Origin of the sequence: Streptomyces sp. NPDC059003, from assembly GCF_042740445.1 — a bacterium.
Classification (GTDB): Bacteria; Actinomycetota; Actinomycetes; order Streptomycetales; family Streptomycetaceae; genus Streptomyces.
The window spans coordinates 1-47,731 of the sequence record NZ_JBHYJH010000038.1 but is presented as its reverse complement, the minus strand read 5'-3'; the positions used below and the strand labels follow the sequence as shown (position 1 = coordinate 47,731).

The following is a 47,731-nucleotide window of genomic DNA, read 5'->3' as shown; positions in this document are numbered from 1 at the left end:
CGCCTCCGGGGCGTGTGCCCAGCTCCCGCCGCTATCGCGGCGGCATCTCCCCGCCCGCCCTCCCATGCCCTGCTGTCCGGGCCGCACGGCACCTGACGGCCTCCGGGGCGTGTGCCCAGCTCCCGCCGCTATCGCGGCGGCATCTCCCCGCCCGCCCTCCCATGACCTACCGTCCTGGGCGTACCGGACCTCGCCTCTCACCGGTCCGCGCGAACCGCCCCCGTGCGCGTGCCCAGGTCCCGCCGCTCCCATGACCTGCCGTCGGGGGCGTACCGGACCTCGCCCCTCATCGGCCCGTGCCTGACTGCCCGCACTACATCGGTGCGTGTGCCCGCGTCCCGCCGCTATCGCGGCGGCATCTCCCCGCCCGCCCACCCATGACCTACCGACGGGCCGCGCCCGCCGACGGTGCTCAACCCCCACAAGGGGCGTCCACCCCCTGGGAGGGCAGAAACGGGCGGGCGGGTGGGAGATGGACCGCCGCGGTAGCGGTGGGGAGCGGGAGGTGCCGGCGGCGGGTAGCGACCGCGAGGGGCGTTCACCCCGCGTGGGGGTGGAAACGGGCGGGCGGGTGGGAGAGGTGGCGGCGAAGCCGCCGCGGTTTTCGGTTCCCCGCGCGGGGGGGGCGTCATGGCAGCGCCGCCGACGGTGGGCCGACCCCGCGTGGGGCGTTCACCCGGTGGGTGGGGGAGCTGGCGTCGTGACGGTGGCCGACGGTGGGTCGGTCCCGCGTGAGGTGTTCACCCGGCGGGTGGGGGGGCGTGTCGGTCGTCGGCCGGGCCGCGTGGGCGCTCACCCGGCGGGTGAGGGTACGCCGCTGGTCGGCGGCGGGCCGGTCCCGCGTGGGGTGTTCGCCCGGTGGATGCCGTTGGGGCGGCGGTGGGGTCGGCCCGCGCGGGGGCGGTCGGCCCGCGCCGGGGCGCTTCGTCCGGCGCGGGGGCGCTTCGTCCGGCGGGGGCGTTTCGGGCCGGCCGGGGTGCCGCCCGGCGGGGGCGATTCGTCCGGTGGGTGGGGGCTGAGGGCCCGCCAGAGGTGGGCCGGAGGTCGCAGGGTGGGCCTCCGGCCAGGTCACGCCGGGGCTTGGCGGCGCCGGAGGTGGTGGGTGGGGCGCAGGAGGAGGGAGAGGAGGGCGGCCGCGACGACCACCGCGCCCAGGAGCGTGACAGGCACGTGGCCCGGCCCCAGCGCCGTATGCGTGATGAACGCCCCGACGAGCGCCCCGGCCACCCCCGTCGACAGGACGAGGACGCGCGACGGAAGCCGGTGGGGCAGCCGGCGGGCCGTCGCCCAGGCGAGGGCCAGGCCGAGGAGTGTGGAGCCGATCGCTTCCAGGATCACGGTGTGTTCCCTCCCTCGAGGCTCGAGGCCAGGCGGTGCAAAACGGTCGTAGCCGGTCTTACCCCCGACACCCGGAACACAACCCTCCTTGCACACCCCGTCTCCGGAACGGCCGCACCCGCGCCGCACCCCCGGTGAACAGCGGGTGAACGCACAAGAACGGCCCGGTGGTTGACCCCATAGGGGGCCGTACCACCGGGCCGTTCCCGAGCCGTGGTGAGCCGTCGCGCTAGAGCGCGCCGAAGCCCACCTTGCGCTGCGTCGGCTCGCCGATCTCCACGTACGCGAGGCGGTCGGCGGGGACCAGGACCTTGCGGCCGTGGTCGTCCACCAGGGAGAGCAGCTGGGCCTTGCCCGCGAGGGCCGCGGCCACCGCGCTCTCGACCTCCTCGGCACTCTGACCGCTCTCCAGAACGATCTCGCGCGGCGCGTGCTGCACGCCGATCTTGACCTCCACGCCTTGTCCCTCCGCCGGTCAGTGATGTGCGCGGCCGCCCGCGCCGTACCAGCACAGATTAGCCCGGTGAGGGGAGTGTGAAGGCGCCGACCGTGCACGCCAAGAGCGAACACCCGAGGACCGGACAAGGGCCCGCGGCGGGCGTCAGTGGATGTCTGCCCCGTGCAGCGGGAAGCCCGCGATGCCGCGCCAGGCGAGCGAGGTGAGCAGTTGCACGGCCTTCTCGCGCGGTACACCGCCGTCGCTGTGCAGCCAGTAGCGCGCGACGACCTGGGCGAGGCCGCCGAGGCCGGAGGCGAGGAGCATCGACTCGGACTTGGACAGGCCGGTGTCCTCCGCGATCACCTCGCAGATCGCCTCCGCGCACTCCAGGGTGACCTTGTCCACGCGCTCGCGGACCGCGGGCTCGTTCGTCAGGTCCGACTCGAAGACGAGCCGGAACGCGCCGCCGTCGTCCTCGACGTACCCGAAGTAGGCGTCCATCGTGGCCGCGACGCGCTGCTTGTTGTCCGTCGTCGACGCCAGGGCCGCGCGTACCGCCTGGAGCAGGTTGTCGCAGTGCTGGTCGAGCAGGGCCAGGTAGAGGTCGAGCTTGCCGGGGAAGTGCTGGTAGAGCACCGGCTTGCTGACGCCCGCCCGCTCGGCGATGTCGTCCATGGCCGCCGCGTGGTACCCCTGGGCGACGAAGACCTCCTGGGCCGCGCCGAGGAGTTGGTTGCGTCGGGCACGGCGCGGCAGGCGTGTGCCCCGCGGGCGTGCCGCCTCTGTCTGCTCGATGGCTGTCACGCCGCCTCCCAAAATCGTCCTTGTGCCGCGGTGTGCGCCGCGCCGCCATCGTACTTTTCGGTAACTGTGATGTGCGCGGTGCGAGCGCAGAATTTCACGGACTGGGTGCCCGCGGAAGCCGTACGTAGTGGGGCGAACACGGGCAGCCGCGTTCGGGGCGCGTGCGCCGGGGCGGCGGTGCGCGTGCGCCGGGTCAGCGGTAGTCGTCCTCGTCGAGGTCCACGACGCGCGCCTGCTCGGCCACGTCGGCGACGTTCGCGGTGTCCGGGTCGACGTCCTCCAGGGGCTCGTCCCGGTGCTGGGCGAGGTCCGTGTGCTGCTCCGCGGCGTCGGCCTCGGGCGTCTCCTGGTCGAAGTCGGTGGTGTCGGCGCCCTCGTCCACGAAGGTGTCGGGGTCGGTCGGGTCGACGGTCATGCTGGACTCCTCGGCTCGGTTCCTCGCTGGGGTCCTCTTCACTTCGAGCGTAGGGAACACTCGAACGGGGCGCTACGCGATCTGTTGCACGATCCAAACGGGCCTGTGATGCCGAACACGCGATCCAACGCGTGATCGTCTCGTAACATTGCCGCATGTCTTCGACCGAGTTGCCGCATGCGCTGGCCGCCACCGCCGCCCCCAAGCCGGGCGTCGTAGGCGTCGCCGACGGTGAGCGCATGGACTCGGTCGCCCTGCCGGGCCTGACGCTCTCGGTGCGCTCCCGGCCCCCGGCGCGCGAGGGCCTGCCGCCCGCTCTGTACGTGCACGGGCTCGGCGGCTCCTCGCAGAACTGGTCGGCGCTGATGCCGCTGGTCGAGGACGTCGTCGACGGCGAGGCGCTGGACCTGCCGGGCTTCGGCGACTCGCCGCCGCCGGACGACGGCAACTATTCGGTGACCGGGCACGCGCGCGCGGTGATCCGCTATCTGGACGCGCGCGGGCGCGGCCCCGTGCACCTGGTCGGCAATTCGCTGGGCGGCGCGATCACGACGCGCGTCGCGGCGGTGCGGCCCGATCTGGTCCGAACGCTCACGCTGATCTCGCCCGCCCTGCCCGAGCTGCGGGTGCAGCGCACGGCGGTGCCCACGGGTCTGCTCGCGGTGCCCGGCGTGGCCGGTCTGTTCACGCGGCTCACCAAGGACTGGACGCCGGAGCAGCGGGTCCGCGGTGTCATGGCGCTCTGTTACGGCGATCCGGCCAACGCCACGCCGGAGGGGTTCGCCGCCGCGGTGCGCGAGATGGAGCGCCGCCTCACGCACCCGTACTTCTGGGACGCGATGTCCCGCTCGGCCCGCGGCATCGTGAACGCGTACACACTGGGCGGCCAGCACGGACTGTGGCGGCAGGCCGAGCGGGTGCTCGCGCCGACGCTCCTCGTCTACGGCGGCCGGGACCAGCTGGTCTCGTACCGGATGGCGCGCAAGGCGTCGGCCGCCTTCCGTGACTCGCGGCTGCTCACGCTGACGGACGCGGGGCATGTGGCGATGATGGAGTTCCCGGGCGCGGTGGCCGCCGCGTTCCGTGAACTCGTGGCTGATACGGGTGAGTTGAGCGATCCTCATGGTGTGCGGGATCGTGGCGGCGTGAGCGACGACCGCCGTGATTCGGGTACTTCGGGTACGAGGAGCTGAGGCGCCGCGTGGGACGTCATAGCCGCCGGGGCCCGGCCGACAACTCGGACACCAGCAGCACCTCTGGCATACCGAAGGACAGAGCGCAGGACACAGGGAAGGGCGCGGCGCAGGGCGCGCCGGGCGGGATACCCAAGGCCCGGGCCGCCGAGGCCGGGCCCGGGTCCGGCCGCCGCCGGCGCGACACCCCGCCCCACGGCGTGCCCCGGGCGCAGGCCACCCCGCCTCACGGCATCCCTCAGCCCACCCCGCCCGGTGGCGTCCCGCGCGTCCGCGGGGGGCACCCCGAGCAGCGCGAGGCCGGGGGCGGCTGGGGCGAGGTCGGCGGGGGAGCGCCCGGCGCCCGCCCCGAGGGCGTCGTGCCGCCGCAGGCCAGACCGCCGCGCACCCCCGGGCCCCGGCAGGACTACGTCGAGGCCTTCGACGGGCTCAGGGAACCCCGTGCCGACGAGGATGCCCTGGGCCTTCGTACGCCGCCGCCCCGCGACCCGTACGCATCCGTCACCGCCTGGGACGCCGAGGAGCCCGACGACGGTGACGACGAGGGGGCGTACGCCGACGACAGCGGCGCCCCGGCGCGGGTGCGCCGCCGGGGCCGGACCGTCACCGGCATCGCCGCCGCGGCCGTCACCACCGTCCTTGCGATCGTGGTGGCCGGTCAGGTCGCCGACGACGGCAAGGACTCGGACGCCCACGCCCGGTCCGCCAAGGGCGACGCGGGCGACCGGGACGCCGACGGCTCGGCGTCGCGCTCGGACAACCGGCCGACCCCGGCCGACTCCGCGCGCGCGACCCCGGCGACGTACGACGAGAAGATGGGCAAGAAGTACCCGCTGGACGCGAAGCTCGCCGCGTCCGGGCACTTCCAGGCGATGCCCGGATTCGACAAGGCGCCGGGCAAGGGACAGAAGTTCCGCTACCGCGTCGACGTCGAGAAGGGCATGGGTCTCGACGGCGAACTGTTCGCGCAGGCCGTCCAGAAGACCCTGAACGACGACCGGAGCTGGGCCCACGGCGGCGCCCGCACCTTCGAGCGGATCTCCTCCGGGAAGCCCGATTTCGTGATCACGCTCGCGAGTCCCGTGACCACCGCGAAGTGGTGCGCGAAGTCCGGGCTCGACACGCTCCAGCAGAACGTGTCGTGCGACTCGTCCATGACCGACCGCATCATGATCAACGCCTATCGGTGGGCGCAGGGCGCCAAGACCTACGGCGATCACATCCACCCGTACCGGCAGATGCTGATCAACCACGAGGTCGGCCACCGGCTCGGCCACGGTCATGTGGACTGCCAGCGCGACGGCGAGCTCGCACCCGTCATGCAGCAGCAGACCAAGTTCCTGGAGCACGACGGAATCCGGTGCAAGCCCAACCCTTGGGCCTTTCCCAAGGGTTGAGGCCTTTCTCAAGGGTTGAGACGGGTCCTCTCGGAATGAGAGACGCCGCGTTGACATTCCGCGCGGCATCGTCCATATTTCTCCGCATGTCGATCCGTCACGCCTCCAACAGCGCCGCCCTTGAGCTGGCGCTCTTCGGCGTGACCGCGCTCTGCGTGGCCGACATTCACTGTCGCTGACGCCCGCCCCCGGCGAGTGCGTCGCATTTCTCCCTTTTTGTCCCGCTTGATGAATCGTGCCTGCTGCACGGTCCGTCATGTGGACTGACGTCCGGATGCTGGACGGTCATCGGTGTGCGCGCCCGGGGCGGGCTTCCGCGTTTCCCCTGGTTCCTTCCTTCTCCGTCTTCTTCTTTCGCTTTCGAGAGGCACTCCGATGCGTCGTCCTCGTCGTCAAGGGCCCGTCATATCCCGCCGCGTGGCAGCGGCATCCGCCAGCCTGGTCGTCCTGGCCCTGGGCGCCGCCGCGTGCGGCCCCGACGACAAGAACGACGCGGGCGGCGGCGACGGCAAGCCGCAGAAGGGCGGCACGCTCACCATCCTCAACCGCGAACCGCAGAAGACCTTCGACCCGGCGCGGCTCTACACCTCCGGCGGCGGCAACGTGCCGAGCCTGGTCTTCCGCACGCTGACCACGCGCAACCGCGAGGACGGCGCCGAGGGCGCGAAGGTCGTCCCGGACCTCGCCGAGAGCCTCGGCAAGCCGAGCAAGAACGCCACGGTGTGGACGTACAAGATCAAGGAGGGCCTCAAGTTCGAGGACGGCTCGCCGATCACGACCAAGGACATCAAGTACGGCATCGAGCGCTCCTTCGCCGCCGAACTGTCCGGCGGCGCGCCCTTCCTGCGGGACTGGCTCATCGGCGGCGCCAAGTACCAGGGCCCCTACAAGGACAAGGGCGGCCTGAAGTCCGTCGAGACGCCGGACGAGCGGACCATCGTCTTCCGGCTGAACAAGCCCGTCGGTGACTTCGACTACGTGGCCACGCAGACGTCGTTCGCGCCCGTCCCGAAGGCCAAGGACAAGGGCTCCAAGTACGAGGAGCACCCGATCTCGTCGGGCCCGTACCGGGTCGTCAAGAACACCAACGGCGGCGAGCGCCTCCAGCTGGAGCGCAACCCGCACTGGTCCGCGAAGACCGACGCCGAGCGCAAGGCCTACCCGGACAAGATCGACGTCCGCTCCGGCCTCAACTCGTCGGTCGTCAACCAGCGGCTCTCCAGCAGCCAGGGCGCCGACGCCGCCGCCGTCACCACCGACACCAACCTCGGCCCGGCCGAGCTCGCCAAGGTCACCGGCGACAAGAAGCTCGCCGCGCAGGTCGGCACCGGCCACTTCGGGTACACCAACTACCTGGCCTTCAACCCGAAGAAGAAGCCCTTCGACAACCCGAAGGTCCGCCAGGCGATCGCGTACGCCGTCGACCGCTCGTCGGTGATCAACGCGGCCGGCGGCTCCTCGCTCGCCGAGCCCGCCACCACGTTCCTGCCGAACCAGGAGTCCTTCGGCTACCAGAAGTTCGACCACTTCCCCGCGGGTGACTCCGGCAACCCGAAGAAGGCCAAGGAGCTCCTGAAGGCGGCCGGTTACAAGGACGGCCTGACCATCACCCTCACGCACTCCAACGCCAAGAACTTCGAGACGAGCCCGGAGATCGCCACCGCCCTCCAGGACGCCCTGAAGAAGGCCGGCATCACCGTCAAGCTCCAGGGCCTCGAGGACAACGACTACGAGGACAAGGTCCACGACACCAAGGCCGAGCCCGGTCTGTTCCTCGCCCACTGGGGCGCCGACTGGCCCTCCGGCGGTCCCTTCCTCGCCCCGATCTTCGACGGCCGCCAGATCGTGACGGACGGCTACAACTTCAACTCCTCCTTCCTGAACGACAAGGCGGTCAACAAGGAGATCGACGAGATCAACAAGCTGACCGACCACGCCGCGGCCGCCAAGCGCTGGGGCGCGCTCGACAAGAAGATCGGCGAGCAGGCCGTGAACGTGCCGCTGTTCCACCCGGTCTACAAGCGCCTCTACGGCAAGGACATCAAGAACGTCGTGATCAGCGACTGGACGGGCGTCCTCGACGTCTCCCAGGTCGCGGTCAAGTAAGGGCGCTCAGGTCTACCTGTCATGAGTGAGGCCCTGTTGGCCTCGGAGAGCGCGGGAGCGGGCACCGACGCGGTGCCCGCTGCCGCCACCTCCGGAGCCCGTCAGTTCTGGCGCCGCCTGCGCACGCAGCGCGCCGCCCTCGTCGCGGGCGCGATCGTCGCCCTGCTCGTCCTGGTCGCGCTCGCCGCGCCGCTGCTCACCGCCCTGTCCGGCCAGGACCCCACCACGTACCACCCCGAGCTGATCGACTCCGCGCGCGGCGGCGTGCCCGTCGGCGACTTCGGCGGCATGAGCGGCGAGCACTGGCTCGGCGTCGAACCGCAGACCGGCCGCGACCTGTTCGCGCGGCTCGTGTACGGGGCGCGCGTGTCCCTCGGCGTCGCCCTCGTCGCCACGCTGGTCCAGGTCGTCATCGGCGTCGGCGTCGGGCTCGCCAGCGGGCTCGGCAACCGCTGGGTGGACCTCACCCTCAGCCGCGCCACCGACGTCATGGTGGCGCTGCCCCTGATGGTCCTCGCCCTCGGCCTGCTCGCCATCGTGCCGAGCGACTTCCCGCGGCCCGTGCTCGTGGCCCTGGTCGTCGGCGCCGTCGGCTGGGGCGGCATCGCCAAGATCGTGCGCGCCCAGACCATCTCGCTCAAGGCGCTCGACCACGTGGCCGCGGCGCGCCTGAGCGGCTGGCGCGGCTTCGAGATCGCCCGCCGCGAGCTGCTTCCCGCGCTCGCCGCGCCCGTCATCACGTACGCGGCACTGCTCGTGCCCACCAACGTCACCGTCGAGGCCGCCCTGTCGTTCCTCGGCGTCGGCGTCAAGCCGCCCACGGCGTCCTGGGGACAGATGATCACGTCCGCCGACGTCTGGTACCAGGCGGCACCCCAGTACCTGCTGCTGCCCGCCGCCGCGCTGTTCCTCACGGTGCTCGCGCTCACCGTCCTGGGCGACGGCGTCCGCACCGCCCTCGACCCGCGGGCCGCCTCGCGCCTGCGGATCGGCACGGGCCGTGAACGCAAGCGCAAGCAGGACAAGCAGGGCAAGCAGGGCAAGCAGGAGGGGGCGTCGTGAACTGGGGTTCCGGTTTCATCGGTTTCATGGCGCGCCGTGCCGTCGGCGCCGTCGTCACGCTCTTCGTCCTGTCCGTCATCATCTACGCCGTCTTCTACGTGGCGCCCGGCGACGTCGCCCAGATCACCTGCGGCCCGCGCTGCTCGCCCGCCCAGGTGCAGCAGGTCTCGGACCAGCTGCGGCTCGACGACCCGCTGTACGAGCGGTACTTCGACTTCCTGCGCGGGATCTTCGTCGGGCACGACTACTCGACCGGCACGAGCGTGCAGCACTGCGACGCGCCCTGCCTCGGCCTGTCGTACCAGACCGACCAGCAGGTCACCCAGCTGATCCTGAACAAGGTGCCGGTCACCGGGTCCCTCGCGCTCGGCGCGATGGTCCTCTGGCTGATCCTCGGCGTCGGCACCGGCGTGCTCTCCGCGTGGAAGCGCGGCCGCCTCACCGAGCGCGTCCTGACCGCCGTCACGCTCGCCGGCACCGCGACGCCCGTGTTCGTCATCGGCCTGCTCCTGATGATCCTGGTCTGCGGCCAGCTCCAGTGGCTGCCGTTCCCGCAGTACGTGGCGTTCACCGACGACCCGCAGCAGTGGGCGTGGAACCTGCTGCTCCCCTGGGTGTCGCTCGCGCTCATCGAATCCGCCAAGTACGCGCGCCTGACGCGCTCCTCGATGCTGGAGACGCTCGCCGAGGACCACGTGCGCACCTTCCGCGCGTACGGCGTCAGCGAGCGGTCCGTCGTCGGGCGGCACGCCCTGCGCGGGGCCCTCGCGCCGGTGATCGCGCTCAGCGCCAACGACTTCGGGTCGATGTTCGGCGGTGCGCTGCTCACCGAGACGCTGTTCGGGCTCCCCGGGCTCGGGCGTGAACTCGTGCAGGCGGTGCGGGTCGTCGACCTGCCGGTGGTCGTCGGCATGGTGCTCGTCACCGGCTTCTTCGTGGTCCTCGCCAACGCCGTCGCGGACGTCCTGTACGCGGTGGCCGACCGACGGGTGGTGCTGTCGTGACCCTTGATCACCTGGTCCGGGTGGAGGACCTGAGCGTCGCGTTCGGCGACGTGCGCGCCGTGGACGCGGTCTCCTTCACGCTGGCGCGCGGCGCGGCCCTCGGCCTCGTCGGCGAGTCCGGGTCCGGCAAGTCGACCGTCGCGTCCGCGCTGCTCGGCCTGCACCGGGGCACCGGCGCGCGCGTGACGGGCTCCGTGCGGGTCGGCGGCACCGACGTCGGCGCGGCCACGGACGCCGAACTGCGGCGCCTGCGCGGCCCGGTCGCCGCGATGGTCTTCCAGGACCCGCTGTCCTCGCTCGACCCGTACTTCGCGGTGGGCGACCAGATCGCCGAGGTCTACCGGACGCACTCGGGGGGCTCCCGGCGCGCCGCGCGCGCCCGGGCCGTCGAGGTGCTCGACCGCGTCGGCATCCCCGACGCGGCGCGCCGCGCCCGCTCGCGGCCGCACGAGTTCAGCGGCGGCATGCGCCAGCGCGCCCTGATCGCCATGGCCCTGTCCTGCGAGCCCGAGCTGCTCATCGCCGACGAGCCGACGACCGCCCTGGACGTGACCGTGCAGGCGCAGATCCTCGACCTGCTGCACGAGCTGCGCACGGAGACCGGCATGGGCCTGCTCCTGGTCACGCACGACGTGGGCGTCGCGGCGGAGAGCATCGACGACGTGCTCGTCATGCGGCACGGGCGCGTCGTCGAGCGCGGCGGCGTCGGCGCCGTCCTGTCGGCGCCGCAGGAGGCGTACACGCAACAGCTCCTGAGCGCCGTGCCCCGCGTGGACGCCGTCCGCGAGGAGCGCCCGGGTAGTGCCGCCGAGTCCGGTGACGCCGCCGGGTCCGGCGACGTCGTCGTGGAGGCTGACGGGCTCAGGCGGGAATTCGGGCGCGGCAAGCGGGCCTTCACCGCCGTCGACGACGTCTCGCTGACCGTGCGGCGCGGCGAGACCCTCGGCATCGTCGGGGAGAGCGGCAGCGGCAAGACCACGCTCGGCCGGATGCTCGTGGGGCTCCTGGAGCCGACGGCCGGACGGCTCCGCTACGGCGGTGCTTCCGGAGGTCTTGAGCGGCACCGCGGCGGCACGGTGCCGGGCGTGCAGATGGTCTTCCAGGACCCCGTCTCGTCGCTCAACCCGCGCCGCTCCGTGGGCGAGTCCGTCGCCGATCCGCTGCGCGCGCGGGGCGACCGCGACGAGGCGGCGATCCGCGCCCGCGTACGGGACCTGATGGAGCGCGTCGGCCTCGACCCGGCGCACTACGACCGCTATCCGCACGAGTTCAGCGGCGGCCAGCGCCAGCGCGTCGGCATCGCGCGGGCGCTCGCCGCCGAACCGCGGCTCATCGTCTGCGACGAGCCGGTCTCGGCGCTCGACGTGACCACGCAGGCCCAGGTCACCGCGCTGCTCGCCGAGTTGCAGCGGGAGCTCGGGCTCGCGCTCGTCTTCGTCGCGCACGACCTCGCGGTGGTGCGCCAGGTCAGCGACCGGGTCGCGGTGATGCGGCGCGGCCGGATCGTCGAGTACGGCTCCGTGGACGAGGTCTACGGCTCGCCCCAGGACCCGTACACGCGGCAGCTCCTGGCGGCCGTGCCCGCCCTCGACCCGGCGATCGCGGCACAGCGGCGCACGGAGCGGCTCGCGGCGGCGCGGGCGGCGCGCGAAGAGCTGGCCGTGGCGTGACTCCACGTGAGCGGGACGGGCTCCTCACGGGTCCCTCATAGCCGCATTCGTCGCTCTATGGGTCTTCCATAGCGCGACGGAACGCGACCGGCGCGGGAAAGTTACTGCTCTTCACCCCTTTTGGTGGCGCGATGGACAACCGTCCGTCGCGCCACCGGCATGTCCGCATACGTTCGTCCCGCTGCGAGCCGCCGGGCCAACGGCGGCTCCCCATAGGGCAGATCGGGGGTGCACGCGTGCGCATTGGACTGCTTACGGAGGGTGGCTATCCGTATGTGGGCGGTGAGGCCAGGCTCTGGTGCGACCGGCTCGTGCGCGGGCTCGGGCAGCACGAGTTCGACGTCTACGCGCTGAGCCGGAGCGAACGGCAGGAGGCGCTGGGGTGGGTCGACCTGCCGCCCCAGGTGCGCCGGGTGCGGAGCGCGCCGCTGTGGACGGCGGGCGACGGCACGGGCGGGCTGCGGTTCGGCCGCGGTCTGGGGCTCGGCCTCGGCCGCGGGACGCGGCGGCGGTTCGCCGACTGCTTCGGAGAGCTCGCGGGCGTGGTGTGCGCGGGAGCGGTCTCGGGCACCCAGGAGGGCTCCGCGCTCCTGGCGGACCGTTTCGGCAGCGCGCTCTACGGCCTCGCCGACCTCGCCCGCGAGCAGGGCGGCATCGTGGGTGCCCTGCGCTCCGAGGTCGCCGTGCGCGCCCTGGAGAGCGCCTGCCGCGCGCCGGGCGCGCCCCGCGCCGCGCGCGCCGCCCGCGTCCCCGACCTGCTCGCCGTCGCCGACCGCGTCGAGCGGGTCCTGCGCCCGCTGTCCCTCGACTGGTACGGGCCCGACGCGCTCGGCGCGGTCGACCTCTGCCACGCCACGGCGGGCGGCGGCGCGGCCCTTCCGGGGCTCCTCGCGCGGCACTTCGCGGGGGTGCCGCTGCTGGTGACGGAGTACGGGGTGCGGTTGCGGGCGCACTATCTGGCGGGGGCGCCTGGTCTCGCGGGGGCGCGGAATGCTGCGGCGGCTCGGAGTCTTGCGGGGGTACGGAATCCTGCGTCGGAGTGGACGGGCAAGGCTCGGGGCGTCGGGGCGCAGGGCGAGGGGGCCGGTGGTGCCGGGGTGCGCGGCGGGGCGCCCGGTGCCGGTGTGCGGGGCGGCGAGGCGCACGACGTCGGCGTACGCGGTGACAGGGTGCGCGGTGCCGGGATGCGCGGTGACGGGGCACGCAGTGCCGGGGCGCCCGGGGCCGGAGTGCACGGAGGCGGAGGCGCCGGGTCCGCTGCCGCTCCAGCAGTGCATGTCGCCGCGGAGGGCATGCTCAGCGCGCCCGCGCGGGCCCTGCTCGCCTCCTTCCACGGCAGGCTCGCCACCGAGGTGTACCGCGAGGCCGCGGTCATCACCCCCGGGAACGCGCACGCGCGCCGCTGGCAGGAGCGCTGCGGCGCCGACCCCGCGAAGCTGCGCACCGTCCACCCGGGCCTGGAGGCCGGCCGCTTCGGCGACGTCGGCGAGCGCGAGCACCCCGGCGAGCCGTTCACGCTCCTGTGGGTCGGCCGCGTCGAGCCCGCCAAGGACCTGATCTCGCTCCTGCACGCCTTCGCCGAGGTCCGCAGGCACGAGCCGCGGGCGCGCCTGCGCGTCGTCGGCGCGCTCGCGGACGGGCCCGACGCCGCGGCGTACCTCGCCCACTGCCGCGCCCTCGCCGCGCAGCTGTTCCCGGACGAGGCGGACGGCGCGTACGCCGTCGGCGCCAACCCGGTGTCGTTCGAGGAGATCGGCGGCCCGGAGGCGCCCGACCTCGCCGCCGCGTACGCCGCGGGCTGCGTGGTCGTCCTGTCGAGCGTCGTCGAGGGCTTCCCGATCAGCCTCGTCGAAGCCATGCTGTGCGGCCGCGCCACGGTGTCCACGGACGTCGGCGCCGTGGTCGAAGTCATCGGCGGCACGGGCCTCGTGGTGCCGCCGCGCAATCCGCGGGCGCTCGCCGACGCGTGCGTGGCGCTGCTGCGCGACCCCGAACGGCGCGCACGACTCGGCGCCGCCGCGCGGGCCCGGGCCCTCGAACTCTTCACGGTCGAGCAGAACACCGCGGCATTTCACGGCATTTACCTGGAGATCGTCTCGCACTGCCCGGTGCGGCGCGAGGCGCTGGACGAGGCGGGCGGGCCCGTCCCGTTCGCCCACCCCGCCGAGGCGCACGTGCCGGGCCGGTGGGCCGTCGGCGGCGGCCTCGGCGCGGCGGCCCCGGCGACCGGCCCGAGCTGGGCCCTGACCCGCAGGACACCCGCACGGCCCCGGCTGAGGGAGGCCCTCTCATGAGCGGTTCGGTGGACGTGCCGAGGGCTCCGCGGGGGGCGGACGGCTGGGACGCGCGGTCCAGGGGGCTGGTGCCGGGGGCGGCGGGCGCGGCGGGCGAGGCCGGGCCGGGTGACGGGACCGGCGGCGGACCCGGCTCCGCGGCGGCGCCCCGGAGCGCCCCCGTCGACCCCGTCAAGGCCCTGATGCACCGCCACCGCGAACTGTGCGAGCGTGCCGTCGACCCGCTGGAGATCGCGGCGGGCCTCGAAGCGCACGGGGTGACCGACCGGACGGCCGCCAGATTCCGGCACCGCGATGTGTTCGCGCTGGCCGAGGAGATGTACGCGCGCGTGCCGCAGGACAGCGCCGAGTGGGACGCCCTGGGCGACGACGCCGACGCCGGGCGGGGCGACGCGGGGCCCCAAGCGCCGCCCGGGTGGGCGATGTTCGCGCTGCTGCCCGGCCTGGCGTGCGCCCTCCTCGTCACCGGGACCGGCCTGACCGAGGGCCGCGTACGCCTCGCCGTGGCCGTCGGCGGTGCGCTCGCCCTGGCCGCCGCGGTGCGGTTCGTGCTGCGGTACGGGCCGCTCCGCACCGCCCGCCCCGGCTCGACGGCGGGCCGTGCGGGGGCGTGCTGGCTGCTCGCCTACGCGCTGCTCGGGGACTGGCTGGTGCGGGGGGCGTTGGCGGGCGGGGGCGACGGCTCCGGGCTCGGTGGCTTCGGGGGCGACGGCTTCCCCGTGGTCTGGGCGTCGTCGGCCGCCGTGGCCCTCGGGCTCGCGGTCGCCGTCGCGCCCGGTGCCTGGTGCGCGCGGCTCTTCGCGGCCCGGGTCCACGGGAGGCTCGGTGCGAGCCGGGGCCTCGCCGAGTTCGCCGCGTCCGTACGGCCTTTGCTGATCGTCGTGTTCGGCCTCTTCGTGTGCGCGGTCGGCGCGGTGCTCGCCGGGGCGCGCGCCGCGCTCGGCACCGGCGCCGTGACCGCCTTCGCGGGGGCCGGTGCGCTGGCCGCGCTGCTGTGGCTCGGGCGGATGCTCGCGGTCCACGGCTCCCTGCGCGCGTCCGCCCTGGTGTACGGGGCGGTGGGCGCGGGTGAGGCCGTGGCCCTCGGCCTGGCCTGGGCGGGGCGGCTGCCGGGCTGCGGGTTCCTCGCGGCACCGGTGCGGGGCGCGGTCACCGCGTGGGGCGCCGGGGCCGTACCCGCCCTCGCGTGCGGTGTCGGCGCGGCCGTCCTGCTCGCCCACGCGGTCCGGGTGCTCGGGCGGGCCTCCGCGCACGCCGGGGCCGGGGCCGGAGGTGGGACGTGAGCGCACGGAGTGGCTCGGCCCCTTCCTCGTACGCCGCGTATGCCTCGTACGCCTCGCACATCTCGTACGGCTCGTGCACTCCGTGCGTCTCGTACGCCCCGTACGCCCCGTACTCCCCGTACACCCCACACCCCTCGTACTCCCCGCGCCCCACGTACGTCCGCTCCTTATCCGTGACAGTCGGCACCACCCTGAAGGAGAAAGCCAGATGACAAGCCCCAGCCTCCGCGTGTCCGTCCGGGGAGGCGCCCGATGAGGGTGCTGTTGATCGGAGCCAACGGATACCTGGGCCGGTTCGTCGCCGACCGGCTGCTCGCCGACCCGGCCGTGCAGCTCACCGCGCTCGGCCGCGGCGACGACTCGGACGTGCGGTTCGACCTCGCGAGCGGCAGCCCCGGCGCGCTCACCCGCTTCCTGGACGCCGTGCACCCGGGCGTCGTCATCAACTGCGCGGGCGCCACCCGCGGCGGCGCCCGCGAGCTGACCCGGCACAACACCGTCGCCGTCGCCACCATCTGCGAGGCCCTGCGCCGCAGCGGCTGTGGCGCCCGCCTCGTGCAGCTCGGCTGCGGCGCCGAGTACGGCCCGAGCCAGCCGGGATCGTCCACCGCGGAGGACGCCGTGCCCCGGCCCGGCGGTCCGTACGGCGTCAGCAAGCTCGCCGCCACCGAACTCGTCCTCGGCTCGGGGCTCGACGCCGTGGTCCTGAGGGTGTTCTCGCCCGCGGGCCCCGGCACCCCCGCCGGTTCGCCGCTCGGGCGGCTCGCCGAGGCCATGCGGCGGGCGATGCAGTCCGGCGACGGCGAGCTGAAGCTCGGCGGGCTCGGCGTGCAGCGGGACTTCATCGACGTGCGCGACATCGCCCGCGCCGTGCACGCCGCCTCGCTCTCCGCCGCCCAGGGCATCGTCAACATCGGGTCGGGGCGCGCGGTGCGCCTGCGCGACGCCGCCGCCGTGCTCGCCCGCGTCGCGGGCTACGGCGGCGCCCTGCACGAGCTCGACCAGCCGCCCGGCAGGCCCGGCATCGTCCACCCGCGCGCCGACCCCGACCACGCGGGACCCGCCGCGTACCCCTACCCGGACGGCTGCGGCAGCTGGCAGCAGGCCGACGTGCGCACCGCGCGCGACCGGCTCGGCTGGCGGCCCCGCATCAACCTCGAAGAGTCACTCGCGGACATCTGGATGGAGGCCGCATGTCGTATCTGACGAGAGCCGCCCCGGGAGTCCCGGGGACCGACCTGCGCGTCGGCTTCGGCGTCCCCGGCATCGCCCACCCCCTGCTCGCCCCCGCCGAGTGGGCCGAACTCGCCCGCCCCGCCACGCCGTTGCACTGGGTCGTGCTGAACGTCGGCAACGGCGTGAGCGCCGCCCACGGCCCCGGCGACCGCCCCGACCCGCACTGCCTCGAAGCCGCGGGACGGTTGCGGAACGCAGGCGTCCGGATCCTTGGGCACCTCGACGTGGCGTACGGCGCCCGCGGCTTCGGCGCGCTGGCCTCCGACGCCCACCGCTATCTGGACTGGTACCTGGTCGACGGCTTCTTCCTCGCCCGCTGCCCGACGGAGCGCACGGCGCTTGCGGAGGTCGGGCGCACCACGGCGACGCTGCGCGCGCTGCTCGGCGGCGGACACGTCGTGTGCGGGCACGGGACGCACCCGGACCCCGGATACGCCGAGATCGCCGACCAGTTGGTGACTTTCAGCGGCCCGTGGAGCGGCTACCGCTGGTCCCAGGCGGCCGAGTGGACCGCCGACTACCCGCCGGACCGCTTCTGCCACCTCGTCCACGGCATGCCGCGCGGCCATCTCGACGAGGCGCTGCGCATCGCGCGCTGGCAGGGCGCGTCGACGATCTACTTCACCGACCGCACGGACGGCGGGGCGGGCGGCGGGGCGGGCGGGGACCCCTGGGAGGCCCTGCCCGGTTACTGGGACGAGATCGTCTCGCGTGTCGGACCAGGTGTCTCGGAATGAAGAAGGCCGTGGCAGTGTTACGGAAAGAACCACCGTTCCGCATATCCGACCAACGGAGTCCCCGTGTCGCTGCCACCCCTGGTCGAGCCAGCATCTGAGCTCACCGTCGACGAGGTCCGCAGGTACTCCCGCCACCTGATCATCCCGGACGTCGGGATGGACGGGCAGAAGCGGCTGAAGAACGCCAAGGTGCTCTGTGTGGGCGCCGGCGGCCTCGGGTCACCGGCGCTGATGTACCTGGCCGCGGCCGGTGTCGGCACGCTCGGCATCGTCGAGTTCGACGAGGTCGACGAGTCCAATCTGCAGCGCCAGATCATCCACAGCCAGGCCGACATCGGCCGCTCCAAGGCGGAGTCCGCGAAGGACTCGGTCCTCGGCATCAACCCGTACGTGAACGTGATCCTCCACGAAGAGCGGCTCGAGGCCGACAACGTGATGGACATCTTCAGCCAGTACGACCTGATCGTCGACGGCACGGACAACTTCGCGACCCGCTACCTGGTCAACGACGCGTGCGTGCTCCTGAACAAGCCGTACGTCTGGGGCTCCATCTACCGCTTCGACGGCCAGGCCTCCGTCTTCTGGTCCGAGCACGGGCCGTGCTACCGCTGCCTCTACCCGGAGCCCCCGCCCCCCGGCATGGTCCCCTCCTGCGCCGAGGGCGGCGTGCTCGGCGTGCTGTGCGCCTCCATCGGCTCCATCCAGGTCACCGAGGCCATCAAGGTCCTGACCGGCACCGGCGAGCCGCTCGTCGGCCGCCTGATGATCTACGACGCCCTGGAGATGCAGTACCGCCAGGTCAAGGTCCGCAAGGACCCGAACTGCGCGGTCTGCGGCGAGAACCCCACCGTCACCGAGCTCATCGACTACGAGGCCTTCTGCGGCGTCGTCTCCGAGGAGGCCCAGGAGGCGGCGGCCGGTTCGACGATCACTCCCAAGCAGCTCAAGGAGTGGATCGACGCCGACGAGAAGATCGAGATCATCGACGTCCGCGAGCCGAACGAGTACGAGATCGTCTCCATCCCGGGCGCCAAGCTGATCCCGAAGAACGAGTTCCTCATGGGCGCCGCCCTGGAGACCCTGCCGCAGGACAAGAAGATCGTCCTGCACTGCAAGACGGGTGTCCGCAGCGCCGAGGTCCTCGCCGTCCTGAAGTCCGCGGGCTTCGCGGACGCCGTGCACGTGGGCGGCGGCGTGATCGGGTGGGTCAACCAGATCGAGCCGGAGAAGCCGGTCTACTAGGCGTAGGGCCTGAACAGGCCAGGGGTGCCCGCAGCTGCTGTCAGGTGCGGGCACCCTTTCGCGTGCGCTCAGGACTCGCAGACCTTGCCGTCGGACGGGACCTTGCCGCCCAGCAGGTAGTCGTTCACCGCGCCGTCGACGCAGTCGCTGCCCTTGCCGTACGCGCCGTGGCCCTCGCCCTTCCACGTCAGGTGGACGCCGACGCCCTTGCCCAGCTCGTCCGCCATCTTGCGGGCGCCCTCGTACGGCGTCGCCGGGTCGCCCGTGGTGCCGACCACCAGGATCGGCGCGGCACCCGGCGCGCTCACCTCGGGGGTGTCGTCGAGCCCGGCCACCGGCCAGTCGTGGCACCAGCCCGCGGTGTCCCAGCCCATGAACGCGCCGAACACCGGCGATATCCTCCGGAACTCGGCGAGCCGCGCCTTGGCCTCGGCGGCCGTCGGGCGCTCCTTGCCGTCGCGGCAGGAGATCGCGCGCTGGGAGTGGCTCTGCGTGCTGTAACGCCCGGACGCGTCCCGCTCGTTGTACGCGTCGGCCAGCTCCAGGAGCGCCGATCCGTCGCCCTTCTCCGCCTTCTCCAGGGCGTTGGTGAGGACCGGCCAGTACTGCTTGTCGTAGAGCGCGACCGTGATGCCCGTCGTCGCCAGGGCCTCGCTGAGCTTGCGGCCGTCCGTCGACGTCTTCAGCGGCTTCGCGTCGATCCGGCGCAGCAGGGCGGCTATCTTCCGCGTGCCCGCCTTCGGGTCCTGGCCGCTGGACCTCAGATAGTTCTCCAGGGCGCGCTGGAAGCCCCGCGCCTGGTTCTGCGCGTGGCCCACCGTGCCCGCCGTCGGGTCCACGACCGCGTCCAGCGTGAGGCGGCCCACCTTCTTGGGGAACAAGTGGGCGTACGTACCGCCGAGTTCGGTGCCGTACGAGATGCCGACGTAGTGCAGCCGGGCGTCGCCGAGGACCTGGCGCAGCACGTCCATGTCGCGGGCGGCGTCGGCCGTCGACACGTGGGGGAGCAGCTTCCCGGCGGCCCGCGCGCAGCCCGCGCCGAAGGCGGCCGCGTCGTCGAAGTACGCCTTCTCCTCGGCCGCGGTGTCCGGGGTGGGGTCCGTGTTCTCGGCGGCCTGGGTCTCCTTGTCGCTGCGGCAGCGCACGCCCTCGCTGCGGGCCACGCCGCGCGGGTCGAAGCTCACCAGGTCGTACCGCTCGCGCAGCTTGTCGTAGTCGCCCGCGAAGGCCGGCAGCATGGAGACGCCGGAGCCGCCGGGCCCGCCGAAGTTGAAGAGCAGCGAGCCGATGCGGTCGCTCGGCTTCTTGGCGGTCGACCGGGCGCGGATCAGGCCGATGCCGATGGTCCCGCCGTCCGGCTTCGCGTAGTCGAGGGGGACCTTCAGCGTCGTGCACTGCCACTCGTCGCCGGGCGCGGCGCCGCCGCGGGACGCCTTGCAGTCGCCCCAGTCGAGCTGCTGCGCGGTGAGCGCGGCGGGGAGCGTGGAGGAGGGGTCGGGCCTCGGCCTGGGGTCGGCCCGCTGCGTGGTGGGACGCTTGCCGTCGCTCCTGTCGTCGGCCTTGTCGTCACCGCCGCCGCAGCCCACGGCCAGACCGGCTACCAGAACACCCGCGGTGGCCAGGGCGGCTGACCGTGCGAAACGCGACATGTGATGTTCCCCCCGCTTTGTGAGACCGTCAGGCCATAGTAGGTGGCACCACTGACAGGCCCCCGGCCCGCTGACAGGTCCTGGTCCCGCTGTCCGGCCCCGGTCTCACTCACAGGTCCTGGTCTCGCTGACAGACCCTGGTCCCGTCAGCCGCACACCGTCCCGGACTTGGGCACCGTCCCCTCCAGCAGATAGCCGTCCACGGCGCCCCGCACGCACGCGTTCTTGCTGTCGTACGCCCCGTGCCCCTGCCCCTTGTACGTCAGCTCGACGCCGACGCCCTTGCCGAGCGCGTCGACCATCTTGCGCGCGCCTTCGTACGGCGTGGCCGGGTCGCCGGTGTTGCCGATGACGACGACGGGCGCCGCGCCCGGAGCGCTCACGTCCGGGTGGTCGGCGGCGCCCTCGACGGCCCAGTCGGTGCAGCCGACCATGCCCCACGCCAGATAGTCGCCGAAGAGCGGCGAGGCCCTGCGGAACTCGGGGAGCTTCGCCTCGACGTCGGCCGCGGAGTAACGCGGCTTGTCGTCCGCGCAGTTGATGGCGATGTTGGCGGCCTGCACGTTGCTGTACTCGCCGTCCTCGTTGCGGCCGTTCATCGAGTCGGACAGGACGAGCAGGATCTTGCCGTCGCCGTCGTAGGCCTCCTGCAGGCCCTCCTTGAGGTAGGGCCAGAAGTCCTGGGAGTACAGCGCCTGCGCGATGCCGTTGGTCGCGGCGGTCTGGGTGAGCCGGCGCGGCGGAAGCGCCGGCAGCGGCTTGGCGTCCAGGTCCTTCAGGAGCTTCGCGATGCGGTCCTTGACGTCCTGTGCGGTGTCGCCGACGGGGCAGTCGTCCTCCTGGGACACGCAGTCCTCGGCGAAGTTGTCGAGCGCGAGCTGGAAGCCCTCGGCCTGGCCGAGCGAGCCCTGTTCGGGGTTCTGCGTGGGGTCGACGACCGCGTCGAAGACGGCGCGCCCCACGTTCTTGGGGTACAAGTGCGCGTAGACGCCGCCGAGTTCGGTGCCGTACGAGATGCCGAAGTAGTGCAGCTTGTCGTCGCCGAGCACCTGCCGCATCAGGTCCATGTCGCGGGCGGCGTCGGTGGTGCGGACGTGGGGGAGCACCTGGTCGGAGTTCTTCTCGCACGCCTTGTTGAAGGCCTTGACGTTGTCGACGAGTTGCTTCTGCTCGGCCGCGTCGTCGGGCGTCGCGTCCTGCTGGAAGTACGTGTCGAGCTGTTCGTCGTCCTCGCACTTCACGCCGTCGCTGCGGCCCACGCCGCGCGGGTCGAAGCTCACCAGGTCGTAGCGGGTGCGCAGCTTCGCGTAGTCCTCGCCGAACGCGGGCAGCGTGGTCACGCCCGAACCGCCGGGGCCGCCGAAGTTGAACACGAGCGAGCCGATGCGCTTGTCCTTGTCGCCGCTCGCCCGCGCGCGGATGAGCGCGATGCCGATCGTGTCGCCCTCGGGCTCGGCCCAGTCGAGCGGGGCCTTCATGGTGGCGCAGCTCCACTTCGCGCCGCCGGGCAGCGGCGACGGCGCGTCCCCGCCGCCCTCGGCGGCCGACGGGGCCGGGCAGTCCTTCCAGCTGAGCTGCTGGTCCTGCAGGGCCTCGTCCCCGGAGTCCTTGGAGTCCGAGTCGCCGCACGCCGTGAGCACGGCGGACAGCAGGACGGCGGTGGCGGCCAGGGCGGGGGCGCGCGGCGGGAGCTTGGGCATGGGTCCATCCTGCGGGGGACCCGGGCGGGGCGCTCGGGACGCGGGCCGTGCGGGTGACCCCCGTCCGGCTCTGCGGCGGCGGGCCTGGCGGCGGTTCCGGAGCGGTGGCTCCGGGGCGGCGGTTCCGGGGCAGCGGTTCCGGGGCGGTGGCTCCCGGGCAAGGGCCCAGGTCCTACAACAGTCCCTTGCGGGTGAGGTGGTTGAAGAACAGCCACCCCGGGAGCACCGGAAGCCACAGCGTGAGCAGTCGGTACAGGAGCACCGCGGGCGCCGCCACGTCCTTGGGCACGCCCACCGCGATGAGGCCGAACGTGAGGGTCGCCTCGACCGCGCCGACGCCGCCGGGCGTGGGCGCGGCCGAGCCGAGCGCGTTGCCCGCGAGGAAGACCACGGCGACGCTCGCGAGGCTCAGGGTGCCCATTTCCTCGCTGGCGAAGGCCCGTACGGACGCGTCCAGGCACAGCACGAAGAGGAAGGTCATCAGCAGCATCCCGCCGATGCCGGTGAGCAGCTTCTGCGGCCGCTGGAGGACGTCCAGCATGCGCGGTACGACGCCCGCGAACAGCGACCGCACGCGCGTGGCGACGAACTTCCGCAGGAAGGGGATGGCGGTCACCACGAGGACCAGGACCGCGACCGAGAGCAGGCCCGCGATGACCGTACGGGACGGTGTCAGCGTCGGGGTCTTCTGGGTGCCCGTCACATAGCCGAACGTGAGCAGCAGGATGATGTGCGCCCCGAGCCCGAACAGCTGCGAGGCGCCGACGCTCGCCACCGCGAGCCCGGAGCGCACCCCGTTCCGCTGGAGGAAGCGCGTGTTGAGCGCGACGCCGCCCACCGCCGCCGGGGCCACGATCTTCACGAAGGACCCGGCGACCTGCGCCTGCACCGTCCGCAGGAACGGCACCCGCTCCGGCACGAAGCCCAGCAGGCTCATCGCCGCGGCGAAGTGGCTCAGCGCCGAGAAGGCCACGGCGGCGGCGACCCAGCCCCACTCCGCCTCTTCGACGATGGTGCCGAAGTCGACGTGGGTGAGCTGCGAGAGCAGGAAGTACGCGCCGAAGGCACCGGCGATGAAGCTGATCAGGGTGCGCGGCCTGATGCGCTCGAGCTGCGCCGGTTCGACGGGCGCGGTCGGGCGGATCAGCAGCACCTGGTGGCGGATCTGCGTGAGCAGGTCCTCCTCGCGCGCCTGCTCCAGAGCCTCGTCTATGGCCTGCTTCTCGGCCTGCTTCTCCGCGCGCAGGGACTTGCGGGCGGCCGACGCGTCCGTGGCACCGTCGGCGTCCGCCTCGGCGCGCGCGAGCTTGGTCTTGCGGGACGCCTCCAGGACCGCCTCGCGCTCCCTCTCGGCGCGCTCACGGGCCCGCTTGCGCAGCGTCCCGCGCGTGGAGCGGGTCAGGGCGATCGGCTGGAGCAGCGGCAGGCAGTCGGCCACGGCGTCCGGGCCGAGCACGTCGACGGCCGTGGCGACCGCGCGCTCCGCGCCGACCCGCAGGCCGAACGCGGTCAGGAGCTGGGCGATGTCCATGCGCAGGACCAGGTCCCCCGCGGCGATCTCGCCGCCGCGCAGATCCGTCAGGATCACCGTGCCGGAACGATCCACCAGGATCGCGTCCCCCGCGAGCCTGCGGTGCGCGATCCGCCGCGACTGCAGCGCCTTCACCTGCCGCCAGGTGTCACGCAGGAGGTCGTCCGTGAGGGCCGCGTCCGGCAGCGAGTCCAGGCTGCGGCCGCCCGTGTGCTCGTAGACGAGGATCACCGCGTCCGGGCCGAGCTCGGAGGTGGCGATCAGCTTGGGCGCGTTGGCGCCCGCCGCGATGGCCGCGTACGCGAGCAGGGCCTCCTGCTCCAGGGCCTGGCGCAGCGACTGCAGGCTGCGGCGCGTGGTGATGCTGCGCAGCGTGAGCCTGCGCCATACGCGGTAGAAGAAGCCCTGCGCCTGCTGCTCACGGTCGATGACCGTGACGTCCAGGGGCGGGCCGTCCTCCAGGGTGACGAAATAGCGCCGGCCCCGGTCGCCCGCGTCGGGCGCGTCCGCGGAGTCCTCGCGCGCCGCGCTCACCGGCCGGAAGCCGACGTGCCTGAGGCCCGCGAGCAGCGTCTGCCCCGTGGGCTGCACATTGGGCGAGCCGACCGCGTACAGCGTGCCGTACGCCACGGTCCAGCCGATCAGGACGGTCAGGATGATCGAGAACGGTGTCGTGTTGCCCGAGACCAGCATCGTGAAGGCTTCGAGCAGCAGCACCACGAGCAGCACCACGCGCCACCGCGGCCTGCGCGACATGCCCACGGCCGTCATGTACGCGATGACCGGGGCGAGGTAGCCGTGGACGGGGTCCGTGAGCGAGTTGATGTCGCCCGGGGATGGCTGGGTGAGGGCGTCCTGGATGGACTCGGGCGCGCCTCTGGCCACCCATAGGTCGGTGGCAAGGGTCACGCCGTGCGCGAGCACGGCCGCGAGGACGCCGTCGGCGATGCGGAGCCCGTCCCGCTTGATCAGGCGCTCGATCGCGAACGCCACGGGGACGAGCAGGACCCCGATGCTCGCGGTGAGCCCCGCCAGCTTCATCAGGAGGTCCGGCGGCTCGCCGGTGCCCGCGTTGATGTCCTGTTCCAGGCCCGACGTCGTGCCGTGCGCGAACGCGGAGATCGCGAGCAGGACGGCGATCGCGAGGATGCCGACGAGCAGCCGCATCAGGTCGGAGGGGCGGTGCACGCGCGCGGGGAGCAGCGGTTCGTCGCCCTCGACGCGCTCGGAGTGGGCGTCGTCGAGACAGCCGGGGTCGCCGTCGGGGTCCCAGGGGGCGGGGTTCTCGCCCGGGGCGGTGGCTGGGGCGGCGGCGAGGGCGGCGGCGGTGGGCTTGTCGGGGGTGGCGGTCGAGCCCGAGGCGGCGGTCGGGTCGGGCGCGTGCTGCTCGGGGGCGGGTGCGTCCTGCTCCGGGGTGGTCGGCTTCCGCTCCGGAGTGGTGGGGCTTTTCTCCGGGGTGGCCGGGCTCTTCTCCGGAGTGGCCGGGTGGGGGTGCTCGCCGGTCCGGGGGCGCCGTTTTCCGGCCGCGTCCGGCCGGCGGGGCTGCTCTTCGTGGGTCCTCAGGGTCTGCTCACCGGTGTCCGGGCGTGACGTGTCCGCAGAGGTGCCAGCCGTCTTGTCGGAATGCACGCTCTGCTGCTCCGTCGCCTCTTCTTGATCTCGTATCACCAGTCACCGCCCGCACGATGGTGGCATGCCCCGCTGACAACGGGGGGCATCAGGGGGCAATACGGGGGCGCGAAACGGTCACGATTTGCCTGTTCGGGCGCTGTCGCAGGCGCCCCCGCACGCTCCGTCGCCGCCCCGTCACGGTGTCGGTGCCATGCGGCAGGATGGTCCGGATGAGCGAGGAGAGCCGACTGGAGCAGGAGCTGCCGGAGTACGCGGAGCGGGTCCTGGAGGTGGCGGAACTGATCCCGCCGGGCCGGGTGCTGACCTACGGAGACGTCGCAGAGTGGCTGGAAGAGGGCGGACCGAGGCAGGTCGGCCGGGTGATGGCCCTCTACGGAGGAGCGGTTCCGTGGTGGCGCGTGGTCCGCGCCGACGGTGTGCTCCTGCCGGGCCACGAACTGCGCGCCCTTGAGGCCTACCGCGCCGAGGGCACGCCCCTGAAGGAGGCGAGCCGCGCGGCGGCGGGGCATGTGCCGCGCCTCGACATGCGCAGGGCGCGGTGGGACGGGGGCGAGGTGGCGGGCGGCGCCGCGGGCGGCGAAGGCGCAGGTGGCGAGGGCGCGGGTGGCGGCGGGGTCGGCAGCGGCGGTGCCCGCCCGCAGGCTCCGGAGGCTCACACCTGACAGCTTCCGCCATCGCGCGGCGCGGCGGGGGGCCGGTGGCCCGTACGGGGGAAGCCGCCCGCCCCACGCGTCCGCTGGCGTAGCGTCGACAGCACGCATTCACCCCTACCCCGCGGCTGCCGCGCAGCCGCACCTCGACCAGTACACCCTTCAGGACCGGCGACCACGTGAGCTCCACTTCATCCGCCCGGCACCCCCGGCACCTGTCGTACCAACGGGTACGTCAGGGGGCCCCGGGTGCTTATCGACTGGTGCGTACGCCGCCGGTCCCCGCGGATCCCCCTCAACTGGACGCACGGCAGCGCGCGGTGGTTGACCACGCGGGCGGTCCGCTGCTCGTTCTCGCAGGTCCGGGCACCGGCAAGACGACGACGTTGGTGGAGTCGGTGGCCGCGCGCGTCGCCAAGGGCACCGACCCCGAGCGCGTCCTGGTGCTCACGTTCAGCCGCAAGGCGGCCGTGGAGCTGCGCGACCGGATGGCGCACCGCATCGGCGCCGCCGACGCCCCGCAGGCGACCACGTTCCACTCCTTCTGCTACGCCCTGGTCCGCGCCCACCAGGACGCGGACCTGTTCGTCGAACCGCTGCGGCTCCTGTCGGGACCCGAGCAGGACGTGGCCGTGCGCGAGCTCCTCGCGGGCCAGACCGACCTCGGTCAGGAAGGCCTCGCCCGGGTCCGCTGGCCGGACGAGCTGCGCGCCTGCCTGACGACGCGCGGCTTCGCCGACGAGGTGCGCGCCGTCCTCGCCCGCAGCCGCGAGCTGGGCCTGGACCCCGCCGCGCTCGACGCCTTCGCCCGGCGCGGCGGCCGCCCCGACTGGCGCGCGGCGGCGGCGTTCCTCGCCGAGTACCTCAACGTCCTCGACCTGCAAGGGGTGCTCGACTACGCCGAGCTCGTGCACCGCGCGGTGCTGCTCGCCCGGCGCCCCGAGGTGGCGGGGGCCCTTGCCGCGCAGTACGACGCGGTGTTCGTGGACGAGTACCAGGACACGGACCCCGCGCAGGTACGGCTGCTGCACGCCCTTGCGGGCGGCGGGCGCGACCTGGTCGCCTTCGGTGATCCGGACCAGTCGATCTACACGTTCCGGGGCGCCGATGTGAACGGCATCCTCCGGTTCCCGTCGGACTTCCCCCGCGCGGACGGCACCGAAGCGCCGGTCGAGGTCCTGACGACGTCCCGCCGCTCCGGCGCCCGGCTCCTCGCGGCCACCCGCCTCCTGACCCGCCGCATGCCGCTGACCCGTCTTCCCGCGGAGAAGGTGCGCGCCCACAGGGAGCTCGCGGCGGTCAGCGAGGGCGGGCGCGTCGACGTCCTTACGTATCCCACGGCCGGCACAGAGCTCGACAACATCGCGGACATCCTGCGCCGCGCGCACCTGGAGGACGGCGTCCCCTGGAGCGAGATGGCCGTCCTCGTGCGCGCGGGCGCCCGCGCGATCCCGTCCTTCCGCCGCGCCCTCACGGCCGCGGGTGTCCCCCTGGACATAGACGGCGACGACATCGCCCTGCGCCACGAACCCGCGGTGACGGCCCTCCTGACGGCCCTGCGCGCGGTGGCGACGGCGGAGCTGGAGGAGCACGCGGAACCGTCGTCCCCGGGGGGTGCGGGTTCCGAAGCGGCTGCTCCGGAGAGTACGGGTTCTGAGCCGGCTGGTCCGGAAGGTGCGGTTTCTGGGCCGGCTGCTCCGGAGGGTGCGGTTTCTGGGCCGACTGGTCCGGAGGATGCGGGTTCCGAATCCGCCTCTCCGGAGGAGTCACGTTCCGAGCCCGCCTCTCCGGAGGCACCGGTCACCGCCGCACCCTCCTGGCTCGACACCGAGACCGCCCTCACCCTCCTCACCTCCCCCCTCGCGAGCATGGACGCCGCCGACCTCCGGCGCCTCGGCCGCGCCCTGCGTGAGGAGGAGCGCGCGGCGGGCAACCACCTCCCGCCGCCCTCCGACGTCCTGCTCGCCCGCGCGCTCGCCGAGCCGGAACGCCTGGTCGCGCACGACCCCTCGTACGCGAAGGGCGCCCAGCGCCTCGGCGAACTCCTGAGCAGGGCCCGCACGTGCCTCGCGGACGGCGGCACCGCCGAGGAGGCCCTCTGGGAGCTGTGGGACGGCACGCCCTGGCCGCGGCGCCTGGAGCGCACCGCGCGGCGCGGCGGCGCCGCGGCCCGCAACGCGGACCGCGATCTCGACGCGGTGTGCGCCCTGTTCGCCACCGCGGCCCGCGCTGAGGAGCGCACCGGCGGCCGCGGCGCCCTCAACTTCCTGGAGGAGATCGAGGCGCAGGACATAGCGGCGGACACCCTCACGCGCCGCGCGGTGCGCCCCGACGGCGTACGCCTGATGACGGCGCACCGGTCCAAGGGCCTGCAGTGGCGGCTCGTCGTGGTCGCCGGGGTCCAGGAGGGGCTGTGGCCGGACCTGCGCCGCCGTGGCTCCCTCCTGGAGGCCGACCGCATCGGGCGTGACGGCATCGCCGAACCCCTCACCCCGGGGGCGCTGCTCGCCGAGGAGCGCCGCCTGTTCTACGTGGCCGCCACCCGCGCGCGGGAGCGCCTCGTCGTCACTGCCGTCAAGGCGCCCGCGGACGACGGCGACCAGCCGTCCCGCTTCCTCACCGAACTCGGCGTCGAGCCCAAGGACGTGACGGGCCGTCCGCGCCGCCCGCTGTCCGTCTCCGCGCTCGTCGCGGAGCTGCGTGCCACCACTGTCGACCCGCACGCGTCGGACGCCCTGCGCGAGGCCGCCGCCCAGCGCCTGGCCCGCCTGGCCGGGCTCAGCGACACCGACGGGCGTCCCCTCGTGCCGTCCGCGCACCCGCACCGCTGGTGGGGCATGTTCGAGCCGACGGCGAGCGCGGTCCCCCTCAGGGACCGCGACAAGCCGGTCGTCCTCTCCGGGAGCGCCCTGGACCAACTCGCCAACACGTGCGCCCTGCAGTGGTTCCTGGGCCGCGAGGTGAAGGCCGACGCGCCCGCGACGGCCGCCCAGGGCTTCGGCAACGTGGTGCACGTCCTGGCCGACGAGGTCGCCTCCGGCCGCACCCCCGCCGACCTCGATGTCCTCATGGAGCGCCTGGAGTCGGTGTGGGACGCGCTCGCCTTCGACGCCCCGTGGAAGTCGGACCAGGAGAAGGAGCACGCGCGCGTGGCGCTCGAACGCTTCCTCCAGTGGCACGTCAACGGCACCCACGCGGGCCGCGCGCCCGTCGCCAGTGAGCACGACTTCGACGTGACCCTCGAAGCGGGCTCCTACGAAGTGCGCGTACGCGGATCCATGGACCGCGTCGAACGGGACGGCGAAGGCCGTGCCTACGTAGTGGACTTCAAGACCGGCAAGCAGGCCCCGAGCGCCGCCGACGTCGAGCGCCATCCCCAGCTGGCCGTCTACCAGCTGGCGGTGCGCGAGGGTGCGGCCGACGACGCCTTCGACGGCGTACGTCCCCCCGTGGGCGGCGCGGAACTGGTGCACCTGCGCCAGGGCGCGGCCAAGAAGGACGGCGGTGACGCCCTGCCGAAGGTCCAGTCCCAGGACCCGCTCGACGGCGACTGGATCGGCGGCCTGCTCGCCAAGGCCGCGGGCAAGGTCCTCGACGAGCGCTTCACTCCGGCCACGGGCCAGCACTGCACCCACTGCGCCTTCCGCGCCTCGTGCAGCGCGCTCCCGGAGGGCAGCCACGTAGTGGAGTGACCCGGGCCGCGTGGCCTGGCCCGGACCGTGTGGCGTGACCCGGGCCTCCGGAGGCACCGCCACCCCCGGTGGCCAACGTCACGTGCCGCCGCCCCCGCTCATAGCACCCGCACAGGCCATCTAAGGTCTCGGTAAAACCTGAACGCCTTTCCGAGGAGAAACACACATGGCAGCCAACCGGAAGCTCCTGGCCGCGGCAGCCGCCTGCGCCGCCGCCGTCATCGGCCTCACCGGCTGCAGCAGCGACGACGGCGACAAGGACCCCTTCAAGGGCATGAGCGCCGACAAGATCGCCAAGAAGGCCTCCGAGGCCTCCAAGGACGCCGGTTCCTTCCGCGCCAAGGGCGAGGGCAAGAAGGACGGCAAGGCGATCGAGATCGACTTCAGCGTCGCCTCGTCCGGTGACTGCAAGGGGACGATGGGCTCGGACACCGAGGGCCGCGCCCAGTTCCTCGCCGTGGGCAAGACGACGTACGTCAAGGGCGACGACAAGTTCTGGAAGAACACCACCGGTGGCGCCGGTGCGGGCGAGCTCCTCAAGGGCCGCTGGATGAAGTCGCCGAAGGGCGACGGCGGCGACAGCCCCTGCCAGTCGGAGGACATGTTCAAGAGCGACAAGCTCAAGGGCATGAAGCGGGAGAAGGACACCGAGGTCGACGGCAAGAAGGCCGCCGTGCTCACCAAGAAGAAGGGCGCGGAGACCAAGACGTTCTACGTCGCCATGGAGGGCAAGCCCTACTTCCTGAAGGCCGTCACCACCGGCGGCGACGAGCCCGCCACGATGTACTTCACGGACTACGGCAAGACCATCGAGGTCAAGGCCCCGCCGGCCGACGAGACGGTCGACCCGGACAAGCTCGGCTCCTGACGCAGCCACGGCGGCGGCCACCGACGTCCGGTTCCGCACCGGCTGTCAGTGGCCGCCGCTAGCCTCTCCCACGTGCCTTCCCGTATCACCGACCCCGAAGAGCTCAAGGAGCTCCTGGGGATCCCGTTCACCCCGGAGCAGACGGCCTGCATCACCGCGCCGCCCGCCCCGCAGGTGATCGTGGCCGGGGCGGGGTCGGGCAAGACGACGGTGATGGCCGCGCGCGTGGTGTGGCTGGTCGGCACCGGCCAGGTCGCCCCGGAGCAGGTCCTCGGCCTGACGTTCACGAACAAGGCGGCGGGCGAGCTCGCGGACCGCGTCCGCCAGGCCCTGGTCAAGGCGGGCGTCACCGACCCGGACGCGGCGGACCCCGACCACCCCCCGGGCGAGCCGGTCATCTCCACGTACCACGCGTTCGCCGGGCGCCTCCTGACGGACCACGGCCTGCGCATCGGCCTGGAGCCCACCACCCGGCTCCTCGCGGACGCCACCCGCTTCCAGCTCGCCGCGCGCGTGCTGCGCGAGGCCCCCGGCCCGTACCCCGCGCTGACCCGCTCCTTCCCGGACCTCGTCAGCGACCTCCTCGCCCTCGACAGTGAGCTCGCCGAGCACCTCGTGGACCCCGCCCGCCTCCGGGCGTACGACACGGGACTCCTCGACACCCTCGCGGGCACCAGGCTCACCAACGCCGACCTGCGCAAGGTCCCCGAGACCGCCGCGGCCCGCATCGAGCTCGCCGGGCTCGTCGAGCGGTACCGCGACGCCAAGCGCGCCCGCGACCTGCTCGACTTCGGCGACCAGATCGCCCACTCCGCGACGCTCGCCCGCACCCGCGCGGAGGTCGGCGCGATCCTGCGCGACGAGTTCCGCGTCGTCCTGCTCGACGAGTACCAGGACACGTCGGTGGCCCAGCGCATCCTCCTGGCGGGCCTGTTCGGCGGCGGCACCGGCCACCCGGTGACCGCGGTCGGCGACCCCTGCCAGGCCATCTACGGCTGGCGCGGCGCCTCCGTCGCCAACCTCGACGACTTCCCCCACCACTTCGCGCACGCCGACGGCCGCCCCGCCACGCGGCACGCCCTGAGCGAGAACCGCCGCAGCGGCGGCCGCCTCCTCGACCTCGCCAACGGCCTCGCGGAGCCGCTGCGGGCCCTGCACGCGGGCGTGGAGGCACTGCGGCCCGCCCCGGGCGCGGAGCGCGACGGCAGGGTGCGCTGCGCGCTCCTGCGCACCCACAGCGAGGAGATCGACTGGATCGCCGACTCCCTCGCCCACCTCGTCCGCACCGGCACGGCACCCGGCGAGATCGCGGTCCTGTGCCGCACGGCGACGGACTTCGCCGAGATCCAGGGCGCGCTCGTCGCGCGTGACGTCCCCGTGGAGGTCGTCGGCCTCTCCGGCTTGCTGCACCTCCCCGAGGTCGCCGACCTCGTCGCCGTCTGCGAGGTGCTCCAGGACCCGGGCGCCAACGCCTCCCTGGTGCGGCTCCTCACCGGCCCCCGCTGGCGCGTGGGCGCACGCGACCTCGCCCTCCTGGGCCGCCGCGCCCGCCTCCTCGTACGGCACGGCCACAGCGCGCCCGACGACCCCGAGGACATGGACCGGCGGCTCGCCCAGGCCGTCGAAGGCGTCGACCCGTCCGAGGTGATATCGCTCGCCGACGCCCTCGACACGTTCCTGGAGACGCCGATCGACGCCTCCGAAGACGACGGGCTGCCCTTCTCGCCGGAGGCGCGCATCCGCTTCGCGCGCCTCGCCGCCGAGCTGCGCGACCTGCGCCGCTCGCTCGCCGACCCGCTGATGGACGTCCTGCACCGCGTGCTCGCCGTCACTGGCCTGGAGGTCGAGCTCTCCGCGTCCCCGCACGCCCTGGCGGCCCGCCGCCGCGAGACCCTGTCGAACTTCCTCGACGTCGCCGCGTCCTTCGCGGCCAACGACCCCTCCGCGCCCCTGCTCGCCTTCCTCGGCTTCCTGCGCACCGCCGCGCAGTACGAGAAGGGCCTCGACAACGCCCTCCCGGGCGGCGAGAACACGGTGAAGGTGCTCACCGCCCACAAGTCCAAGGGCCTGGAGTGGGACGTCGTCGCCGTGCCCGGCCTGGTCACCGGCACGTTCCCCAGCACGCAGGGCCGCGAGAAGTGGACGTCCCAGGCCAAGGTCGTCCCGCACGCCCTGCGCGGCGACGCCGACACGCTGCCCGACATCGAGGCGTGGGACGCCAAGGGCATGAAGGCCTTCCACGCCGACATGAAGGACCACCAGGAGACCGAGGAGCGCCGCCTCGGATACGTGACGTTCACGCGCCCCCGGAGCCTCCTCCTTGCCTCCGGCCACTGGTGGGGCCCCACCCAGAAGAAGCCCCGCGGCCCCTCGGACTTCCTCACGGCGCTGTACGACCACTGCGTGGCCGGACACGGCGAGATCGAGGCCTGGGCCGACGCACCGGAGGAGGGCGAGGAGAACCCGGCGCTGCACGAGAAGGCCGCCGACCACGCCTGGCCGCTCCCGCTCGACCCCGCCTCACTGGCCCGCCGCCGCGCCGCCGCGGACACCGTCCAGGCGCACCTGGACCGCCTCCTCGGGGCCGGGGGAGCCCCTGACCAGGGCGCCGTCGACCGGGGAGCCCGCGACCACGCGCAGTCCCACCCGGCGGCGGACCCGGAGTGGCCGCCGCCTCCGGAGGAAGACGAGTTCTACGAAGAGGAGGACGGGTTCTACGGGGAGGACGACGCTCCCCACGGGGACGAGGGCACGTTCTACGAAGAGGAGGGCGCGTTCTACGGGGAGGACGACGGCCCCCTGCCCGAGGGCGAGGACCCCTCCGACTGGGACTCCTGGAGCGGCGACCGCCCGTCGCCCCCGGCCCTGGACCCGGCCCCCGAACCGTCCATCCCGCACGCGCGCGTGCCGGACGCCTCCTCCGCCCTGACCCCGGAGGAGACCCGCACGCTCGCCTCCTGGGACCGAGACCTGGACGCCCTCACCGGCGAGCTGCTGCGTGCCCGCGAGGGCGTCCGCGACGTGCCCCTGCCGGTCACGCTCACGGCGTCCCAGCTGCTGCGCCTGGCCTCCGACCCGGAAGGCCTCGCCCAGGAGCTCGCGCGGCCCATGCCGCAGCCGCCCCACCGCGGGGCCCGCCGCGGCACCCGCTTCCACGCGTGGATCGAGGCCCGCTTCGAAGAGCTGCGCCTGCCGATGCTCGACCCGGACGAACTGCCCGGCGGCGGCCCGGGGGAGGCCGAGATCGCCGACGAGCGCGACCTGGAGGCCCTCAAGGAGGCCTTCGAGCGCACGGAGTACGCCCACCGCACGCCCCACCGCGTCGAGCTGCCCTTCCAGCTGGCCATCGCGGGCCGCGTCATCCGCGGCCGCATGGACGCCGTCTACAAGGACACCGACGGCGACGAGATCACGTACGAGATCGTCGACTGGAAGACCGGCCGCACCCAGGACGCCGACCCGCTGCAGCTCGCCGTCTACCGCCTGGCCTGGGCCGAGCAGCACGGCGTGGCTCCGGAGTCGGTGACGGCCACCTTCCTCTTCGTACGCAGCGGCGAGGTCGTCCGCCCGAAGAACCTGCCGGGCCGTGCCGAGCTCGAACGGATCCTGCTGGGTGACACAGGCCACACGGGTGACACAGGCGACACGGGCGCGACGGACCCGGGCGGCGACCGGGGCGATGCCGACCCCGACCGGCCACCCGATCGGACCACCGCCGCGGGCCGATAGGCTCGTGGTCATGAGCAAGCCCGTCAGCAGCGCTGCCAGTGACGTCAGCGCCGTCCGCGCGTACATCGACGCCCACCGCGCCGCCTTCCTCGACGACCTCGGCGAGTGGCTGCGCATCCCGTCCGTATCGGCGCAGCCCGAGCACGCGGACGACGTGCGGCGCAGTGCCGACTGGCTCGCCGCGCAACTCAAGGAGACCGGTTTCCCGGTCACCGAGGTGTGGGAGACGCCGGGTGCCCCGGCCGTCTTCGCCGAGTGGCCGTCCGGCGACCCGCAGGCGCCCACGGTCCTCGTCTACGGCCACCACGACGTGCAGCCCGCGGCCCGCGAGGACGGCTGGGACACCGACCCCTTCGAGCCGGTCGTCCGCGAGAACCGCCTCTACGCGCGCGGGGCGGCCGACGACAAGGGTCAGGTCCTCTTCCACACCCTGGGCGTGCGCGCCCACCTCGCCGCGACGGGCCGCACCGCCCCGGCCGTGAACCTGAAGCTGATCGTCGAGGGCGAGGAGGAGTCGGGCTCCCCGCACTTCCGCGAGCTGATCGAGCGGCACCGCGACCGCCTCGCCGCCGACGCGGTCGTCGTCTCCGACACCGGCATGTGGTCCCGGGACACCCCCACGGTGTGCACGGGCATGCGGGGCCTCGCCGACTGCGAGATCGAACTGCGCGGCCCCGACCAGGACATCCACTCCGGCTCCTTCGGCGGCGCCGTGCCCAACCCGGCCACGGCCGCGGGCCGCCTCGTCGCCGCCCTGCACGACGAGCACGCGCGTGTGGCGATCCCCGGCTTCTACGAAGGCGTGACCGAACTCACCGACCGGGAGCGCGAGCTCTTCGCCGAGCTGCCCTTCGACGAGGCGGAGTGGCTGCGTACGGCGAAGTCGTACGCCCCCTACGGAGAGGCCGGACACACCACTCTGGAGCGGGTCTGGGCCCGCCCGACCGCCGAGGTCAACGGCATCGGCGGCGGTTATCAGGGCGCGGGCGGCAAGACGATCGTCCCGTCGAGCGCCCTGCTGAAGCTCTCGTTCCGGCTGGTCGCGGGCCAGGACCCGGACCGCGTCGAGGACGCCGTCCGCGCGTGGGTGGCCGATCAGCTCCCCGCCGGGATCCGTCACACGATCACGTTCGGCGCCGCGACGCGCCCCTGTCTGACCCCGCTCGACCACCCCGCGCTGCAGTCCGTCGCCCGCTCCATGGGCCGCGCCTTCGAGCAGGAGATCCGCTTCACGCGCGAGGGCGGCTCGGGACCGGCCGCCGACCTCCAGGACGTCCTCGGGGCGCCCGTGCTCTTCCTCGGCATCTCCGTCCCCTCGGACGGGTGGCACGCCCCGAACGAGAAGGTCGAGCTCGACCTGCTGCTCAAGGGCGTCGAGACGACCGCCTACCTGTGGGGCGACCTCGCGGAGCACTGGCGCGATGCACACTGAGCGCACGAAGCGCACTGAGCACACTGAAGAGACCTGCTCGCTGAACCACCCATTCCACCGGGGGAGTTGGAAGCACCAGTGACCACCTGGACCGACCGCGCCGCAGACCGTCCCGTCTCGCTCACCGCGCCGAGCGGCATCGACCGCGCGGCCCACCACCGTCTCGACGAAGCCTGGCTCGCCGCCGCGTGGAGCCACCCGTCGACACGGGTCTTCGTGGTCTCCGGCGGCCAGGTCCTCATCGACGAGACGCCCGACGGCCGCACCGAACTGGTGATGACCCCGTCGTTCGAAGCGCCCCTCACCGAGGCCCACCGCTACTTCCTGGGCACCGACGAGGGCGGCGTGAGCTACTTCGCGCTCCAGAAGGACAGCCTGCCCGGCCGCATGGACGCGTCCGCGCGCGCCGCCGGCCTGCGCGAGGCGGGGCTGCTGCTCTCGCCGCGCGACGCGGGCCTCATGGTCCACGCCGTGGCCCTGGAGAACTGGCAGCGCATGCACCGCTTCTGCTCGCGCTGCGGCGAGCGCACGGTCATCGCGGCGGCGGGCCACATCCGCCGCTGCCAGGCCTGCGGCGCCGAGCACTACCCGCGCACCGACCCGGCCGTGATCATGCTCGTGACGGACGAGAAGGACCGCGCGCTCCTCGGCCGCCAGGTGCACTGGCCCGAGGGCCGCTTCTCGACCCTCGCGGGCTTCGTGGAGCCGGGGGAGTCCATCGAGCAGTCCGTGCGCCGCGAGGTCTGGGAGGAGGCGGGCGTCACCGTCGGCGACGTGGAGTACGTCACGAGCCAGCCCTGGCCGTTCCCGTCCAGCCTGATGCTCGGCTTCATGGCCCAGGCCACGTCTTCGGAGATCAACGTCGACGGCGAGGAGATCCACGAGGCGCGCTGGTTCTCCCGGGAGGACCTGCGGGCCGCCTTCGAGTCGGGGGAGGTCCTGCCGCCCTTCGGCATCTCGATCGCGGCCCGTCTGATCGAGCTCTGGTACGGCGAGCCGCTGCCGAAGCCGGGCACGCCCGGCTGAACCACGGCCGCGTACGCCACAGCCCCCGGGCCGATGCCGGGGGCTGTGGCGTATCGAGGAGCCGGGATCAGGCGGCCATGGCCTGCTTGACCTGCGCGAGCGACGGGTTCGTCATCACGGACTCGGTGCCCGCGTCGGACACCACGAGGACCGTGGGGACCGTCTGGTTCCCACCGTTCGCCTTCTCGACGAAGGCGGCGGAGTCCGGGTCCTGCTCGATGTTGATCTCGTTGTACGCGATGCCCTCGCGGTCCATCTGGCTCTTCAGCCGACGGCAGTAGCCGCACCACGTGGTGCTGTACATCGTCACAGTGCCCGGCATGTCTCTCGTGCTCCTTCATGGGTCGGGGCGCGTCGTCGCACTGACTCGAACGTACGCGACCCGGCCACCATTCCCGCATTAGTACGACTAACACCGCCCCCCTGTGGACAACCGGCTCACGCGCCCCGCGGGACCTGGCAGCATGGCGGGGTGACACCAGCAACGCACTCCACCCTCTTCCCGCGGGAATCCGGCGGCTCGCAGTACTCGGCTCCGCCGAGCGGGGCCGACGCGGTGCTCGACGGGCTCGACCCGGAGCAGCGCGAGGTCGCCACGGCCCTGCACGGACCGGTGTGCGTCCTCGCGGGCGCCGGCACGGGCAAGACTCGCGCCATCACACACCGCATCGCCTACGGGGTGCGCGCGGGCATCCTCCAGCCCGCCAGCGTGCTCGCCGTCACCTTCACCAACCGCGCGGCGGGCGAGATGCGCGGCCGCCTGCGCCAGCTCGGCGCCCACGGCGTCCAGGCCCGCACGTTCCACTCGGCGGCCCTGCGCCAGCTCCAGTACTTCTGGCCCAAGGCGGTCGGCGGCCCGCTGCCCCGCCTCGTCGAGCGCAAGATCCAGCTCGTCGCCGACGCCGCGGCGGCCTGCCGCATCCGCCTCGACCGGAACGAGCTGCGGGACGTCACCGGCGAGATCGAATGGTCCAAGGTCACCCAGACCGTCCCCGCGGACTACGCCGCGGCGGCCGCCAAGGCGGGCCGCGACGCCCCCCGCGACCCGGCCGAGATCTCCCAGCTCTACGCCGCCTACGAGGACCTCAAGCGCGACCGCTCCGTCATCGACTTCGAGGACGTGCTGCTGCTCGCCGTCGGCATCCTCCAGGACCGCCACGACATCGCCGAGCAGGTCCGCTCCCAGTACCAGCACTTCGTGGTCGACGAGTACCAGGACGTCAGCCCGCTCCAGCAGCGCCTCCTGGAGCTGTGGCTCGGCGAGCGCGACACCCTGTGCGTCGTCGGCGACGCCAGCCAGACGATCTACTCCTTCACCGGCGCCACCCCCGACCACCTCCTGAACTTCCGCACCCGCCACCCCGGTGCCACCGTCGTCAAGCTCGTCCGCGACTACCGCTCCACGCCCCAGGTCGTCCACCTGGCCAACGGCCTGCTCGCCCAGGCCCACGGCCGCGCCGCCGACCACCGCCTCCAGCTGGTGTCCCAGCGCGACCCCGGCGCGGAGCCGGTCTACGTGGAGTACGCCGACGAGCCCGCCGAGGCCGAAGGCGCCGCCCGCCGCATCCGCGCCCTGCTCGACGAGGGCGTCCCCGCCAGCGAGATCGCGATCCTGTTCCGCACGAACTCCCAGTCGGAGATCTACGAACAGGCCCTCGCCGACGTCGGCATCCCCTACCAGCTGCGCGGCGCCGAGCGCTTCTTCGAGCGCGCCGAGGTGCGCGAGGCCGGGGCGGCCCTGCGCGGCGCCGCCCGCTTCGGGGGCAACGACGCGCTCCTGGACGACGTGGTCGACCTGCCGTCACAGGTCCGCGCGGTGCTGTCGACCAAGGGCTGGACGACCCAGGCCCCCGCGGGCTCCGGCGCGGTCCGCGACCGCTGGGAGTCCCTGGCCGCCCTCGTGCGCCTCGCCGAGGACTTCGCCCGGGTCCGCCCCGAGGCCACCCTCGCCGACCTGGTGGCCGAGCTGGACGAGCGCGCCGCCGCCCAGCACGCCCCGACCGTCGAAGGCGTCACCCTCGCCTCCCTGCACGCCGCCAAGGGCCTGGAGTGGGACGCCGTCTTCCTGGTCGGCCTCGCCGAGGGCATGATGCCGATCACCTACGCCAAGACCGACGAGCAGGTCGAGGAGGAGCGCCGGCTGCTCTACGTGGGCGTGACCCGCGCGCGGGTGCGCCTCTTCCTGTCCTGGGCCGTGTCCCGCTCGCCCGGCGGCCGCCCCAACCGCCGGGCCACCCGGTTCCTCGACGGCCTGCGCCCCGGCTCGGGCACGACTGCGGGAAGACGCGCGGCGGGCGGCACCGGCGGCATCGAGCGCGGCACGGGCGGCGGCAGTGCCCCCGGCACCCCCGGAAGCCGCCGCAGCAGCCGCACACCGGCCCGCTGCCGCGTCTGCGGGCGGACGCTCAGCGAGGCCGGTGAGATGAAGCTCATGCGCTGTGAGGACTGCCCGTCGGACATGGACGAGGGGCTGTACGAGCGGTTGCGGGAGTGGCGTGCGGCACAGGCGCAGCGCATGGGACAGCCCGCGTTCTGCGTCTTCACGGACAAGACCCTGGTCGCCATCGCCGAGGCCGTGCCCGACGAGGAGGGCGACCTGGCCCGCATCCCCGGCGTCGGGGTCCGTAAGCTGCGTCGCTTCGGCGCCGATGTCCTTGCCATTTGTGCAGGTGAGGGGCTTGGCGACGGCGACGAGGCGAACTGATTCAAACTCGTCGAAAAAATAGTTTGCGCATGCGCCAGCGATCCCCATAGGTTCTTAAGCACGGAAACAGCGGCTTCTCCGAAGCCCTGGTTCCGTGCTGTACTTAATAGTCCGCAGGTCCGGTTCCGGCCGGTCCCCTAGACGCCGAGAGGAGGCGATTCCAGTGATCAGCATCAACCAGAGCTTCATCAGCACCCGCTCTGTCAGCGCCAGCTTCATCAGCACCGACAAAATGACCGATCGCTCGGTCGTCGCTTCCTGCCTGCTCGGCTTCTCGAACCTGGGCACCGGTCTGTCCGTCGGCAATGCCGCCGTGCGTCCGGCGTCCTCCGTGGCTCCCACGGCTCTCCCGATCCGTGAGCGCAACGAACGACCGACCAAGGCATCGGAAGCAGTAGCGACGGCGCAGGCGCAGGCCTATGCCCTCGCGGCAGCCGGTGCCGGATTCCGGAAGCAGACGACGCAGCACCACACGATGTGGGCCTTCCGTGGGCTCGAACCCTGGAGTGATCCAGCCTGATCTCGATCAGGCCGGCGCCTTCAGGGCCGCGGAACCCCACCCGGGATCCGCGGCCCTTCTGTTTTCCCGAATCAGGGAGACGGAGTGAAGGGGCCACAGCAAGACCCGGTACCAGCCGCCAACCGGCCGACCCAGGCCGGCACGACCAGACGAGGAAGAACACCACCGTGCAACTCGAAGCGCACGCCCCGTCCGTACCGCCTTCAGAGACGTTCCAGCCGCCCGCACCCACGGAGGACCCGACCTTGACTCCCCTGACCGCGCTCACCGCGCTCGACGACGCCATCGAGAACCTCGGCGTACCCGTCCCCTGCCGCGCCTACGACCCGGAGGTCTTCTTCGCCGAGTCGCCCGCGGACGTCGAGTACGCCAAGTCCCTGTGCCGCACCTGCCCGCTGATGGAGGCCTGCCTCGCCGGCGCCAAGGAGCGGCGCGAGCCCTGGGGCGTCTGGGGCGGCGAGCTGTTCGTCCAGGGCGTCGTCGTAGCCCGCAAGCGCCCGCGTGGCCGTCCGCGGAAGAACCCGGTAGTGGCATGAGCACCACCGGAACGATCGACCGCCCCGTGACGCACGACCCGAAGAAGCAGGCCCCGATGAAGGCACCCACCAGCGAGCCCACCGGCTTCGCGACCCGAGACTTCACCACCACCGGCGCGACCGGCTCGCGCCAGAACAGGACCCGAGAAATGCAACTCATCCCAGAAGCCCTGGCTCGTGCGCATATGCACGAACGCCTGCGTGAGGCCGAGCACCAGCGCCCGGCCGCCCGCCTGATCGCGGCCCGCCGCATGCAGCGTCGCGCCGAGCGCGCGTCGCTGCGCGCCCGCCGCGCGCTCGCCATGGCGGTCATGCAGTAGGAGAGAACAGCACGCCACACAGCGGTGCCCGGCAGAACGCGGCACACGCGGTGACGGAAGCTCCCGGCGAGCTTCACGGCAAGCAGCCCGCGGGGGCCGGTCCGAACGGACCGGCCCCCGCGGTGCGTTGTGTCCACTGATCGTCCGGCGACGGCGATAAAGTCGCCGGGTGGACAAGGAGTCTCCCCAGCCTGCGGACGCCGAGCACGCCCAGAGTGCAGGGAACGACGGGAACCTCGTGTGCTCCCGCTGCGGCGCGGCCGCCGACGGCCGGCCCCCGACATGGACCTGCTCCGTGGAGAACGGCGCCCGCCACTACTTCTGCGACACCTGCGCGCGGGACAACATCCGGTCGATCGAAGGACGGCTCGACTCGGCCTGGTGGTGAGCCACCCACCCCGCCCTGCCTCGCGCCGTCCGCCCCGCGCCGTCCGTCCTCCCGCGCCGCCCGCGCCCGGCCTCCGCCGTGCCTTCGCTCACGCCTCCGCGGCCGTGTCCTCCAACGCGTCGCCCTCCAGCGCGTCGTCTTCCACCACATCGTCCTCCGCGGCCTCGTCCTCCGGCAGGAACCCGGGCACCCACTCCTCCAGCTCGTCCCGCATCCGGACGGTCGCGCCCAGCTGGCACAGGACGCCGATGGTGCTGAGCGTCACACGATGGATCAGCAGATACGACGGCGGCAGGTTCAGCCGCTTGCCCAATTGGTGGGCGGGGGAGCGGGGATCGGCCACGCGGGCCGCCTGGCTGCGCATCCAGCCCCGGGCGAAGGTGAACTCGTCCGCGAGGGCGGGCTCGATGATCGGCAGCAGGTAGTCGAGCACCGCGTCCGGCTCCAGCTCGACCGACTCCTTGACGAAGCCCTCCTCGCAGAGCATGTCGTACACCGCGTCCGCCCGGCCCTCGACGGTCATCCGCAGGGCATGGCCGATCGTCGGGGGCAGCCCGCCGGGCAGCCGGTCCACCGTGCCGAAGTCCAGGACGCCGAGCCGCCAGGCGTCCTCATCCCCGGGCCCGCCCGGAAGCAGCCGGAAGTTGCCGGGGTGCGGGTCGGCGTGCAGCAGGCCGGTGCGGGCCGGTCCTGAGAACAGGAAGCGGGTGAGCAGCTGACCAGCCCGGTCCCGCTGCTCCTGTGTGCCGTCGGCGATCACCTCCGACAGCGGCACCCCGTCGATCCACTCGGTCACCAGGACCTCGTCGCACTGGTGGACCACATCCGGGACCACCACGTCCGGGTCGTCCGCGAACTCCCGGGCGTGCTCGCGCTGGGCCTGCGCCTCCAGGCCGTAGTCCAGCTCCTCGGAGACACGGTCACGCAGCTCCGCGATCAAGGGCTTGATGTCCATCCCCGGGATCAGCGGCCCAAGGACCCGGGCGAAGCGGCCCAGTTGATTCAGGTCCGACAGAAGCGCCTCGCCCGCTCCCGGGTACTGGACCTTCACCGCGACGTCGCGCCCGTCCTGCCACACCGCCCGGTGCACCTGGCCGATCGAGGCCGCCGCCGCGGGCTTGTCCTCGAACTCCAGGAACAGCTCGCGCCAGTCCTCGCCGAGCCGCTCCGCGAGCACCCCGTGCACGGTGCGCGTCGGCATCGGCGGCGCCGCCTCCTGGAGCTTCGTCAGCGCGGCGCGGTAGGGCCCCGCGACCTCCTCCGGCAGCGCCGACTCGAAGACGGACAGCGCCTGCCCGAACTTCATGGCGCCGCCCTTCAACTCGCCGAGCACCTTGAACAGCTGCTCCGCCGTGCGCTGTTGCAGCTCGCGTCCGACGATCTCCGCGGACTTGCCCCCGATCCGTTTGCCGAGCCCCCAGGTCGCGCGCCCGGCGAAGCCGAGTGGCAGCGCGGCCAGTTTGGCGGTACGGGTGACCGCCTTCCGGGGAAGATCAGACATGCGCCCCTCCAAGTCCCAGGCAGCCGCGCCTTGTCAGGCGGTTACCCGGCCATTGTCTCGTGCGGCTCTCGATCCACGGAGGTCCGCTCCCCCTTTCGTTGCTCACTCGCTCCACAAGGGCACGAGCGGTGTGCGGGTGTGCTGTGCGCGCGCCACTGGTACCCGGGAGTCGACGTCAGCCAGCGCACGCCCGCCACGGCGGGCTCGGCCCCGTCCAGGAAGGCCAGGGCATGGGCCGCGGCGAGCCCGGCAACCGTGGTCGAAAGGGCCAGGTCACAGGCGGGCACATGGCGCTGACGCCCCGAGTGCCACTGCGCGAGGAGGCGGGGCCAGGCCGGATCGTGGTCCGTCTGGTTCAGGGCGAGACAGCCCGCGCACGCCGTCGATCCGGGCAGGACCAAGGGGCCCACCACGCCGGTCCCTTCGATGACGCCCGCGTACAGATGAGGTGTCCCGGCGGCGACGAGTGGCTCGGCGCTGGACGGCGCGGGGGCGTAGGCGTCGAGGCCGTCGCGCGGGGTGAGGACGACGAGGGACAGGGGGCGCTCGCCGTCCGCCCTTTCTCCTTTGTTCCCTCTGGTATCTCCTCTGCCTCCTCTGTTCTCTCTGTTCTCGGGGTGGCGCGGTGGTCGGCCCGGTGCCGCGTGCCGCGCTGTCCGGCGGGCGGCGGCGTCCCTGCGCTGCCCCACGGAATCGGCGGGCAGCCCTCCCGGGGCGATGTCCCAGGGCTCCACGCAGCCGCCGTCCATGACGTCGACCTGTCCGATTCCGGCGCCGGACAGGATGGCGGCCACGACCGCTCCCACCCGGCCGGTGCCGCGCACCCGCACGCGGGTGGCCCGGCGGGCGGCCATTTTGCGGATGCCGTCGGTCGGTCCGGGAGTGACGGCCGACAGGGCGGCGAGGTCGGGGCGCAGCCGGTCCACGACGTCCGTCCGGGCGCGCAGGGCGTCGGCCGCCGGACCGCCGCCCGTCGCGTCGTCGAGCAGCCCGGCCTGCGCGAGGCGGTGCAGGAGCTTGTCCACGTGCCCGTCCGGCAGGCCCATCCTGCTGCCCTCCTCGCGCAGGAGCGGCAGTCCGCGGGTGCCGTCCAGGAGCGTGAGGAAGCTGCCCGTCGCGGTGTCCACCGGGCCGAGCACCCGGGCGTGCGCGGGCGCCACCCCGAACTGCACGGTGTTCAGATCGCGCCAGCCGCGCCGCAGCGTGGGCTTGAGGATCGGATGCATGGTCGGCCCCCCATATCGTGTGCGCTCGATGCCGATCAACGCTGATCGAGCTGATCAACGCCGCTGGACACCGCCCGACGCCGATCAACAACGCTCGATGTCGCTCGCCGCCGATCGACTTCGAGAATGCCCGGTCCGGCGGAAGCGTGCGCGGAGTTGTCCACAGGCGGCGAGTACTTGTCGTACTAATCCAGCTAATCGAGCGCCCGGGGTGTGGATAGCCACCGAACCGTCCCGGAGGCGGGACTTCCCCTATGCCAACCGGGTAACGTCGAGGCGTGCCCGCCGACCCGTCCCCTCGCTTCGCTGGGGAGACTCCACTGCACCGAGCCGGAAGTTCACAGCGCAGCGCGACCAGCCCGCCGTCAGCAGGTTCAGGAGCGCGCGCGGTCGAGGTGCGGCGGAGCGCACGGCGACGCAGAACGGTCTCGGCGTACCGGGAGGGTGACCGCACCGTCGTCCTCATTCCCGCGCGTATGTCGGAGGCCGAGGAGCAGCGCTGGGTGAGCGTCATGCTGGACAAGCTGGCGGCCCAGGAGAGCAAGCGGGTCCTCGGTGACAGCGAGCTCGCCGAGCGGGCGAGCCGCCTCTCCGAGCAGTTCTTCGACGGCCGGGCGCGGCCCACGTCCGTTCGCTGGGTTACGAACCAGAACACCAGGTGGGGCTCGTGCACGCCGTCGGAAGGCAGCATCCGTCTGTCCCACCGGCTGCAGGGCATGCCCGAGTACGTCGTGGACTACGTCCTCGTCCATGAGCTCGCCCATCTCCTGGTGCCGGGGCACGGCCCCCGCTTCTGGCGGCTCCTCGAGGCGTATCCGCGTACGGAACGGGCCCGGGGCTACCTCGAAGGGGTGGTGGCCGCCGACCGGCTGCCGCACCTGCCCGCCGCCCGCGAGGAGTGAGCGGCGGATCCCGGAGGCGGCGCCGGAGGCCCGCGCGCCGGTTGTGTACCGGGTCTGTACCGGCTTGGTCCGTTGTCGGACTTTGCGGTTAGCCTGGCGCGCGACGCATTCACATTCGGGATGGGGGACGGTCGTTACGCATGGCCAGGGAATTCCAACGCGGCCACAAGGCCAAGATCAGTGACCTCACGGCCGGGACCGATCTGTACGTCGGCGTGCACATCGCTGCCCCCGGGCTGACCTTCGACATCAGCTGCTTCGGCCTCGACGCGAGCGAGCGGCTCTCGGACGACCGTTACTTCATCTTCTACAACCAGCCGAAGTCCCCGGAGGAGTCACTGCAGCTCCTGGGGGCTCAGGCCGGCGACAACGAGTCCTTCCGCATCACGCTCGACCGGATTCCGCCGCAGATCCAGAAGCTGTCCTTCACTGCGGCGATCGACGGCGCCGGGCAGATGTCGCAGCTCACCTCGGGCTACATCCGGATCGTCGCGGGCGGCGAGGAAGTGGCCCGGTACTCCTTCAACGGCTCGGAGTTCTCCACCGAGCGCGCGCTGATGCTGGGCGACTTCTATCTGAAGGACGTGTGGCGGTTCGCCGCGATCGGCCAGGGCTTCGACGGCGGACTCGACGCGCTGCTCAGGAACTTCGGCGGGGAGGTCGCCGAGGAGGAGCCCGCGGCGCCGCAGCCGCAGGCGCCCGCCCCGGGTTTCGCGCCCCCTGCCGCCGCTGCGGCGCCGCCCGCGTTCGCCGCGCCCACGGCGCCCGCTCCGGCCCCGGCCCCTGCGGTCCCCGCTCCCGCGCCGACCCCGCCCCCTGCCCCCGCGCACTACGCCGCGCCTCCGGAGAGCGTCACTCCGCCGCCCGCGCCGGCCCCCGCCGACCAGTCGGTGCACGCCGCGCAGACCATCGTCGCGCCCATGACCCCGCCAGGCGGCCCCGTGCCGCCCCCGCAGACCCCGGCGCCCTACGGCCAGCCGGACGCGCAGCCGCAGGGGCAGCCCTACGGCCAGCCGGGCCAGCAGCCGCCGCAGCAGTTCGGCCAGACGCCGCCGGGGCAGCCGTCGGCCCCGCTCCCGCCGGGCTACGGCCAGCAGCCGTCGGCGCCTCCGCCGCCCGGGTACGGCCAGCCCACCGCGCCCCCGCCGCCCGGTTACGACCAGCAGTCGGCACCGCTGCCCCCGGGCTACGGCCAGCCCACCGCGCCTCCGCCGCCCGGGTACGGGCAGCAGCCCCAGGCCCAGATTCCCGGCCAGGCACCCGCCCCGTTCGGCCAGGCGGCACCGGGGGCACCCGGCATCCCGCAGGCCGCGCCCCAGGGCGCCGGTGTTGCCGCCGCGCTCCAGAAGTACCGCGAAGCCGGCACGGGACAGCGCTGGACGCAGCAGAACGAGAAGCTGGTCCGCGTCGACCTCGGCGTCAGCGAGCAGCCGGTGCTCGCCCGGCAGGGCAGCATGGTGCTGTACCAGGGCAAGGTCGACTTCAGCTACAAGGGCGCGGGCTTCGCGGGCCGCGTGGTGGGCAACGCCACCGGCCAGGAGATGCAGCTGATGCGCTGCTCCGGGCGCGGCCAGGTGTTCCTCGCCGAGGCGGGCACGCACCTGCACCCGATCGAGCTCCAGGGGGACGCGATCTGCGTCTCCGCGGAGAACGTCCTCGCGTTCGACGAGTCCCTCCAGCACGAGGTGCGCCGCATCGAGGGGCACGGCATCCCCGGGGGCGCGCTGTTCGTCATGCAGTTCCAGGGGACCGGCACCGTCGTCGTGAAGACGCACGGCATGCCCGTGGTGCTGCCGGTCACGCCGACCACCTTCGCCGACTGCCACGCCGTGGTCGCGTGGTCGGCGGCCGCACAGGCGATCGTGTCCAGTCAGGTCAGGCTGCGCGGCAACGCCCACGCGGGCTCCACGGGGGAGAGCGTGAACCTCCAGTTCCGTGGCGCGCCCGGCAATTTCATCGTCGTCCAGCCGTACGAGGTCTGAGGGAGCCCGTCATGAACCAGCACCAGCTCGCGGGCTACGCCCCGGCCCCGGTTGCCGCCCGCATGGAGAACCACGGCCACCACATGGTCAAGGTCGCCATGCAGACCGGAAACGACCTCCTCGCGCGCGTGGGCTCGATGGTCGCCTACGAAGGATTCGTGCAGTACGAGCCGAACCCGCCCGCCGTCCGCCAGATCGCGCGCGAGTGGATGACCGGCGAGGGCGCGCCCCTGATGAAGTGCTCCGGCGACGGCCTGCTGTACCTCGCCGACTACGGAGCGGACGTCGTCGTCATCAACCTGGCGGGCGACGCGCTCTCGGTGAACGGCACCAACCTGCTCGCCTTCGACGCGAGCCTCCAGTGGGGCGTCGAGCGGGTCAAGGGCCTTGCCAAGTTCGCCGGTCAGGGCCTGTGGAACATCAAGGTCTCCGGTCAGGGCTGGGTCGCGCTGACCTCGCGCGGGACGCCGATCGTCGTCGACTGCGGACGCGGCGAGGACGAGACGTACGTCGACCCGGACGCCCTGATCGCCTGGTCACCGAACCTGAAGGTGAAGGGCAAGCGCAGCTTCAAGGCCGGCTCGCTCATCGGGCGCGGCAGCGGCGAGGCCTACCAGATGGGCTTCTCCGGAGAGGGCATCGTCGTCGTACAGCCCAGTGAGGACAGCACCGACCGCCTCCGGATCCGGAGCTGAGGGGGAGCAACACATCATGCAGAGCTCGCTTTTCGCGCACGCCGAGCAGCAGTCGCAGGAGCGCTACACCGTGCAGAACCCGCAGCTGCTGCGGGTCGCCCTGGAGGGGCACGACGACGTGCTCGCCCGCAAGGGCGCCATGGTCGCCTACCAGGGACTCGTCGAGTTCGACGCCGAGTACCAGAGCGGTGGCCAGCGGCGCGCCCGCGCGCACACCGGCGAGGGCCTGAGCCTGATGCGGTGCCACGGTCAGGGCACCGTCTACTTCGCGAACCTCGCGCAGTACATCCACGTCGTGGACGTGGAGCAGGACGGCCTGACCGTCGACAGCGCGTACGTCCTCGCCCTGGACTCCTCGCTGTCCCACCAGGTCATCGCGGTGGACAGCCAGTACGGCATCTCCGGCTCCGGCAAGTACCAGCTGCACATCACCGGGCGTGGCAAGGTCGCCCTGATGACGTCGGGCCAGCCGCTGATGCTCCAGGTCACCCCGGACCGGTATGTGAACGCGGACGCCGACGCGATCGTCGCCTGGTCCAGCGGCCTCCGGGTGCAGATGCAGGCGCAGACGCATTCCTCGGGGGTGTGGCGGCGCCGCGGCAACACCGGTGAGGGCTGGGAGCTCAGCTTCATGGGCCAGGGGTACGCGCTCGTGCAGCCCAGCGAGATGCTGCCGCCGCAGAACGCGGTCATCGGGCAGGGCGCCCAGGCGCAGTTCGGCATGGGGCAGCAGGGCGCCCGGGGGCAGAACCAGGGCAACGTCTGGAACTGATGCCCCGGAGTGACATGCCGTCTCCGGAGAGACGTGCGTAAGGGGCGGTCGCCAGG

The 47,731-nt window shown here is 73.0% G+C and carries 38 protein-coding genes; 28 read left to right on the top strand and 10 right to left on the bottom strand.

The window, feature by feature from the left end; all coding sequences use genetic code 11:
* Positions 1-1,068: 1,068 nt before the first annotated feature.
* The 4 genes from ACFWZ5_RS16560 to ACFWZ5_RS16545 form a co-directional block, all read right to left on the bottom strand.
* Complete coding sequence (locus ACFWZ5_RS16560) at positions 1,069-1,338, bottom strand: hypothetical protein (protein ID WP_384793238.1); 270 nt, start codon at positions 1,336-1,338, stop codon at positions 1,069-1,071.
* A 229-nt stretch (positions 1,339-1,567) separates the two neighbouring features.
* The gene (locus ACFWZ5_RS16555; protein ID WP_384793235.1) at positions 1,568-1,795 is read right to left on the bottom strand and encodes a DUF3107 domain-containing protein; all 228 of its coding nucleotides are present in this window, start codon (positions 1,793-1,795) and stop codon (positions 1,568-1,570) included.
* Between the two features lie 144 nt (positions 1,796-1,939).
* Complete coding sequence (locus ACFWZ5_RS16550; protein ID WP_384793232.1) at positions 1,940-2,581, bottom strand: TetR/AcrR family transcriptional regulator; 642 nt, start codon at positions 2,579-2,581, stop codon at positions 1,940-1,942.
* Between the two features lie 193 nt (positions 2,582-2,774).
* Positions 2,775-2,996 (bottom strand): hypothetical protein, encoded by a 222-nt coding sequence (locus tag ACFWZ5_RS16545; protein WP_384793229.1) that lies wholly within the window; start codon positions 2,994-2,996, stop codon positions 2,775-2,777.
* A gap of 155 nt (positions 2,997-3,151) precedes the next feature.
* Here ACFWZ5_RS16545 and ACFWZ5_RS16540 point away from each other — a divergent pair, with 155 nt between their 5' ends.
* From ACFWZ5_RS16540 to moeZ, 13 genes are all read left to right on the top strand, one after another.
* Entirely contained in the window at positions 3,152-4,189 is a 1,038-nt protein-coding gene (locus ACFWZ5_RS16540; RefSeq protein WP_384793226.1) for an alpha/beta fold hydrolase, read from the top strand.
* An 8-nt stretch (positions 4,190-4,197) separates the two neighbouring features.
* The gene (locus ACFWZ5_RS16535; RefSeq protein WP_384793223.1) at positions 4,198-5,586 is read left to right on the top strand and encodes a DUF3152 domain-containing protein; all 1,389 of its coding nucleotides are present in this window, start codon (positions 4,198-4,200) and stop codon (positions 5,584-5,586) included.
* A gap of 86 nt (positions 5,587-5,672) precedes the next feature.
* Entirely contained in the window at positions 5,673-5,765 is a 93-nt protein-coding gene (locus ACFWZ5_RS16530; RefSeq protein ID WP_384793221.1) for an Ms4533A family Cys-rich leader peptide, read from the top strand.
* Between the two features lie 196 nt (positions 5,766-5,961).
* Positions 5,962-7,692 (top strand): ABC transporter substrate-binding protein, encoded by a 1,731-nt coding sequence (locus ACFWZ5_RS16525; protein ID WP_384793219.1) that lies wholly within the window; start codon positions 5,962-5,964, stop codon positions 7,690-7,692.
* Between the two features lie 21 nt (positions 7,693-7,713).
* Complete coding sequence (locus ACFWZ5_RS16520) at positions 7,714-8,754, top strand: ABC transporter permease (protein WP_384793216.1); 1,041 nt, start codon at positions 7,714-7,716, stop codon at positions 8,752-8,754.
* A gap of 26 nt (positions 8,755-8,780) precedes the next feature.
* Positions 8,781-9,758, top strand: a complete 978-nt coding sequence (locus tag ACFWZ5_RS16515; RefSeq protein WP_384793241.1) for an ABC transporter permease — start codon at positions 8,781-8,783, stop codon at positions 9,756-9,758.
* Positions 9,755-11,428 carry a dipeptide ABC transporter ATP-binding protein gene (locus ACFWZ5_RS16510; RefSeq protein ID WP_384793213.1) on the top strand — a complete coding sequence of 558 codons (1,674 nt, stop codon included), beginning with the start codon at positions 9,755-9,757 and terminating at the stop codon, positions 11,426-11,428. The genes ACFWZ5_RS16515 and ACFWZ5_RS16510 overlap by 4 nt, the downstream gene beginning before the upstream one ends.
* A 236-nt stretch (positions 11,429-11,664) precedes the next feature.
* The gene (locus ACFWZ5_RS16505; protein WP_384793210.1) at positions 11,665-13,722 is read left to right on the top strand and encodes a glycosyltransferase; all 2,058 of its coding nucleotides are present in this window, start codon (positions 11,665-11,667) and stop codon (positions 13,720-13,722) included.
* Positions 13,719-15,005 (top strand): hypothetical protein, encoded by a 1,287-nt coding sequence (locus ACFWZ5_RS16500; RefSeq protein ID WP_384793207.1) that lies wholly within the window; start codon positions 13,719-13,721, stop codon positions 15,003-15,005. The genes ACFWZ5_RS16505 and ACFWZ5_RS16500 overlap by 4 nt, the downstream gene beginning before the upstream one ends.
* The gene (locus tag ACFWZ5_RS16495; protein ID WP_384890791.1) at positions 15,002-15,217 is read left to right on the top strand and encodes a hypothetical protein; all 216 of its coding nucleotides are present in this window, start codon (positions 15,002-15,004) and stop codon (positions 15,215-15,217) included. The genes ACFWZ5_RS16500 and ACFWZ5_RS16495 overlap by 4 nt, the downstream gene beginning before the upstream one ends.
* A gap of 40 nt (positions 15,218-15,257) precedes the next feature.
* Positions 15,258-16,211 (top strand): NAD-dependent epimerase/dehydratase family protein, encoded by a 954-nt coding sequence (locus ACFWZ5_RS16490; protein ID WP_384793204.1) that lies wholly within the window; start codon positions 15,258-15,260, stop codon positions 16,209-16,211.
* Positions 16,199-16,978: a spherulation-specific family 4 protein gene (locus tag ACFWZ5_RS16485; protein WP_384793201.1), complete on the top strand. Its 780-nt coding sequence runs from the start codon at positions 16,199-16,201 to the stop codon at positions 16,976-16,978. Before ACFWZ5_RS16490 ends, ACFWZ5_RS16485 begins: the two co-directional genes overlap by 13 nt.
* Positions 16,979-17,041: 63 nt before the next feature.
* Entirely contained in the window at positions 17,042-18,220 is a 1,179-nt protein-coding gene (gene moeZ / locus ACFWZ5_RS16480) for an adenylyltransferase/sulfurtransferase MoeZ (RefSeq protein WP_384793198.1), read from the top strand.
* A 68-nt stretch (positions 18,221-18,288) separates the two neighbouring features.
* Here moeZ and ACFWZ5_RS16475 read toward each other — a convergent pair whose 3' ends face one another.
* The 3 genes from ACFWZ5_RS16475 to ACFWZ5_RS16465 form a co-directional block, all read right to left on the bottom strand.
* A complete protein-coding gene (locus tag ACFWZ5_RS16475; protein ID WP_384793195.1) occupies positions 18,289-19,869 on the bottom strand; it encodes an alpha/beta hydrolase in 1,581 nt (526 codons plus the stop codon).
* A gap of 146 nt (positions 19,870-20,015) precedes the next feature.
* Positions 20,016-21,569: an alpha/beta hydrolase gene (locus ACFWZ5_RS16470; RefSeq protein WP_384793192.1), complete on the bottom strand. Its 1,554-nt coding sequence runs from the start codon at positions 21,567-21,569 to the stop codon at positions 20,016-20,018.
* Positions 21,570-21,741: 172 nt separating this feature from the next.
* Positions 21,742-24,729 (bottom strand): lysylphosphatidylglycerol synthase domain-containing protein, encoded by a 2,988-nt coding sequence (locus tag ACFWZ5_RS16465; protein WP_384793189.1) that lies wholly within the window; start codon positions 24,727-24,729, stop codon positions 21,742-21,744.
* Positions 24,730-24,941: 212 nt separating this feature from the next.
* Here ACFWZ5_RS16465 and ACFWZ5_RS16460 point away from each other — a divergent pair, with 212 nt between their 5' ends.
* From ACFWZ5_RS16460 to nudC, 6 genes are all read left to right on the top strand, one after another.
* Positions 24,942-25,394 carry an MGMT family protein gene (locus ACFWZ5_RS16460; protein WP_384793186.1) on the top strand — a complete coding sequence of 151 codons (453 nt, stop codon included), beginning with the start codon at positions 24,942-24,944 and terminating at the stop codon, positions 25,392-25,394.
* Positions 25,395-25,645: 251 nt separating this feature from the next.
* Positions 25,646-29,074 (top strand): UvrD-helicase domain-containing protein, encoded by a 3,429-nt coding sequence (locus tag ACFWZ5_RS16455; protein WP_384793183.1) that lies wholly within the window; start codon positions 25,646-25,648, stop codon positions 29,072-29,074.
* Positions 29,075-29,240: 166 nt separating this feature from the next.
* Positions 29,241-29,942 carry a hypothetical protein gene (locus ACFWZ5_RS16450; protein ID WP_384793180.1) on the top strand — a complete coding sequence of 234 codons (702 nt, stop codon included), beginning with the start codon at positions 29,241-29,243 and terminating at the stop codon, positions 29,940-29,942.
* Between the two features lie 72 nt (positions 29,943-30,014).
* Complete coding sequence (locus ACFWZ5_RS16445) at positions 30,015-33,671, top strand: ATP-dependent DNA helicase (RefSeq protein ID WP_384793177.1); 3,657 nt, start codon at positions 30,015-30,017, stop codon at positions 33,669-33,671.
* 10 nt (positions 33,672-33,681) lie between these two features.
* Complete coding sequence (locus ACFWZ5_RS16440) at positions 33,682-35,103, top strand: dipeptidase (protein ID WP_384793175.1); 1,422 nt, start codon at positions 33,682-33,684, stop codon at positions 35,101-35,103.
* A gap of 78 nt (positions 35,104-35,181) precedes the next feature.
* Positions 35,182-36,129 carry an NAD(+) diphosphatase gene (nudC, locus tag ACFWZ5_RS16435; RefSeq protein WP_384793172.1) on the top strand — a complete coding sequence of 316 codons (948 nt, stop codon included), beginning with the start codon at positions 35,182-35,184 and terminating at the stop codon, positions 36,127-36,129.
* Positions 36,130-36,196: 67 nt separating this feature from the next.
* Here nudC and ACFWZ5_RS16430 read toward each other — a convergent pair whose 3' ends face one another.
* Complete coding sequence (locus tag ACFWZ5_RS16430; protein WP_384793169.1) at positions 36,197-36,451, bottom strand: mycoredoxin; 255 nt, start codon at positions 36,449-36,451, stop codon at positions 36,197-36,199.
* 150 nt (positions 36,452-36,601) lie between these two features.
* Here ACFWZ5_RS16430 and ACFWZ5_RS16425 point away from each other — a divergent pair, with 150 nt between their 5' ends.
* The 5 genes from ACFWZ5_RS16425 to ACFWZ5_RS16405 all read left to right on the top strand — a co-directional run bounded on the left by ACFWZ5_RS16425 (position 36,602) and on the right by ACFWZ5_RS16405 (position 40,597).
* Entirely contained in the window at positions 36,602-38,833 is a 2,232-nt protein-coding gene (locus ACFWZ5_RS16425; RefSeq protein ID WP_384793166.1) for an ATP-dependent DNA helicase UvrD2, read from the top strand.
* Between the two features lie 163 nt (positions 38,834-38,996).
* Positions 38,997-39,353 carry a hypothetical protein gene (locus ACFWZ5_RS16420; RefSeq protein WP_384793163.1) on the top strand — a complete coding sequence of 119 codons (357 nt, stop codon included), beginning with the start codon at positions 38,997-38,999 and terminating at the stop codon, positions 39,351-39,353.
* 167 nt (positions 39,354-39,520) lie between these two features.
* Positions 39,521-39,889: a WhiB family transcriptional regulator gene (locus ACFWZ5_RS16415; RefSeq protein WP_384793161.1), complete on the top strand. Its 369-nt coding sequence runs from the start codon at positions 39,521-39,523 to the stop codon at positions 39,887-39,889.
* The gene (locus tag ACFWZ5_RS16410) at positions 39,886-40,209 is read left to right on the top strand and encodes a hypothetical protein (protein WP_384793158.1); all 324 of its coding nucleotides are present in this window, start codon (positions 39,886-39,888) and stop codon (positions 40,207-40,209) included. Before ACFWZ5_RS16415 ends, ACFWZ5_RS16410 begins: the two co-directional genes overlap by 4 nt.
* Positions 40,210-40,378: 169 nt before the next feature.
* On the top strand, positions 40,379-40,597 hold the full coding sequence (locus ACFWZ5_RS16405) for a hypothetical protein (RefSeq protein ID WP_384793244.1): 219 nt from the start codon (positions 40,379-40,381) through the stop codon (positions 40,595-40,597).
* Positions 40,598-40,685: 88 nt separating this feature from the next.
* Here the strand turns inward: ACFWZ5_RS16405 and ACFWZ5_RS16400 are convergent, their stop codons facing one another.
* Together ACFWZ5_RS16400 and ACFWZ5_RS16395 are read right to left on the bottom strand one after the other, a co-directional pair.
* Positions 40,686-42,098, bottom strand: coding sequence for an ABC1 kinase family protein (locus ACFWZ5_RS16400; protein ID WP_384793155.1), 1,413 nt, complete (start codon positions 42,096-42,098; stop codon positions 40,686-40,688).
* Between the two features lie 41 nt (positions 42,099-42,139).
* Positions 42,140-43,324: a ThiF family adenylyltransferase gene (locus ACFWZ5_RS16395; protein ID WP_384793152.1), complete on the bottom strand. Its 1,185-nt coding sequence runs from the start codon at positions 43,322-43,324 to the stop codon at positions 42,140-42,142.
* Positions 43,325-43,602: 278 nt separating this feature from the next.
* Here ACFWZ5_RS16395 and ACFWZ5_RS16390 point away from each other — a divergent pair, with 278 nt between their 5' ends.
* From ACFWZ5_RS16390 to ACFWZ5_RS16375, 4 genes are all read left to right on the top strand, one after another.
* Positions 43,603-44,226, top strand: a complete 624-nt coding sequence (locus ACFWZ5_RS16390) for a M48 family metallopeptidase (RefSeq protein ID WP_384793149.1) — start codon at positions 43,603-43,605, stop codon at positions 44,224-44,226.
* A gap of 140 nt (positions 44,227-44,366) precedes the next feature.
* A complete protein-coding gene (locus tag ACFWZ5_RS16385; RefSeq protein WP_384793145.1) occupies positions 44,367-46,208 on the top strand; it encodes a TerD family protein in 1,842 nt (613 codons plus the stop codon).
* Positions 46,209-46,219: 11 nt separating this feature from the next.
* On the top strand, positions 46,220-46,903 hold the full coding sequence (locus ACFWZ5_RS16380; RefSeq protein ID WP_384793143.1) for an AIM24 family protein: 684 nt from the start codon (positions 46,220-46,222) through the stop codon (positions 46,901-46,903).
* A 16-nt stretch (positions 46,904-46,919) separates the two neighbouring features.
* Positions 46,920-47,675: an AIM24 family protein gene (locus tag ACFWZ5_RS16375; protein WP_384793141.1), complete on the top strand. Its 756-nt coding sequence runs from the start codon at positions 46,920-46,922 to the stop codon at positions 47,673-47,675.
* The last annotated feature ends 56 nt before the right edge of the window (positions 47,676-47,731 follow it).

What these genes read in the sequence shown, in the direction of transcription:
- ACFWZ5_RS16460 (WP_384793186.1), top strand. Translation starts at nt 24,942, where the DNA reads ATGAGCGAGGAGAGCCGACTGGAGCAGGAGCTGCCGGAGTACGCGGAG.
- ACFWZ5_RS16475 (WP_384793195.1), bottom strand. Translation starts at nt 19,869, where the DNA reads ATGTCGCGTTTCGCACGGTCAGCCGCCCTGGCCACCGCGGGTGTTCTG.
- ACFWZ5_RS16440 (WP_384793175.1), top strand. Translation starts at nt 33,682, where the DNA reads ATGAGCAAGCCCGTCAGCAGCGCTGCCAGTGACGTCAGCGCCGTCCGC.
- ACFWZ5_RS16470 (WP_384793192.1), bottom strand. Translation starts at nt 21,569, where the DNA reads ATGCCCAAGCTCCCGCCGCGCGCCCCCGCCCTGGCCGCCACCGCCGTC.
- ACFWZ5_RS16515 (WP_384793241.1), top strand. Translation starts at nt 8,781, where the DNA reads ATGGCGCGCCGTGCCGTCGGCGCCGTCGTCACGCTCTTCGTCCTGTCC.
- ACFWZ5_RS16485 (WP_384793201.1), top strand. Translation starts at nt 16,199, where the DNA reads ATGTCGTATCTGACGAGAGCCGCCCCGGGAGTCCCGGGGACCGACCTG.
- ACFWZ5_RS16380 (WP_384793143.1), top strand. Translation starts at nt 46,220, where the DNA reads ATGAACCAGCACCAGCTCGCGGGCTACGCCCCGGCCCCGGTTGCCGCC.
- ACFWZ5_RS16545 (WP_384793229.1), bottom strand. Translation starts at nt 2,996, where the DNA reads ATGACCGTCGACCCGACCGACCCCGACACCTTCGTGGACGAGGGCGCC.
- ACFWZ5_RS16410 (WP_384793158.1), top strand. Translation starts at nt 39,886, where the DNA reads ATGAGCACCACCGGAACGATCGACCGCCCCGTGACGCACGACCCGAAG.
- ACFWZ5_RS16500 (WP_384793207.1), top strand. Translation starts at nt 13,719, where the DNA reads ATGAGCGGTTCGGTGGACGTGCCGAGGGCTCCGCGGGGGGCGGACGGC.
- ACFWZ5_RS16520 (WP_384793216.1), top strand. Translation starts at nt 7,714, where the DNA reads ATGAGTGAGGCCCTGTTGGCCTCGGAGAGCGCGGGAGCGGGCACCGAC.
- ACFWZ5_RS16540 (WP_384793226.1), top strand. Translation starts at nt 3,152, where the DNA reads ATGTCTTCGACCGAGTTGCCGCATGCGCTGGCCGCCACCGCCGCCCCC.
- ACFWZ5_RS16525 (WP_384793219.1), top strand. Translation starts at nt 5,962, where the DNA reads ATGCGTCGTCCTCGTCGTCAAGGGCCCGTCATATCCCGCCGCGTGGCA.
- ACFWZ5_RS16400 (WP_384793155.1), bottom strand. Translation starts at nt 42,098, where the DNA reads ATGTCTGATCTTCCCCGGAAGGCGGTCACCCGTACCGCCAAACTGGCC.
- ACFWZ5_RS16530 (WP_384793221.1), top strand. Translation starts at nt 5,673, where the DNA reads ATGTCGATCCGTCACGCCTCCAACAGCGCCGCCCTTGAGCTGGCGCTC.
- ACFWZ5_RS16385 (WP_384793145.1), top strand. Translation starts at nt 44,367, where the DNA reads ATGGCCAGGGAATTCCAACGCGGCCACAAGGCCAAGATCAGTGACCTC.
- ACFWZ5_RS16430 (WP_384793169.1), bottom strand. Translation starts at nt 36,451, where the DNA reads ATGCCGGGCACTGTGACGATGTACAGCACCACGTGGTGCGGCTACTGC.
- ACFWZ5_RS16395 (WP_384793152.1), bottom strand. Translation starts at nt 43,324, where the DNA reads ATGCATCCGATCCTCAAGCCCACGCTGCGGCGCGGCTGGCGCGATCTG.
- ACFWZ5_RS16375 (WP_384793141.1), top strand. Translation starts at nt 46,920, where the DNA reads ATGCAGAGCTCGCTTTTCGCGCACGCCGAGCAGCAGTCGCAGGAGCGC.
- ACFWZ5_RS16490 (WP_384793204.1), top strand. Translation starts at nt 15,258, where the DNA reads ATGAGGGTGCTGTTGATCGGAGCCAACGGATACCTGGGCCGGTTCGTC.
- ACFWZ5_RS16450 (WP_384793180.1), top strand. Translation starts at nt 29,241, where the DNA reads ATGGCAGCCAACCGGAAGCTCCTGGCCGCGGCAGCCGCCTGCGCCGCC.